General features: G+C 56.7%; 47 protein-coding genes. 34 read left to right on the forward strand and 13 right to left on the reverse strand.

Annotation, left to right across the window (positions count from 1 at the left end):
* Positions 1-43 precede the first annotated feature (43 nt).
* Positions 44-388, forward strand: coding sequence for a hypothetical protein (locus ACGYK7_RS14215; protein ID WP_394403116.1), 345 nt, complete (start codon positions 44-46; stop codon positions 386-388).
* A 42-nt stretch (positions 389-430) separates the two neighbouring features.
* The gene (locus tag ACGYK7_RS14220) at positions 431-895 is read left to right on the forward strand and encodes a hypothetical protein (protein ID WP_394403118.1); all 465 of its coding nucleotides are present in this window, start codon (positions 431-433) and stop codon (positions 893-895) included.
* Positions 896-901: 6 nt separating this feature from the next.
* Here ACGYK7_RS14220 and ACGYK7_RS14225 read toward each other — a convergent pair whose 3' ends face one another.
* Both ACGYK7_RS14225 and ACGYK7_RS14230 read right to left on the reverse strand, forming a co-directional pair.
* A complete protein-coding gene (locus ACGYK7_RS14225; protein ID WP_394403120.1) occupies positions 902-1,726 on the reverse strand; it encodes an abortive infection family protein in 825 nt (274 codons plus the stop codon).
* 292 nt (positions 1,727-2,018) lie between these two features.
* The gene (locus ACGYK7_RS14230) at positions 2,019-2,903 is read right to left on the reverse strand and encodes an ArdC family protein (RefSeq protein ID WP_394403122.1); all 885 of its coding nucleotides are present in this window, start codon (positions 2,901-2,903) and stop codon (positions 2,019-2,021) included.
* A 489-nt stretch (positions 2,904-3,392) separates the two neighbouring features.
* Here ACGYK7_RS14230 and ACGYK7_RS14235 point away from each other — a divergent pair, with 489 nt between their 5' ends.
* Entirely contained in the window at positions 3,393-3,731 is a 339-nt protein-coding gene (locus tag ACGYK7_RS14235; RefSeq protein WP_394403124.1) for a hypothetical protein, read from the forward strand.
* Here ACGYK7_RS14235 and mobQ read toward each other — a convergent pair.
* Complete coding sequence (gene mobQ, locus ACGYK7_RS14240) at positions 3,721-5,064, reverse strand: MobQ family relaxase (protein ID WP_394403126.1); 1,344 nt, start codon at positions 5,062-5,064, stop codon at positions 3,721-3,723. The genes ACGYK7_RS14235 and mobQ overlap by 11 nt on opposite strands.
* Positions 5,065-5,742: 678 nt before the next feature.
* Here mobQ and ACGYK7_RS14245 point away from each other — a divergent pair.
* Positions 5,743-6,030 carry a mobilization protein gene (locus ACGYK7_RS14245; RefSeq protein ID WP_394403128.1) on the forward strand — a complete coding sequence of 96 codons (288 nt, stop codon included), beginning with the start codon at positions 5,743-5,745 and terminating at the stop codon, positions 6,028-6,030.
* On the forward strand, positions 6,030-7,706 hold the full coding sequence (locus ACGYK7_RS14250; protein WP_394403130.1) for a type IV secretory system conjugative DNA transfer family protein: 1,677 nt from the start codon (positions 6,030-6,032) through the stop codon (positions 7,704-7,706). The genes ACGYK7_RS14245 and ACGYK7_RS14250 overlap by 1 nt, the downstream gene beginning before the upstream one ends.
* On the opposite strand, the gene ACGYK7_RS14255 is transcribed toward ACGYK7_RS14250, so the two are convergent.
* Positions 7,691-8,806, reverse strand: a complete 1,116-nt coding sequence (locus ACGYK7_RS14255) for an alpha/beta hydrolase family protein (RefSeq protein ID WP_394403132.1) — start codon at positions 8,804-8,806, stop codon at positions 7,691-7,693. The genes ACGYK7_RS14250 and ACGYK7_RS14255 overlap by 16 nt on opposite strands.
* Positions 8,807-9,236: 430 nt before the next feature.
* Here ACGYK7_RS14255 and ACGYK7_RS14260 point away from each other — a divergent pair, with 430 nt between their 5' ends.
* The 6 genes from ACGYK7_RS14260 to ACGYK7_RS14285 all read left to right on the forward strand — a co-directional run bounded on the left by ACGYK7_RS14260 (position 9,237) and on the right by ACGYK7_RS14285 (position 13,557).
* Entirely contained in the window at positions 9,237-10,265 is a 1,029-nt protein-coding gene (locus tag ACGYK7_RS14260) for a replication initiator protein A (RefSeq protein ID WP_394403133.1), read from the forward strand.
* Between the two features lie 59 nt (positions 10,266-10,324).
* A complete protein-coding gene (gene parA, locus ACGYK7_RS14265) occupies positions 10,325-10,996 on the forward strand; it encodes a ParA family partition ATPase (protein ID WP_037931658.1) in 672 nt (223 codons plus the stop codon).
* Positions 10,941-11,240 carry a hypothetical protein gene (locus ACGYK7_RS14270; RefSeq protein ID WP_394403135.1) on the forward strand — a complete coding sequence of 100 codons (300 nt, stop codon included), beginning with the start codon at positions 10,941-10,943 and terminating at the stop codon, positions 11,238-11,240. Before parA ends, ACGYK7_RS14270 begins: the two co-directional genes overlap by 56 nt.
* 106 nt (positions 11,241-11,346) lie before the next feature.
* Positions 11,347-12,033, forward strand: a complete 687-nt coding sequence (locus ACGYK7_RS14275) for a DNA-processing protein DprA (RefSeq protein WP_394403137.1) — start codon at positions 11,347-11,349, stop codon at positions 12,031-12,033.
* A 177-nt stretch (positions 12,034-12,210) separates the two neighbouring features.
* Positions 12,211-12,642, forward strand: a complete 432-nt coding sequence (locus tag ACGYK7_RS14280) for a hypothetical protein (RefSeq protein WP_394403139.1) — start codon at positions 12,211-12,213, stop codon at positions 12,640-12,642.
* A 96-nt stretch (positions 12,643-12,738) separates the two neighbouring features.
* Positions 12,739-13,557, forward strand: coding sequence for a hypothetical protein (locus ACGYK7_RS14285; protein ID WP_394403140.1), 819 nt, complete (start codon positions 12,739-12,741; stop codon positions 13,555-13,557).
* A 60-nt stretch (positions 13,558-13,617) separates the two neighbouring features.
* Here ACGYK7_RS14285 and ACGYK7_RS14290 read toward each other — a convergent pair whose 3' ends face one another.
* The 5 genes from ACGYK7_RS14290 to ACGYK7_RS14310 all read right to left on the reverse strand — a co-directional run bounded on the left by ACGYK7_RS14290 (position 13,618) and on the right by ACGYK7_RS14310 (position 17,600).
* Positions 13,618-13,884 carry a Txe/YoeB family addiction module toxin gene (locus ACGYK7_RS14290; protein WP_151654618.1) on the reverse strand — a complete coding sequence of 89 codons (267 nt, stop codon included), beginning with the start codon at positions 13,882-13,884 and terminating at the stop codon, positions 13,618-13,620.
* Positions 13,881-14,132: a type II toxin-antitoxin system Phd/YefM family antitoxin gene (locus ACGYK7_RS14295; protein ID WP_037275337.1), complete on the reverse strand. Its 252-nt coding sequence runs from the start codon at positions 14,130-14,132 to the stop codon at positions 13,881-13,883. Before ACGYK7_RS14295 ends, ACGYK7_RS14290 begins: the two co-directional genes overlap by 4 nt.
* 698 nt (positions 14,133-14,830) lie before the next feature.
* Entirely contained in the window at positions 14,831-16,216 is a 1,386-nt protein-coding gene (locus ACGYK7_RS14300; RefSeq protein WP_394394265.1) for an ISKra4 family transposase, read from the reverse strand.
* A 22-nt stretch (positions 16,217-16,238) separates the two neighbouring features.
* Positions 16,239-16,820: a recombinase family protein gene (locus ACGYK7_RS14305; protein ID WP_394403143.1), complete on the reverse strand. Its 582-nt coding sequence runs from the start codon at positions 16,818-16,820 to the stop codon at positions 16,239-16,241.
* Between the two features lie 120 nt (positions 16,821-16,940).
* Positions 16,941-17,600 (reverse strand): plasmid pRiA4b ORF-3 family protein, encoded by a 660-nt coding sequence (locus ACGYK7_RS14310; RefSeq protein ID WP_394394267.1) that lies wholly within the window; start codon positions 17,598-17,600, stop codon positions 16,941-16,943.
* Between the two features lie 65 nt (positions 17,601-17,665).
* On the opposite strand from ACGYK7_RS14310, the gene ACGYK7_RS14315 reads away from it, so the two are divergent.
* The 4 genes from ACGYK7_RS14315 (at position 17,666) to ACGYK7_RS14330 (ending at position 21,303) form a co-directional block, all read left to right on the forward strand.
* Positions 17,666-19,006 carry a type IV secretory system conjugative DNA transfer family protein gene (locus ACGYK7_RS14315; protein ID WP_394403145.1) on the forward strand — a complete coding sequence of 447 codons (1,341 nt, stop codon included), beginning with the start codon at positions 17,666-17,668 and terminating at the stop codon, positions 19,004-19,006.
* Positions 19,007-19,220: 214 nt separating this feature from the next.
* Positions 19,221-20,255: a replication initiator protein A gene (locus ACGYK7_RS14320; RefSeq protein ID WP_127044712.1), complete on the forward strand. Its 1,035-nt coding sequence runs from the start codon at positions 19,221-19,223 to the stop codon at positions 20,253-20,255.
* A 114-nt stretch (positions 20,256-20,369) separates the two neighbouring features.
* The gene (locus ACGYK7_RS14325) at positions 20,370-21,038 is read left to right on the forward strand and encodes a ParA family protein (RefSeq protein ID WP_267168826.1); all 669 of its coding nucleotides are present in this window, start codon (positions 20,370-20,372) and stop codon (positions 21,036-21,038) included.
* Complete coding sequence (locus ACGYK7_RS14330; protein WP_074948197.1) at positions 21,022-21,303, forward strand: chromosome partitioning protein ParB; 282 nt, start codon at positions 21,022-21,024, stop codon at positions 21,301-21,303. The genes ACGYK7_RS14325 and ACGYK7_RS14330 overlap by 17 nt, the downstream gene beginning before the upstream one ends.
* 12 nt (positions 21,304-21,315) lie before the next feature.
* Here ACGYK7_RS14330 and ACGYK7_RS14335 read toward each other — a convergent pair whose 3' ends face one another.
* A complete protein-coding gene (locus ACGYK7_RS14335) occupies positions 21,316-21,582 on the reverse strand; it encodes a Txe/YoeB family addiction module toxin (protein WP_267168762.1) in 267 nt (88 codons plus the stop codon).
* Positions 21,579-21,830, reverse strand: a complete 252-nt coding sequence (locus ACGYK7_RS14340; protein WP_037275337.1) for a type II toxin-antitoxin system Phd/YefM family antitoxin — start codon at positions 21,828-21,830, stop codon at positions 21,579-21,581. Before ACGYK7_RS14340 ends, ACGYK7_RS14335 begins: the two co-directional genes overlap by 4 nt.
* 111 nt (positions 21,831-21,941) lie before the next feature.
* Between ACGYK7_RS14340 and ACGYK7_RS14345 the strand changes: the two genes are divergently transcribed.
* The 3 genes from ACGYK7_RS14345 to ACGYK7_RS14355 all read left to right on the forward strand — a co-directional run bounded on the left by ACGYK7_RS14345 (position 21,942) and on the right by ACGYK7_RS14355 (position 27,115).
* Entirely contained in the window at positions 21,942-23,126 is a 1,185-nt protein-coding gene (locus ACGYK7_RS14345) for a hypothetical protein (RefSeq protein WP_394403147.1), read from the forward strand.
* Positions 23,127-23,410: 284 nt separating this feature from the next.
* Positions 23,411-26,704, forward strand: a complete 3,294-nt coding sequence (locus ACGYK7_RS14350) for a DEAD/DEAH box helicase (RefSeq protein WP_394403149.1) — start codon at positions 23,411-23,413, stop codon at positions 26,702-26,704.
* Between the two features lie 126 nt (positions 26,705-26,830).
* A complete protein-coding gene (locus ACGYK7_RS14355; RefSeq protein ID WP_394403151.1) occupies positions 26,831-27,115 on the forward strand; it encodes a hypothetical protein in 285 nt (94 codons plus the stop codon).
* A 161-nt stretch (positions 27,116-27,276) separates the two neighbouring features.
* Here ACGYK7_RS14355 and ACGYK7_RS14360 read toward each other — a convergent pair whose 3' ends face one another.
* Positions 27,277-28,341, reverse strand: a complete 1,065-nt coding sequence (locus ACGYK7_RS14360; RefSeq protein ID WP_394403153.1) for a helix-turn-helix domain-containing protein — start codon at positions 28,339-28,341, stop codon at positions 27,277-27,279.
* Between the two features lie 337 nt (positions 28,342-28,678).
* Between ACGYK7_RS14360 and ACGYK7_RS14365 the strand changes: the two genes are divergently transcribed.
* From ACGYK7_RS14365 to ACGYK7_RS14425, 13 genes are all read left to right on the forward strand, one after another.
* Positions 28,679-29,860 carry an ABC transporter substrate-binding protein gene (locus ACGYK7_RS14365; RefSeq protein WP_394403155.1) on the forward strand — a complete coding sequence of 394 codons (1,182 nt, stop codon included), beginning with the start codon at positions 28,679-28,681 and terminating at the stop codon, positions 29,858-29,860.
* Positions 29,861-29,878: 18 nt separating this feature from the next.
* A complete protein-coding gene (locus ACGYK7_RS14370; protein ID WP_394403157.1) occupies positions 29,879-30,790 on the forward strand; it encodes a branched-chain amino acid ABC transporter permease in 912 nt (303 codons plus the stop codon).
* Positions 30,787-31,743 carry a branched-chain amino acid ABC transporter permease gene (locus tag ACGYK7_RS14375; protein WP_394403159.1) on the forward strand — a complete coding sequence of 319 codons (957 nt, stop codon included), beginning with the start codon at positions 30,787-30,789 and terminating at the stop codon, positions 31,741-31,743. Before ACGYK7_RS14370 ends, ACGYK7_RS14375 begins: the two co-directional genes overlap by 4 nt.
* On the forward strand, positions 31,740-32,489 hold the full coding sequence (locus ACGYK7_RS14380) for an ABC transporter ATP-binding protein (protein ID WP_394403161.1): 750 nt from the start codon (positions 31,740-31,742) through the stop codon (positions 32,487-32,489). Before ACGYK7_RS14375 ends, ACGYK7_RS14380 begins: the two co-directional genes overlap by 4 nt.
* A complete protein-coding gene (locus ACGYK7_RS14385; RefSeq protein WP_224557650.1) occupies positions 32,486-33,187 on the forward strand; it encodes an ABC transporter ATP-binding protein in 702 nt (233 codons plus the stop codon). Before ACGYK7_RS14380 ends, ACGYK7_RS14385 begins: the two co-directional genes overlap by 4 nt.
* Positions 33,188-33,196: 9 nt before the next feature.
* Positions 33,197-34,429, forward strand: coding sequence for a thiolase family protein (locus ACGYK7_RS14390; RefSeq protein ID WP_394403164.1), 1,233 nt, complete (start codon positions 33,197-33,199; stop codon positions 34,427-34,429).
* Positions 34,430-34,440: 11 nt separating this feature from the next.
* On the forward strand, positions 34,441-35,991 hold the full coding sequence (locus ACGYK7_RS14395) for an AMP-binding protein (protein ID WP_394403166.1): 1,551 nt from the start codon (positions 34,441-34,443) through the stop codon (positions 35,989-35,991).
* A gap of 9 nt (positions 35,992-36,000) precedes the next feature.
* The gene (locus ACGYK7_RS14400; protein WP_394403168.1) at positions 36,001-37,500 is read left to right on the forward strand and encodes a class I adenylate-forming enzyme family protein; all 1,500 of its coding nucleotides are present in this window, start codon (positions 36,001-36,003) and stop codon (positions 37,498-37,500) included.
* A gap of 25 nt (positions 37,501-37,525) precedes the next feature.
* Positions 37,526-38,707, forward strand: a complete 1,182-nt coding sequence (locus ACGYK7_RS14405; RefSeq protein ID WP_394403169.1) for a lipid-transfer protein — start codon at positions 37,526-37,528, stop codon at positions 38,705-38,707.
* A gap of 14 nt (positions 38,708-38,721) precedes the next feature.
* A complete protein-coding gene (locus ACGYK7_RS14410; protein WP_394403171.1) occupies positions 38,722-39,513 on the forward strand; it encodes an SDR family NAD(P)-dependent oxidoreductase in 792 nt (263 codons plus the stop codon).
* 261 nt (positions 39,514-39,774) lie between these two features.
* A complete protein-coding gene (locus tag ACGYK7_RS14415) occupies positions 39,775-40,140 on the forward strand; it encodes a MerR family transcriptional regulator (RefSeq protein WP_394403173.1) in 366 nt (121 codons plus the stop codon).
* 375 nt (positions 40,141-40,515) lie between these two features.
* The gene (locus ACGYK7_RS14420; RefSeq protein ID WP_394403174.1) at positions 40,516-41,145 is read left to right on the forward strand and encodes a tyrosine-type recombinase/integrase; all 630 of its coding nucleotides are present in this window, start codon (positions 40,516-40,518) and stop codon (positions 41,143-41,145) included.
* Between the two features lie 3 nt (positions 41,146-41,148).
* A complete protein-coding gene (locus ACGYK7_RS14425) occupies positions 41,149-41,409 on the forward strand; it encodes a WGR domain-containing protein (RefSeq protein WP_394403176.1) in 261 nt (86 codons plus the stop codon).
* Between the two features lie 555 nt (positions 41,410-41,964).
* Here ACGYK7_RS14425 and ACGYK7_RS14430 read toward each other — a convergent pair.
* A complete protein-coding gene (locus tag ACGYK7_RS14430) occupies positions 41,965-42,708 on the reverse strand; it encodes a hypothetical protein (protein ID WP_394403177.1) in 744 nt (247 codons plus the stop codon).
* A gap of 150 nt (positions 42,709-42,858) precedes the next feature.
* On the opposite strand from ACGYK7_RS14430, the gene ACGYK7_RS14435 reads away from it, so the two are divergent.
* The 3 genes from ACGYK7_RS14435 (at position 42,859) to ACGYK7_RS14445 (ending at position 46,340) form a co-directional block, all read left to right on the forward strand.
* Entirely contained in the window at positions 42,859-43,122 is a 264-nt protein-coding gene (locus tag ACGYK7_RS14435) for a BrnT family toxin (protein ID WP_037931641.1), read from the forward strand.
* Positions 43,109-43,324 (forward strand): type II toxin-antitoxin system BrnA family antitoxin, encoded by a 216-nt coding sequence (gene brnA / locus ACGYK7_RS14440; protein ID WP_066009074.1) that lies wholly within the window; start codon positions 43,109-43,111, stop codon positions 43,322-43,324. The genes ACGYK7_RS14435 and brnA overlap by 14 nt, the downstream gene beginning before the upstream one ends.
* 100 nt (positions 43,325-43,424) lie before the next feature.
* Entirely contained in the window at positions 43,425-46,340 is a 2,916-nt protein-coding gene (locus ACGYK7_RS14445; RefSeq protein ID WP_394403179.1) for an Eco57I restriction-modification methylase domain-containing protein, read from the forward strand.
* Positions 46,341-46,386: the final 46 nt, after the last annotated feature.

Raw genomic sequence — 46,386 nt, forward strand, 5'->3', positions numbered from 1 at the left:
CACAACCGTCAACAGCCAAAACGTTCTCCAATTGTTCCTTCAAATGATCAAATATGCACGCTCGGGCCTGTTGGGCCAAACAGCCCTGACGCGCCGGATTCCCGATCTCTGCCCGCCTGAACGTGAACCCAAGCTGACAACCCGGCTTCAGGAATGGTGGACCCTGCCCGACTTCGCCACTTTCCGCGCCGAGGTGAAGAAGGTGTTCAAGGCCGACATCCCGCTGGCCGATCGCTCCGACTGGGAGGACTGGATCAACCGCGACCGCGCCGAGATCGCCCGCCTGACCGCCGAAATCGCCCAGGCCGAAGCCCAGATCGACAGCATCGTCTATGACCTGTTCGACCTGACCGAAGACGAAATCGCGCTACTGGAAAGCGTAGGTTAGCCATGTGTTTGCAAACCAATATTTCTTAAGGAAGACACACCTTTGGACACATCGAACATTCCTCCCTCAATCCGCCGCCAGTGGGCGCAGCCTGATATACCGATAATCGTTCGCTCGGGCCTGAAAGGCGACAAGCTGACGGCCCGTCTGCCGTATCGCGCTGACAATCGCCAGTGGCTCACGGGCTTGGCCACGGGCAACCGCAGGCCAACAATCCGTTTTGCACATATGGAAAAATCCTGGAAACTCCCCCTGAGCTGGCTCAACCGCTTCGTAGATGGTGCGTTGGATCGCTATGGTCGGGTCTATGTCGTTCAGCCATTTCGAGAAATGGAGAAGTGCGCACCGGCCTGTCGCAACGCAGTTGGGCATGACTGTCAGTGTTCGTGCATGGGCGCAAATCACGGGGCAGGTGACGGCAACGGCTGGTTTGATGTGTCAGACACGTTCTCGTTTCGATGGGGACCGCAAGAAGCCGCGATCCGCCTTATGACACGCCGCACCTGATCCGCATCAATCCTCGAAGAACCTTCCGTCGATAGCTTTGGAAAAGCGCAGGAACGCGGTCACGCTGTCAAACACGAAACGAGCTTCTTCCATCTGCACCAAGTCGGGATTGTCGTGCGCGAACGACTGGTCGTTGCGGACAGGATTCATAGCTTCAAACACACTGATCGAGCTTTTCACAATACGTTCTGAAATCGGATTCAGGTTCTGCTGCTCGCGCAGAATCTTTACGTACTTGGCTACCCGCGCGTGAAGCGCATCGTCCTTGCCGCACTCTCCGCCACCATGTTTGCGGACAAGAGACGCAAAACGCTTCATGCAATATGTGTGAAGGCGGTCCAGAGCGGCCTGTGGCTTGTTCGCGTCCAAATCGCGGCGTATTGAAGCGACAAGCTCTTCCAGCGTTTCATTCGGCGCGAACGTCTCGATTGCAGATGTGTCAATGGCGTCCGCACGCCCCTCGATCCGGGCAATGATGGAAAAATAGGACTCCTTCAGCTTTTCTTCGTTCGGCACAGATGGCGCAAACTCTATTGCCTCCCGATATTTCCACATTTCGCGCAATATCTTCGCCACAAGCGCCGGTTGGGCACGTTCAATAAACGAACGCAGTCTCTTTGCCTTTGACGTTCCACGACCGTTAAAGAGCCGCGACTGGTCTTCCGGGTCAATAGCAATCGTTTCATAAAAGAAGTCATTGAAGGTGCGGTCGCTGAAATCAAGAACATATCCCGAATCCATTCCAAGCGCCTGCTCCAGTGCCTCGCGTTCGTGGCGAGGAATCAGCTTCTCATATGTTTTGCTGCCTATCATGCCGTGCAAATACTGCACCAAACGACAACAATCGAGACTGTCTTCCGTTATCCACCAGATTCCGTGCTTAGAAGTTGCCTGCGTCGTCCGGGCGACAGACCTCTGTCGGTATGGCAACTGAGATATCCAGATGCGTCGCCTCCGGGCATTATATGCCCGTCCGCGCGAAGCGCCGGGCCTGTCGGCAGGGGACCTCCAGGTTGCCCGCCGACAGGTCACCCTAAAACCGCCCACGCCCCGGATCACACCACCATGCAAAAAGGCCCCCGCCCGCTGACGGGGGCCTCGATTATCTCGGCGGTGCGGGCTATTACTCGGCGGCCATCCGGTCGGCCTGCGCGGTGCGGGCCATGATGTAATCCACGGCCTTCTGTGCCTCGGACGCGGCGCGGAAAATCGCACGGCTGTCTTCCTTCATCGCCTCCAACCATCCTTCAACATAGGCGGCACTCTGGCCGAATTCAGGCTCGACACCGATCTGTGCGCACAGCATGCAGTTGCCAATCTCGGCGACCAGCTCCTCGAAGGCGTAGGCCTTGCGGTCATTGAACCGGCCCAAGCGATCAAGCCGCTTTGTCGCCCCCGTCCAGTGCGTCAACTCATGCGCCAAGGTGCCGTAATATCCTGCGGCCCTGTGAAAGGTCGCAATCGGCGGCATGTGGATGCGGTCGGTCTTGATGTTGTAGTAGGCGCGCGGCTCCTCGGTCACGTCGATCTGCGCGCCGCTCGCGGCAAAGAATGCCTCCAGCGCGGGATCGGCCAAAGTGCCAAGATCACGGGGCGGATCGGGTAAGATGTAGAATTCAGCGGGCAAACCCTCGATCTGATCGGCATTGAACACGCGGTAAGCCTTGGCATAGGGGATCTGGCGTTCCTCGCCGTTTTCATCCTCGCGCTCGACGGTGCCGTATTTCACGACCGTGGCGGATTTCTCGCCCTTGCGGACGTGGCCCCCAAGCTGCTTGGCCTGATTAAACGTCATCCAGCGAGCTGAGCTGTAATCCTTGGCCATCGCCGTGGCCCAAAGCATCAGGATGTTGATGCCCCGATAGGCTTCGCCGTTGAACCGTTCCGGCAAGCTGACCGATGCACCGCTACCGGTCCACGGCTTGCGCCAGGGCGGCGCTCCCGCCTCGATCTGCGCGATGATCTGGTTGGTAACATGGGAATAAACGTCAAACTTCTCTGCGGTCATTTGTGACCCTCCTTCGCGTGACGCGGTCCGGGTCTCTTCCCCTTTCCGCCAATGGGCAGGCCTTCCTGTTCTGATCTTTGGAATGCCCATGCATTCCGAAGGGCAGAGCAGGTAAGGGCAAAGCCCGTCCTGCGGCCTGGCGGGGCCGTGACAACCGGGTGGAGGGCGTGAATTTGGGAGGGAACCGCGCGCCTGCGCGAGGGAGGAACCGGAATTCTCGACCGGAACCGACGCCACCGGCGGCGCTTGCCGGTTTTCTCGGACCTGACAGGATGGCAGGCGGATCAATAAGATTGAGGAACTGTCAGGGTTGGGGTGAGCGGGCGTCAGTCCGTCGATCCCCGGCCCTGTCTATTGTTCAAAGCGAGACCGGCATGTTGCCGGGATCACAAAAGTCTAATTAGACATGTTTATTTCATTACTATACGATTGATGCTTCTACTAGATTCAGACAAAAGAAGAGTATTATTGTTTCTTTGAAGATGTGCGATGAACCAAACGACTGACCTCGAACTAAACGTGACCACCGAGCAGGGCCTTCGGGCGCTTGCCGAGGCAGGACACACAGTCGAAGTGCTGTGCAAAGCCGAACCTGAACGCAAGGGGCCAAGCTGGTACGGTCTGTGGATCATGCGGACTGTCAGAAGCGACGGTCAGGAGAAAATCCTTGTCACAGCCAGGACCCGTCTGACGCAGACTGCGATCAGGGTGCGCGAGTTCAAGACTGCAACTGGAGTTATTTCGTTCCTCGTCGGTGTTGGGTTCGCACAGGCAAGCATTCCAATGAAGAACGGGGAAAAGACCTCACACAATCTAATCAGTGACTGAGGCCCGGATCGCGGTCGATGTCCCGCTCCTTTTCGACCTCCTGATCCTTGTCCTGTTTGCGCTCGTCCTCAATCTCCAGCCGCTCACGCGGCTTGTTCAGCATATCTTTCAGCCGCTCGTTGACTGACGGCTTGCGATCCTCGCGCGCAATGTCGTCGGAGCGCCCCTGTCTTTGACGCGGAACCGGGGTCCGCGACGGTCTCGCGGCCTCCTCGCCAAGGTCATTTTCGCTGTGACCGTCCAGCTTGTGAACCGCCGACTGGCCATCGCGGCCCGCGTCTTTCTCCATGATCTCTTTCAGCCGCTCCCGCGCATAATTGCGGCCTTCCGGTTTCGGCGTGTCATCCTGATCCCGTGACCGGCCCACGACGCCCGCCAGGCGCTCCCGGAAATCCTCCGGGTTGCGTTCGCCGCGTTCTTTCGACGTCGCGGCCCTAAGTGCAGCCAGACCGGCAGAGACGCGGCCCTGCCCGGCCTCGCGCTCGATGCCATAGGTCTCACGCGCGATATCCAGCCGCTCACGCATTTCGCGGAAAGCGGCGCGCGCCTGGCGGGCGGCATGGACGACAGCGCCCCGTTCGGTGACTGGGGCATATTCCCGGCCTTGACGCTCGGCCATCACCTTGGCGCGCCGCTCCATGGAATTGGCCGCTGGCCCCAGCTTCAGCTCCGGGTCGCGGTCCAGCTCCTCGGCGGACAGCGTGTCGCCGCGCTCCTGCGCGGCCTCGCGCTGCTTCTCAAGCGAGCGGTGATCGACGCGCTCGGCCTCGCCGACACGCTCCAGCGCGCGGTTCTGCAATTCGGCCCATAGGCCACGCATCTGCTCGATCTCGACACCGCCGGTCTTGGCAGAGTCGAGCACGCGGGTTTTGGCGGTGAAGCCCCCGGCTTCCAGCTTGCGGGTGGAGGTCAGAACATGGGCGTGATGATTGCGCTGATCGCCATCGCGGTGCGGTGCATGGATCGCCACATCGACGGCTACCCCGTAACGGCTGACCAGCTCCTGGGCAAAGTCGCGGGTGATCTGCGACCGATCCTCGGCGCTGATCTCGGACGGCAGGGCCAACTCCCATTCACGGGCGGTGACGGAGTTGCGACGGGTCTCGCTGGCCTCAACCTCGTTCCAGAGGCGGGACCGATCCTGCGCCCAATCCGGGGCATCCTTCGGGGTCAGAATGAAGGTCTCCTCGATGCCCTGCTTGCGGGTGTAATCGTGGACGCGGCCTTCGCGCTGGCACTCGATGCGCTCCCCGACACGGTAGGCTGCTGCCGCCGTGGCAGAGCGCCCGGCGCTGCGTTTGATCGTCTTCACGGAGAGGTGGTAGCTGGCCATCAGCGCCACCTCCGACAGAGACACAAACGCAGCGACCGCGAGCGGCTAACGGCACCACGCCCAACAGCGTCAGCAGTCTCCCGCCACCTGGGTGGTTGAGATCGAGACGGTGGTGTTTGGGTCTTTGCAATCGAGGGCGCATGAGTGCAGAGTGCCGTGGGGTCAAGAACCGGAGCCCTGCACCGGTTCGGCCTTTCGACGCTCCCCGTCGGAAGCAAACCGCGAAGGTCAGCCGCCACGGCACCGACACTCGCGGTTTGCTGCGCCGTTGCCGCCTGCCGCTCCGGCAGGGCGCGGCAACCCTGCCGTCTGTCAGGGGCTCCTGCCCCACAAAAAGACGGCTCCCGGAACCGAGACACCAGCGACAGACCGGCCCCCACCGTGGGGCATCGGTCAATCCGCTGGTGCGAGTTTGCGGGACGCGATCCAACTGCCGAAGTTGGCCCTGGAGAGTTTGAGAGGCCGGGAGGGCCTTTCATTCCGGCGCGCGTCGCGTCGGACGGAGTTGGCCATCGGCTGAGGCTCTGCCTCAAGGAGATCGCACGCAAAGCTCGGAACCGCAGGTGAAGAGTTTGCATAAGTGCGCCCTTGTCCTTTACAGGCCTACGGGTAAGCGCTATCGCTCGATCTGACAAGACCAACCTGTCCACCTACTCTTTTCAAAGATGGAGACGCGCATTGGCAGAAACTGAACTCGAACGGGCCGAGAAACGATACGCCCAAGCCAAGGCCCGTCTTCAGGCGCTGAAGAACCGGGAAGCTACTCGACAACGCAAACTCGACACCCGGCGCAAGGTGATCCTGGGCGGTGCGCTTATCGATCTGGCGGAGCGGGATTCCGGGGCCGCTGCGATGCTTGACCGGCTGATCCGCAACCTGCCCCGTGAACAGGATTGCAAAGCCTTCGCGGACTGGGGAACGCCCTCCCCTGCCCGGTCCAGCTCTGATCCGGAAACGCCCTCCTGATGCGGGGCGTGATGCGCGTCTTCGGAGGGCTGTTTCGCTTCTTCGGTCGGTTGATCTTCGCGCCCATCCTGTTGGGCTGGATGATCGGCGCTGTCCTGTTCGGTGCCATGATCGGGGCGCTCGTGGCCACGCCGTTCGTCTTCGCCTTCTTTGACCAACCGCCCGGCGAAAGCGCATGGCAGTGGCTGGTCTTCGGGCCCTTCATGCTCATAGGCGCTGTCTTCGGGTTCCAGTACTGGCGCATGGCATCCGGAGCCGATGCCTTCTTCGGGCTGACCGGCGACAGCCACGGCTCCGCCCGCTTCGCCAACCGCAAGGAGCTGAAGAAACTCCAGGGCGCAGACGGCCTTCTGATCGGGCGCAACCCGCACACCGGACGGCTGCTGCTCTATGACGGTCCGGCCCATCTGATCACCCTCGCCCCGACACGGGCCGGGAAAGGCGTAGGCACAGTGATCCCCAACCTGCTGGCGGCGGAGCGCTCGGTCTTGGTCATCGACCCTAAGGGCGAGAATGCCCGGATCGCCGGGGAAGCCAGGCGGCGGTTCGGAACGGTCCATGTCCTCGATCCGTTTGAGGTCTCCGGGATGCCCTCTGCCGCCTACAATCCGCTCGACCTGCTGGCACCGGACAGCCTCGATCTGGGCGAGGATGCGGCCTCCCTGACAGAGGCGCTGGTCATGGACCCGCCGGGACAGGTGACGGAAGCGCACTGGAACGAGGAGGCCAAGGCCATCCTTGGCGGGCTGATCATGTTCTGCATCTGCCACGAGGACCGCAACCGCCAGACGCTTGCCACCGTCCGGGAATATCTCACCCTGCCCCCGGAAAAGCTGCGCGCGTTGCTGGAGCTGATGCAGGACAGCGATGCGGCGGGCGGGCTGATTGCCCGCGCCGCCAACCGCTTCCTTGGCAAGGCGGATCGCGAAGCCGCCTCGGTGCTATCCAACGCACAGCGCCACACCCATTTCCTCGACAGCCCGCGCATTGCCAAAGTTCTGTCGCGGTCGGATTTCCACTTCTCCGATCTGCGCCACCGGATCGCTTCGGTGTTTCTGGTGCTGCCACCGAACCGGATGGACGCCTACAGCCGCTGGCTGCGCCTTCTGGTGTCTCAGGCCCTCCAGGACATCGCACGGGACGCTGAGACGTCCGTGAGGCCCCTGAGCGGCCCTGCAGGTGCTCAGGGGGGCACACAGCGCCTCAAGACGCCCACGCTGTTCCTGCTGGATGAGTTTGCCGCTCTGGGCCGTCTGGAGGCCGTGGAGCGCGCCATGGGGCTGATGGCGGGCTATGGATTGCAGCTCTGGCCAATCCTGCAGGACATGAGCCAACTCAAAGACCTCTACGGCGCGCGCGCGGGCACCTTCATTGCCAATGCCGGGGTGCAACAGGTGTTCGGGGTGAATGACTTCGAGACGGCTAAATGGCTGAGCCAGATGATGGGCCAGGAAACCGCCGGGTTCCAGACCGACAGCTTCAAACCCGGTGACAGCCCTAGCTTCAGCAACAACCTCACGGGCCGCGATCTGCTCACCCCCGATGAAATTATGCAGCTCCGCCCGGAAAACCAGCTCCTGCGCGTGCAGGGGCAAGCCACCGCCGTCGCGCAAAAGCTGCGCTACTATGTTGATCCCGAGTTCAGGGAGCTGTTCGTCCCTCAAGATCTCCAGTGATCAAAAAATCTGTATTTCCGTGGTCCTTCGGTCAAGTCAATACCACCTATCAAAAGGCGCGCATCCCATAGCTCTTGCCATGTTGGCCATTCCTTCAAGAAATGCAGAACCTTCCAGGCCGCAACCAGATTGTACGGAAAGACTCCGATGGATGAATGTCCACAGCCAAGCCGTAGAAGCTCGGGTGAGTGTCCGGTTTTTTGTAAAAACTTTATCATCCATTCTGACCCTTCCGGGCGCGCGATAGTGTCCTCTTCACCCAGAATGACCATCTTTTTCAGCCCCCGGCGGGTGAGACCAAACGTGTGCATGTTCAGGCTGATGATGCTCCAGGCAGCTCTCAGCTCCTCTAGAGACATGTTGGGTTCGATACGTTCCCGAAGCGGTTTCATGGTTTCGGCGCTCCAGACAAGATCGGCAGGACTCATGGGCGTCACCATCAGAACGGCTTGGTCGACCTTCTCGTCTTGCGCGGCGATCAGACCGGCAACGGTGCCACCGATACACATGCCCACGACAGATATCTTCGCAAAGCCAAGCTCATGAAGCCAACCAACAATTTTACGGCCATCCAATACGGCTTGTCTCATTGCCCAAACAGTGCGCCCGATATCGGCGTTCAAAAAATTGTCTTCGGCAGAGTCACTGCAGCCACGATCAAAGTGGTACGGAAGCGTTGCTTCGACCACTGTTATCCCTTTTGATGCAAAGAATTTCGCAAATTTTGGGTACCGGTTGCGGGCGTACCAATGATGAAAGACAACAATCGCATGCTCTTTTGATCCACTGCCGGTTACGACACACTCAAACGTGTTGTTTTCATTTTCTAGTGTTGTGATGTCTGACTGAAATATAACGCTGTTGTCTGTGACCTCCAGTGGTTCAAACGACGAGATGGGTGAGTAAAACTGTTCCCCCTCGCCGATAGTCCAAGAGGTTAGGTCAAAGTCCGGAGAGTATTGATTTGCGGCTTCGTCAACCGCGAAGGCAGCAGATGCGTCATGAGAGAATTCGATGCACTTTTGAGAAATACGTTCCTGACGATCCAAGGATTTTTGGATGTGCCTATGGTCATGGCTGCGTGCTAGCTGTCGGAACATTGGATCTCCTGACTTCCATTTTGGTTTCTTTGATAACCAAACAGAATCGTCACACTCAAGAGATTCGAGAAGAATCAGAAGATGGTTGTGGTTCAAACATGACTTCTTGAACAGGGGGACGATGTTTGAATTTGTTAAAGGCTTCGCGTTTTGAGGGAGTTAAATAGAGTTATAATAGAGTTACATCTTGGAAAATGGTAAATAACACCCTGGAACAAATAACTTTTTCTAGAAGGGCGGTGTGTGAAATGACGAAGTTTGGTGTGTGAAATGACGAATCTGGGTGTGTGAAATGACGATAGCTGAGAAAAGTTACCCACAGGCAGTTGGTGTGTGAAATGACGACTCTTGACGATTGGTGTGTGAAATGACGATAGTGAGCCATGGTGTGTGAAATGACGAATCGTGAACTGAGCAGAGGGTGTGTGAAATGACGAATGCACGCTCTCCGCTCCTGCCCGACCGGCATCCGCAAAAAGACCTGTTCGTTTGCGACATTGTGGACGCGGTGCCGAAGGGCGACATGGCCTCGATGGAACATCCAGTGTTTACCCTCTCGACCAAGCCCGACATGAAGCCGCGACGCTACCAGAATGGTGATAATTCGATTGAGGTTTCACCGTCACGCTACGGGCTGGCCACAGTCCATGACCGTGACGTGCTGATCTACTGTATCAGTCAGTGCATGGCTGCACTCAATGAAGGCCGCAAAGTCAACCGGTCGATGCGGTTCAAGGCTCATGATTTGCTGGTGGCGACGAACCGTCAGACCTCGGGCCAAGGCTACCAGCTCTTGAAGGATGCGCTGCGGCGTCTGCAAGGCACGCAGATCGAGACGAATATCCGCCAAGGTGGCAAGGAATATTTTAAGGTCTTCGGCCTGATCGAGTCCGCGGAAATCGTTCGGGAGACACGTGACGGTCGGATGCAGGATGTCGAGATCACACTGTCGGATTGGGTGTTTGATGCCATCGAGAACAATCATGTTCTGACATTGAACAAGCAGTATTTTTTCCTCCGAAAACCGCTTGAACGGCGGCTCTATGAACTGGCCCGCAAGCATTGCGGCGCACAACCCAAGTGGAAGTGTGGGCTCGAACTCTTGCGCGACAAGTGCGGGTCAGGCTCAACCACGAAAGAATTCAGGCGATTGATTTCGAAGATCATCGAGGATGACGCGGTGCACGACCATCTCCCCGACTACACCATGAGCATCGAAAGCGATAATGTTGTCTTTCGCCCCAAAGGGGCTGAGGCAGTGGTCGCCCCCTCCTTCCTGGCGTTGCGGTTCAGAAAACCAGACACACATGATGAGGCGCGGCGTCTTGCGCCCGGGTGGGACGTCTACGTGCTGGAAGACGAGTGGCGGTCATGGGTGCATGACAAGGCTATCGACGTGAAGGATGCCGATAAGCACTTTCTGGCCTTCTGCAATAAGCGAGGCGCATACCAGAATTAAAACGCACAAATGTGGGTTTGTGGCTTTACGCTTTCCCACGAATGTGGTGAGGTGGGCTCATGATCATATCTTTCCTGAACCAAAAAGGCGGCGTCGGCAAAACCACCCTATCGGTGAACGTGGCGGGCTGTCTGGCACGCCAAGGCCACCGGGTGCTTCTGATCGACGCTGACAAGCAAGGCTCGGCCACAACATGGGCAAGCCTGCGCGAAGATGCGCCCTTCCAGGTTGTCAGCATGGCACGGGCCAACATGGCGCGGGACGCGCTAAAGCTTGCCCAAGACTATACTCACACCATCATCGACGGCCCGCCGCACGCGGAGGAGATTGCCCGATCTTGTATCGTTGCATCGGACTTTGTAGCGTTGCCTATCGAACCGTCCGGTCTCTCGACGTGGGCATCTGACCTGACAGTGCGTCAAGTCAAAGAAGCGCAGGAATTCAAGCCTTCCCTCAAATGTGGGTTTGTGGTTTCCCGCAAAATAGGGAAAACTGTCATAGGGCGAGATATTCGCAACATGGCTGCCGAGGCGGGTTTGCCAATCCTAGCAAGTGAGATCGAGCAACGGGTGGCCTTCGCTGAAGGTATGACCATGGGGCAAACGATTTTCGAGTGGGCTGGCGATAGCAATGCGGCCCGCGAGATCAACCAACTAACGAAAGAGATTGAGCGGTATGTCGAAGAAGACATTTTCGGCGGCTCCGAAGCCGAAGCAGCAGCCAACGGATGATCAAATCCTCGCGTTTGAACGTGGCGGGGCAGGGCATGACACAACACGGGCAGACAAGCCGGTCGCGAAGACCATGCCGGATGAGCCGACCAAGCGCCTGAGCCTGGATCTTCCGGCGAGCCTGCACACGCGATTCAAAACGGCGTGCAGTGCGACGGATCGGAAAATGGTAGGTGAACTCCAAGCCTTCATTGAACAGCGCACGCAAGAATTGGAAGAGGATGCGGGTATATCCCGCAAATGAACAAAAGCACAAATGTGGGTTTGTGTGAAATATTGCGCAGACGGGGTTTGTAGCTTAAAAACAAAGGGGAGGACGGCGGGGCAAGAAACGTCACCGCATAATGAGAATGCACGCAGAGCTGAGAACGAGAGACGCCCTTGGGCCATTCGGCCCGGTCGAAGAAAAGAACGCACCAGACGTGTTGTACACGGCGGGTTATACCGCGCTTTTGACCGAAGGCTCGCGCGTGGCGATTGTCGGCTCAAGAAAAGCCACCCCGGACGGCATCAAACGAGCACAGGCTGTTACTCGTGCCTTGGTGCAGCAGGGTATCATTGTCGTCAGCGGCCTAGCCGAAGGCATCGACACAGTGGCGCATAGAACTGTGATAGAAGAGGGCGGCCGCACAATAGCAGTGCTCGGCACGCCCTTATCCAAGGCGGACCCGGCCACGAATGCCCGTCTACTTGAAGAGATCAAGCGTGATCACCTAGCGATTTCCCAGTTTCCCGAAGGTTATCCAGGCAAGAGCGAGAATTTCCCGCGCCGCAACCGGACGATGGCGCTCATCTGCGATGCTACCATCGTGATCGAAGCAAGCGAGAAGAGCGGGACCCGCCACCAGGGATGGGAAGCTATCCGGCTTGGCCGCGATCTCTACCTGCTTGAGGACGTCGCAATCAATCCGAACCTAACTTGGCCGAAGCAGCTCATCGAGTACGGAGCACAAATTCTGCGCCGTGAAGACCTGCCCGATATCTTGCTCGATATTCGGAACTACACTGCTGGGGGCGTTCGTGCCTTCGAGCTATGAGTATGGCACCTTCGCCAACTATTCCCCACGCGGTAGCTCGGAGCTATCTGTAACCTCCCGAAAGCCTGTGGCGCGATCAAGGCTGGCCGGGTCAATGTCATCGCCTCGGCCGTTCCGCACCTGCAAGACTCGAAGGCGGACGCTCTGCGACCTTTTCTCGGGCCTGATGTCACCTTGGTGCCGGTACCGCGCTCGGCGCCACTCCCCGATGGGGCGCTTTGGCCCGCCAAGGTGATCTGCGACGTGTTGCACGAGCACGGGTTCGGCCAAGATGTACAAATCTATCTGAAAAGAACGAGGGCTATACCGCGTTTGTCAAATTCACCGGCGGCGGAAAGACCACTTGTCCCTATTCACCTGGAAAGCATCGAGGCGGAGAGACCGTTCTTCGTGCCGAACAAGATCACCATCGTGGATGATGTTCTGACCATGGGACGGACAAGCTTTGCTTGCGCGGAAATCCTTCGGGCTATCTGCCCGGACGCAGAAATTCGTATTTTTGCAATGATCCGGACGCAAGGCCTGCAAGAAGACATTGAGAAAATTGTTGATCCGGCCATAGGCACCATCATTGGCTACCCATGCGGCAAGACCCACCGTGACCCATAAATGAAAAAATGTGGTTTTGTGGGTATGTGGCGGAAATGGAAATTGAGTTATTAAGACAAATTACGAAAGATGATCACAGACTGACAATAGGCATAGATGCTGAATAACCATAAACAATTCCTGGCATGGAGACGGCAGGTCTTTGTCCGCAATCCACATCGAGATCTGAATGCTCTTTACACTGGGCTCAAGCAGAGAAGCGGCGTTTACTTGATCGGCTGCGCGGAGGAGATTGTCTACATAGGGCAGTCATGGGACCTGACGGAGCGACCAATTGATAGCTTGGGCCGTTTCTACCACCGTGTTTCTGACGTCTCACTGCCGTGGTCTCTCGCTCTGGCACCCTGCCCACCTGACGAGATGCACGAAAGGGAAAGCACGGCCATTCGTTCCTTCGCCCCAAAGTTCAACACATCGATCCCAAGCATCCCTGCGAGCGAGGGACGGATGCCAGAGATTATCGGCTACGCTGCTGTCTTTCAGGATCAGATCAGTTCAGGCGGGGCTTTTGACGAAGGAAACCTTCGTCGGCAAATGGGGAGCGCAGCTGAAAACCCCTCACCACCTTGGCGGCAGGGGAAACAACGAAGGAAAACCGGGAAGCGCGAGCCAAAGCCCGAGTTGCCGCCGCTTGATCCTCCAACGCAGCTGACGGGAGAATCGCTTCGAGAAGCGTGGCAGCGCTACGGCGTCCCGTCTGATGGAGCTTTGATCTATCCGATCAATCTCTGCGATGATGGCTCAGTCGTGACCCGTGACGGAGAGGTTATCGGTACATGGTCGATGGACCAGTACGAAGCACCTTCGTTTACGCCAGACGATGCGATTATTCCCTTATTCGAAGCACCTTTGGTCGGCCTTCTATGCATGCGCATACGCGAATGGCACGAAAGCAAAACTGGCGAGAAGCTATAGAGCTATGGCTACGCCCCCGCTCTGTTCACAACCATCTCCATGAAGCAACAGACAGGAAATTCAGTAATGAAACCGCAGTTGTGCAATCTCTAGGCTTTGGCCGTCGCCAGTTCCACTGACCCTGTAGACCATTCGATCTTCCTGAGAAATCCGCCGTGACCACCAGCCAGTCAAATCGCCCTTCAAAGGTTCCGGCTTGCCGGTTCCCTTGAAGGGGGTCCGCTTGCACTGCTTGATCAGCTCGTTGATCCGGTCGCGTACCTTGTCGTTGGTGTTGACCCAGTATTGATAGTCTTCCCAGGCCTGATCGGAAAAAACCAGCTTCACTCGGCCAGCTCACGCTCTTCGCCAGTTCCAGCATCGAGTTGCGCGATCGACGCGCGCAAGCGGGATGCGTTTTTCGGTGTGGACAAGAGGTGCAACGTCTCGTTGACGGCGTTCCAAGTGTCCAAGGACACAACCACAACGGACTCGCCCTTCTTGCGCGTCACGACAACTTCCTGCTTGTCGTGGATCGCTCGATCCATGACGCCCTTCAGTTGAGCTCGTGCGTCTGAGTAGGTCATAACATCCATGTCGACTCTCCTTTGCTTCCCTCTATATGTACAACATTAAGTACAAGTAAAGGGGTGGTACGAAGGCGGCAGTCAATTTCATGGAGAAATTACGAGAGAGAAAGGGCTCACATGAATGACATCGTTACCCGCCCCGCAGAGGAAATGTCTCGCGAGGAACTTTACGAACTGGTCTGGCAGACCCCCATGAGCAAGCTTGGTGCCCAACTCGCGACGAACGGGCCAGGCTTGGCCGCTCTTTGTCGAAAGCGCCAAATCCCTACGCCACCCTTGGGCTACTGGCAGAAAAAGGCCGTTGGCCGTGCTCCTGAAATGCCTCCTTTGCCGTCATTCGAACCGCCCCAAAAGACCTCCCCTTCAATCAAGCCAGCGCGGGGCAGTGGTAGACCGCCAGTACCTGCGTCCGTCCCATCTCGCGACGCTGAGTCCGTTGCGGGACTACCACCCTTCGATGAAGACGACGAAAGCCTTGACCATATGCGAGCGCTGCACCCGAAGGTGAAGGCATGGGTCGCAGAGCACCGTCAGCGACAGGAGAGCCGTCGAGCGGAAAACCGGCAACGGTCGCGCGACTTTTGGGGAGGATCACTTCCTCATATCAGCGACCTCACTGCGCGTGACCGATATCGCTTCAGGGTGACAAGCACCCTGTTTCGCGCGATCGAGAAGCAAGGAGAGTACCGCAAAGTGTGGGGCAACTACGCCGCAAATTTGTCATTTTCGCCCGATTTCATGCCTGGATACCATTGTTCGAACTTGGATCGGAGTGTGCCGTCAAGGGTTCGGGTACGAGTTTGCAGCATGAGGTGGGCACCTTGCTTTGACCATCGCATCTGCTGGCGTTTTCCGAAGCGCTTGCCGACCACGGTATTGACGGTGCTTTCGACGAAGCCAGTGGAAACGCGCTCGCCATAGCGCCGCCGTTCCGCATAGTTCGGAATCATATCCTTGTTATTCGCGATATAGGTTTCGAACTCAGCAGCGGCTTTGCGCAGCGCTTTGATGCTGGCGTAGTCCGTTTCGATTCCGTCCAAGTCCATGACGAGGTCCTCAATCACCGTCTGGCCGTCATGCAGGTTACCGTTCCAGAGGAAACCTTTGATCTGACGAAGTAATCTGGATAGCTTTTCCGCGGCCTCTTCGTTGTGATGCGCCAACCCTTTCACATATTGGTGCATGACAGTGAGGCGCATGGTGATGTGGAACCAGTCGAGGATATGTTCCGAGGCAGGAGCCATACGCAGGGCCATATTGATGACCGTGTCCCCTCCATCAGTCATAAATGTTACCGGCTGGTTTTCCTGCCAACCCTGGTCCTTCAGAACCTCATGAAGTCGCCGCTTGGGCTTGTCATCATGACTTTGGACAAGTCCAAGATAACGGCTCGGGCGATCTGTGGGAATGGATTTGCCGACAGTGACCTCGAAATGCGACTGACCGGCGTCGCGGGACCGGACATATCCGCCATCGATGCCGACCGTGATCGGTCCTTCTGGGTTTGGCATTTGCTCCCGTTGGCAAGCGCTGGTCTCAATGAAGCTGAACCGTTCTTCGGCCAACTCGGTTTCCATCCGCGCCGCCACGCGTCCCAAGTGTCGGCGGATGGTATCCGGGTTCAGCTTCAGATCGATAGGTAGCACGTCTTTCAGAAGGTCCGCTGTGACCCCGAACGATACCAGCGAGGCCCATTTCGTTTCCAGCCAGAGCAGCTCCGGTGCGACGTGTTTGGGCAGAAGATCGGTCAATGGGCTTAAGGTTTTAGCCGGGCCATCGTGGCACTGACAATGGTAAAAACGCGGGCTCGGGACGGTGACATCTCCAAAGACAGTGCGATACCGGATATGGCCACGCGCCTTTCCGCGCAGCTTTCGCCCGCAGCACGGACAACAGGTGCGCGTCGCACCGTAAGCCACGCATTGCGCGGATACGATTTCCTGCTGCAGTTTCAGGAGCAGTTCCTTGCTCTCACCGATCGACAGCCCAATTTCGCCAATAGCGTCAGTGTTTTTGGTAAGTGTGGCGATTTTCTCCGTATGGGCTGTGCCGTCCGGCCCGGTGATTTTAACCTTAATCTCGATATTCATTTGATGTCCTGTCTACTCGTTTTTATGTCGTCTGCGCGTCTCTTGCACGCATGATGGTTTGTCTGCTGGTCCCCATGTCGCGGGCGATGGCAGAGACGGTTTCGCCTTTCGCGATCCGCTCCCGTACCTGTGCTTGTTGATCAGCTGTCAGCGCCGCCGGTCGCCCGAGCGGTTTGCCTTGCGCTTTGGCACGGGCGAGGCCGGATTGGGTGCGTTCGATGAGAAGATCGCGCTCAAATTGTGCGACGGCGTTGATCACCCCCATGGTCAGCTTCCCTGCCGAACTGGTCAGATCGACGCCGCCAAGGGCTAGGCAATGGACACGAATGCCCAGCTTTTCCAGCTTGGCTACGGTGGTGCTGACATCAATGGCATCACGCCCCAATCGATCCAGTTTGGTCACGACAAGAACATCGCCACGCTCCATCTTGTCCAGAAGGCGCGCAAATCCCTTCCGCTGTGCGATGGCCTGTGAGCCGGAAACCGTTTCGGTAATGATCCGGTGTGGCTCCACCGCAAATCCTGCGGCAGCGATCTCCCGGATCTGGTTTTCGGGGTCCTGTTCGACGGTCGATACTCTGGCGTAGGCGAATGTTCTGGTCACAGCATTGCAATTCTGTCCGGAAATGTTGTCCAAAACAATACACCTGTTCGATACAGGTTCAAGATAATTTATGGACAGATCATTACGCCCTGTCCGGAACCGAACCATTTCGGACGGCCCTTACCACATCTGCTGGCGCATCAGGTCGCGATGATCTCCGGATCGAAACCGCTTGTTCACAGCACCCCGTGAGAACTTCCCCTCGACGAACGGCTTGCGTGCCACCATCCGCTCCATCGCGGATTCCACATCGTCGGACATGAAATCAGATACCGGCCGATTGGGGGCGTTCGCTGCTACAACATCTTCGAGGAAACCAACCATGACGTCCATGTCATTCCAGGCATCATAGCCGTCAGCCTCATCCCGCCGTTCAAGATACCCATATACGCCACCGCAATCTTCAGGCGGGCAGGCTCCGGAACCGCCTATGCAGGCCGGATAGGTTTTCTTTGGTGGCGGATTAATCGCTTCAACACGGATTTCGTGTTCCCAGTGATCCCCCATATCGTAAACATAGGAAAATCGTTGGTTCTCGCAGAATCCAAACTGCTGCAAGGATACATCGGGGTTTCCAGCATGCAACTCGAACGAGCCGTACTGTACCGCGTGAACCTCGAAGAGGAACAGATGAATGCCCTCCCAGCCCATCGCAACCTGAAGAATGCCGTGCAGTTCACGCAGTGTCGTCGAATCCGATACCAAAACACGCCGCCAGATCATCGGGCTCAACCCGAGAAGGCGTACCTTTAGCTGATAGATTGGAGAAGCGGATGACATCCAAAATCCTTGCCAGCATCAATCCCAAAATTCAACTGCCCCACACTTTACGGTACTCTCGATGGATGGACCCGCGCGACATTGCCCAGCTTGTCCGCAACAAGACCAGCCTGCCCCTGGCCCTGCACAAAGGCAAGCTCCTGCGCTACGTCAAGAACGATGCGAAAGGATGGCGCGGCGGGCATCACCTCGTCGTCTCCGGCACACGCGGCGGCAAGGGCGTCAGCGCCGTGATCCCCGCGATCCTCGATCACCAGGGACCGGTCGTCGTCCTCGACATCAAGGGCGAGAATTTCGCCGTCACGCGCCGCCACCGCGAAGAGCTCGGGCGCAAGGTAGCCGTTCTCAACCCCTTCGGCCTCGTCGAAGACGGAAAGGATCAGTTCAACCCGCTCGACTACATCCGGCCCCATGAGCTGGCGCGAGACGTTGCCCTGGTTGCGGACGGCCTGGTCAAACCGGAACAAGGCGACGGCGCGCATTTCTCTGAAATGGCCCGCCAGCTGGTCGCGGCGGCGATCGAAGTGATCGTGACGCAGGAAGAACCGAACCGGCGCAATCTGATCGCCGTCGCCGATCTTCTGCTGTCCGCGAACCTCGACGGCACGCTTGAGGCCTGGGCTGAAAATGGCGACCTTGTCGGCCACCGCCCGGCCCAGACCGCCGCCACCATTCTGCGCGCGGGAGACAGAGAACGCGGGTCGATTCAGACAGCGGTCTCAAAAGCTTTTGAGTGGATGCAGTCCGACAACATGCGCCACTTCCTGGCTGGGTCCAGCTTCCGCATGGATGATCTTCTCGATGATCGGGTCGATCTCTTCATCGCGGTGCCCCTCGACCAGGTGGACAAGCAAGCGATCTTCATGCGCCTGTTCATCAACCTTGTCCTGGGCACGGTCGTGCGTCAGGACGGGCGGCGCAAGGTTAAGGCCCCGATCCTGCTGGTTCTCGATGAATTCGTGCGTATGGGCCGCATGGAGCAGATCATGAACATTGCCAACGTCGCCGCAGGAGCCGGTGTGGAAGCGCTGTTCGTCACGCAAGACACGGGTCAGGTCGAAAAGGCCTATGGGCCAAACGATGCCCGTTCGATCTTTGGCTCCTGCATCACCAAGCGCGTCTTCAACCTCAACGACATCGAAACCGCCGAATGGGCAGCGCGCCACCTCGGGGAAAGCACCGTCTATTCTCAGCAAATTCGAGAGGGCAAAGCCCCGAACGAGGGCCGGGATTTTTCCTACTCGGAGCAGCGACAGAAGCTCATGACTGCTGAGCAGATCACTGGCATGAAGGCGGATGATCTGCTGCTGTTGGTGGGCAATCGCAACCCGCTCAAGGCCAAGCAGAATGTGTATTTCAAGAGCAAGATTTACCGTGGACGGTTTGATCAGAATCCGCTGAATTGAGTTGATTTTCCAAGTTATCCACAGGCTTAGTGTGTTAAATATGTGTTAAATATAGTGTTAAGCTGTTTTTGAGGCCTGTTTTACTATTTTGAATCAACGTGTTACGCATTCGATCAGTAACTAAAAACACGAATCTCGGTAACTGAAAACACGAACTTTGGTAACTGAAAACACGAATCTTGACATGGGTAACTGAAAACACGAATGTGCTGCTATGGTAACTGAAAACACGAACCCACTGACACCCCTTTTGCCTGATCGTCACCCTCAGCACGATCTGTTCATCTGTGACGTTGCAGACGCTGTTCTCAAGGACGTCATGCAACATATGGAGCATCCGTTCTACTCACTCTCCAAGAAACCAGAGACTTCTGTGAAGCGTTATAGGAACGGTGATCACTGGTTGGAAATCACGCCGAGTGTCAAAGGGCTGGCAACCATCTATGACAAGGACATCCTGATTTACTGCATCAGTCAGATTATGGCGAAACTTAAACATGGGGAACCGGTCTCGCCTCGCGTTCGTATCAATTCGCACGAACTCCTGATTTTCACGAACCGTGGCACCAGTGGTCGAGAATACATCTCGCTCATGGATGCGCTTGACCGGTTGGAAGGCACGCGGATCAGAACGAACATTGTTTCTGGTGACGAAGAACAGATTGATGGGTTCGGGTTGATAGACGCCTCCTCCATCCGTCGAAAGCAAGGCCTCGACGGTCGTTTGCTCTGGTGTGAGGTCAAGCTGTCGGACTGGGTCTTCAATGCAATCAAAAACGAAGAGGTGCTGACCCTTCACCGCGACTACTTTCGCTTGCGCAAGCCGATTGAACGCCGCGTTTACGAGCTAGCGCGCAAGCACTGTGGCCAGCAAAAAAGCTGGAAGATTACCCTAAAGCACCTGCTTATGAAGTCTGGGTCGCAAAGCCCAGAAAAGCGATTTCGTCAGATGATTAAGCAGCTGGCGGTTCATGATCACCTGCCAGATTATCAAGTGTTCTTCGATGAAGTGGCGGACATGGTGGTTTTTACCAATCGCGGCACGATGACCCCGCCCTCCCTTATCGAAGGGCGTATTCCTCCACTTAAGTCTGAAACCTACGATAGGGCGCGACAGGCCGCGCCTGGTTGGGATGTACGTCACCTGGAAAGTGAGTGGCGTGACTGGATCGTGGAGGCTCCGAGGGATGTGGATGCCGCATTTGTAGGCTTTTGCCGCAAGTGGTTCGAGAAGCGCGGTAGACCATAATCGGATTTAAAACCGGTTATTGATTTAAATCCGGTATCAAATTTTATTCTGGTATTGGAAATTTTACCGGTAAGTGATATGTTTCCGGTAACGAAAATAGTATGAGGCCGAGCAATGCCCGTCATCGTCATGGCAAGCCCCAAAGGGGGCGTCGGAAAATCCACATGTGCTGTAATCCTGGCCACAGAGTTCGCTCGGATGGGAGCTCAAGTGACAGTCTTGGACTGCGACCCCAACAAGTCACTGACCCGATGGGCATCTCACGGACTCCCCAAAGGTGTGACGCTTCATCAGGATATAGGGCGCTCTGAGATAGTGCCGACGATCAGGGCATCAGATGGCGATGGGCAGATCGTGATTGTTGATCTTGAAGGCGTAGCATCGCAGCTTGTCAGCCGCGCTATTTCTCAAGCTGATCTGGTTATCGTTCCTATGCAGCCAACGGCGCTCGACGCGGAGATCGGGTCTGAAGCCTTGGCTTTGATCCGGGAAGAGGAAGAGGCGCTTGGTCGCACAATCCGTCACGCCGTTGTTCTGACCAAAACAAGCGCAGCTGTGAAAAGCCGCGTTCAAAGAGATCTGGAAGAACAGCTGCGCGGGGCAGGGATAGACCTGATCGAACCGTCGCTCGTCGCTCGCGCGGCGTTTTCAGAAATCTTCGCTTATGGCGGTGATCTGACCGCGATGATGAAAGACCCTGACATGGTAACTGGCGGCAAGGTCGATAAGGCCTTGGAGAATGCCAAATACTTTACGGAGGCTGTCTATGAGCGGCTCAAATAGGCTTGCAGGGCTGAAGGCCCGACCAAAAGACACCACGGTTGCCGAGGTCCGCCGTGTCGATGAGGTTGGAGAGGCGAGGGGCTTCCTTGATCGTACCCCACGCAAGAAACCAGGGCGTAAACCAAGCCCACGCACCTATCAGCTGCACCCGAAGGTTTTCCCTGAAGTCGGGGAAGCGATTGCCGCTGAGGCAGAGCGTCTTGGCATCACGCAGGGCCAGCTAATAGAGATGATGTGGGAAGAATATCAAAAGCTTGCGCGCTAACCTTGGGACCATTCAGTAATGGAACCGCAGTTGCGCAATCTCTAGGCTTTGGCGATCGCCAGCTCCACTGACCCGGTAGACCATTCGATCTTCCTGAGAAATTCGCCGCGACCACCAGCCTGTCAAATCGCCCTTCAAAGGTTCCGGCTTGCCGGTTCCCTTGAAGGGGGTCCGCTTGCACTGCTTGATCAGCTCGTTGATCCGGTCGCGTACCTTGTCGTTGGTGTTGACCCAGTATTGATAGTCTTCCCAGGCCTGATCGGAAAAAACCAGCTTCACTCGGCCAGCTCACGCTCTTCGCCAGTTCCAGCATCGAGTTGCGCGATCGACGCGCGCAAGCGGGATGCGTTTTTCGGTGTGGACAAGAGGTGCAACGTCTCGTTGACGGCGTTCCAAGTGTCCAAGGACACAACCACAACGGACTCGCCCTTCTTGCGCGTCACGACAACTTCCTGCTTGTCGTGGATCGCTCGATCCATGACGCCCTTCAGTTGAGCTCGTGCGTCTGAGTAGGTCATAACATCCATGTCGACTCTCCTTTGCTTCCCTCTATATGTACAACATTAAGTACAAGTAAAGGGGTGGTACGAAGGCGGCAGTCAATTTCATGGAGAAATTACGAGAGAGAAAGGGCTCACATGAATGACATCGTTACCCGCCCCGCAGAGGAAATGTCTCGCGAGGAACTTTACGAACTGGTCTGGCAGACCCCCATGAGCAAGCTTGGTGCCCAACTCGCGACGAACGGGCCAGGCTTGGCCGCTCTTTGTCGAAAGCGCCAAATCCCTACGCCACCCTTGGGCTACTGGCAGAAAAAGGCCGTTGGCCGTGCTCCTGAAATGCCTCCTTTGCCGTCATTCGAACCGCCCCAAAAGACCTCCCCTTCAATCAAGCCAGCGCGGGGCAGTGGTAGACCGCCAGTACCTGCGTCCGTCCCATCTCGCGACGCTGAGTCCGTTGCGGGACTACCACCCTTCGATGAAGACGACGAAAGCCTTGACCATATGCGAGCGCTGCACCCGAAGGTGAAGGCATGGGTCGCAGAGCACCGTCAGCGACAGGAGAGCCGTCGAGCGGAAAACCGGCAACGGTCGCGCGACTTTTGGGGAGGATCACTTCCTCATATCAGCGACCTCACTGCGCGTGACCGATATCGCTTCAGGGTGACAAGCACCCTGTTTCGCGCGATCGAGAAGCAAGGGGGACAGATCGGCGAAGCCAAGCTTACAGGCAAGGTGACGTTTCTTGTCAGCGAGCAAGAGCTCAAGTGCGTAATCGCTGAGAAAATGTCGAGGGCGACAAAGATCATGGAAGGGGCAGGGAAGTGGACGGCCCTTCCTCATCACCACCAAACAGGCCTTGTTTCCTCTGGTTTTCTGCGCGTGAGGTTCGACACATACGTCAATGGCCGCAGTCGCGACTGGATTGAAACGCCCAAGAAGAAGATGGCGATTATCCTGCCTGATATTGTAAGCGCCATTATCGCGGCAGGGCCGCTTTTGGCAGAGGAGGCGCGGGAGCGCGCAGAATGGCACCGACGATACGAACAAGAGCAGGCAGAGCGCCGTGAGCGCCAAAGACAGCTGGAGATAGACCACAAGCGCTGGTGTCGGTTTCAGGACCACGCGGAAAATTGGCGTGTGCGCGCGCGGCTTTTGGTGTTCATCGAAGAGCTACGCCACCGTCTGCAAATTGAGGGTGATGCCGATATTGAAGGTAGACCTCTCAGCGAGTGGATTGTCTGGGCCGAAGAACGAGCCCTGTCGCTCGATCCGTTCCAGAACGATCTGAAAGGGCTTTTTGAGGCAATAAGTTTAGGCTGATTTTACCGCATGAAGGAGTAGCCCCCAAGGGTGAGAAAAATTGAACAAGCGGCACAATCCGTGACAGGTCCAATATGGACAAAGCCGCAGACAGCTTCCTCGGCTTCGTAGACGTTGCCTGCATCAGGCTATGGCTTAGCCATGTTGTCAACATGGCCTAATCTCTGGAATGAAGTCTCAGCTTTGGTGACGGTGCGACCTAAGTTATGATATTTCTACTCAAAGCTGTGCTACAAACAAAAAGTAATCTTCATGCTCGATACCGATTACTAAGAGGAGCTCGCGTGAGCCTATTTCCCAAGCCGCTTGGTATGGTGGATCTTCCAGCGCTTCCAGAGCGGAAGATTAAAGTTGGCGGTAACTGGATTGTGCAGGCCCCTTTCTTGGGGACAAGCACGAAAGCTCAAATTTCGCCCTCCCAGTTCAGGGATCATGATCTGATTATGACTGAACTGAGCGCGCCCTATGACGAGTTACTGCTCCGGCACAAGGGGGCTAAAAAAGTCGATAGCGATATGCCCGTGGTTACGGCATCAGCCACTCTTACCTATGAAGAACAGCCTGCCGACTTCACGCTGAAGTGGGACAACCTCGGCAAGCTCGCAAGATACGCCGATACTCCCGAAAAGGTGCTCGACGCGTGGGTCAACGCCTTTGATTTTCATACTGAAGATGAGGTTGCTGGGCGCGCTGGACTTCGAACGCCGCAGATCGGTGCTCTTCACGCCATCGCTGCGCATTTCGCCGTCGGAACTGATTTCGAGCCTGCGACTGTCGTTTTGCCGACGGGTACCGGCAAAACCGAAACTATGCTGGCGACCCAGGTATATCGTCGCTTGGAAAGGACGCTCGTTCTCGTGCCCAGCAAAGCGCTACGTTCACAGATTGCCGAGAAGTTCATCTCTCTAGGTGTTTTGCCTGATACGACCGTCGTACCGCCCGAAATCGCATGCCCCCGTGTAGCAGTGATCGCGACCGGATGGAAAACCGTTGATGATGCCCGGGAGATCGTCCGGCAAGCGAACGTCATCGTGACCCTGCCAAACACACTGGAGGCTTCCAATCAAGAAGCTGTAGCGGCGCTGATCGAGAGCACAACCGACTTGTTCGTCGACGAAGCCCACCACGTGTCGGCTGCAACATGGCTGTCCATTCGCGACAGGTTCGATGCGAAACGCATCCTTCAGTTTACGGCCACGCCATTCCGCCGAGACACCAAACGCGGCGATGGCAAGATAATATTCAACTACAAGTTAGGAGATGCACAAGCGGCTGGCTACTATCGGCCGATCAATCTTATTACTGTCGAAGAATACGGAGAAAACGAGGCGCGCGATCGCACAATAGCTGTCGCCGCCATCGCTGCATTGCGTCGTGACCGGGACGAGCTGAAACTCGACCATCTTCTCATGGCGCGCACCAAGTCCAAGGATAGGGCTGAGCAGGTATGCAGGCTCTACGCGGAACTCGCGCCCGACCTGAAGCCCCTGTTCGTTCACTCCAGCCTAGGTGTGCTCGCCACAAAGGAAGTGATGACGAAACTGTTCGACCGTGGGCCGCAAGGTTCGCGCATTGTCGTGTGCGTCGACATGCTGGGCGAAGGCTTCGACCTGCCTTTCCTCAAAGTTGCCGCTCTGCACGACAATCACAAATCTCTGGCGATCACACTCCAGTTCATCGGCCGTTTCACCCGTAAGGGCGATCCAGCCAAGATAGGTGAAGCAACAGTCGTCACGAACATTGCCGACCCTGAAGCTGAGAAAAAGCTGGCTAACCTCTACGCCGAAGGTGCGGATTGGGACCGGATCATCAAGCGGCTTAGTGAGGAGCGTATCGACGAAGAGCTCCGCCTTCAGGATGTCGTCTTCGGCCTTAAGGCGGAAGGAACGCTCCACGATCAGCTATCGCTGTGGAACCTGCGGCCAGGACTGTCAGCCCAGTTCTTCAGGACGAAGTGCGAGACGTGGAATCCAGTCGCGTATCAGGAAGTGCTGCCGAAAGGAGCTGAAAGCTGGTTTTCCTATAGCGAAGAAGATGGTGTTCTGGTCGCGGTCATCTGCCGCGCGGACAAGGTAGGCTGGGGTAATTACCAGAACGTCTTAAACACGATCTACGATCTGCTCGTCATTCGGTGGGACAAGGATACTAGCGCCCTATGCCTCTACTCAAGCGACTACAAGGGTGTACGTTCGGAGAAGCTCGCTCAGATGATCACCGATGACCGCACCGAACTCGTCTCGGGCACACCGATTTTCAACATCCTCAACAACGTCGAATTACCACTCGTGAAGAGCCTCGGTTCATCACGGATTGGCGCAATTAGCTTCACCTCTTATTTTGGCCCCAACGTTACGGAGGGGCTTGCGCTCATCGAGAAGGCGCAGTCCGAGCTTAACAACCTTGCCTGCCTCGGCTACGAAAACGGCGAGCGTGTCATTTGGGGTGGCACCCAACGCCGCGGCAAAGTCTGGCAGCAAAAGGCTGGTACGATCGCCGAATGGATTGAGTGGACCAAAGCCACTTGGGCCAAGGTTACGAAAAATGGTGAGGAGCAAGCGAACGTTATTCGCGACTTTCTCAAGCCTGAAAAGTTGAACAAACCTCATTCATCCCAAGCCATCGCAGTACAATGGGGCGAGCAGGCCCAACAGCGTTTCAATGATCGTCAATCAGTCCTGTTTGGCGATGCCGAAGTGCCCATGTACGAGATTGATCTCGAGCTCGGTGAAGCCGGTCCGAATGGCGAAATCCATATCCGGATCGTTAGCGAGAATGCGGCTTCGGAATACAGCCTTACCATCAGCGAGGACCTGCCGGGTGGCTACAAACACGACCACGTGACCGGCCCGTTGGTACACTTCAGGATCGGGAACGGCGATCCCGTTAATTTGCCGGAATATCTGCTTAAAGACCCATTCGTCATTCACTACGTAGACGGTACTTATTCTTACAATTGCTACCACATCCCCGCAAAGCTAGACGCAGGTTTGTTCCCAAAAGATCGCTTGGAAGCTTGGGACTGGACGGGAATTCCTCTTAACAAGGAGTCGATGCACAAGAAGGCCGAACAGGCGACTATTCAGTACCGAACAGCTGAGAATCTGAAGCGGGAGTACGAAGTCGTTTTCAACGACGATGGATGCGGGGAAGCCGCCGACTTGGTGTGCTTGAAGGACGTCGATGAGGACACAATCCGGCTGTGTCTCGTACACTGCAAAGGCGCGCATGGCGGTCAGGTGTCGCGCAACATCACAAATTTTTATACCGTGTGTGGTCAGGCGCAAAAAAGCATCACCGCTAAGCACGCAGGCCTACCGACGCTCTACCGCGATCTCAAACGCCGACACGAATCGTGGGCTCGTGAAGGAGCCAGCAGGTTCCTCAAAGGCGATATGAAACAGCTCGCCTATTTCAAGGAGAAGGCTCGGCGCGCCAAGATTGAGTTCGAGATGATCCTCGTTCAGCCAGGCGGGTCAGTGGCCACCATCACCGATGACGTACTTCGCTTGTTGGCGACCACGGAGCTCTATCTCTTCAAGACGACGCAGGCGAAATTGCGTGTGATAATGTCGAGCTGACACCGTTCATGCCTAAGGCCAGAGCCCGTGCAGGCAGGCAAGCCGTCACGATCAGCCACGTCAAATTCGAATTGCACAAAGGCCAGCCTTGAATAGGCTAAGGCAAAATTCAAGGAAGATAAATTAATGTCTGTATTCGTAGTTACATGGAATTTGAATAAAGAGCGCTCGAACTACTCCGCCGCCCGTACCGCATTCATTGCGCAGCTTGAAAACTATACAAACAAGTCAGATTCTGGATTGGAGTCAGTACGGTTCATCGAGACAAATCAGAGCGCTGATCAAGTCGACAGCTTCTTGCGCCAGAAGATGGATCAGAACGACCGTCTTCTCGTCTCCAAAATGAACCATGGGCAACATCAAGGATGGCTAAGCAAGGAGGTCTGGGATTGGATAGATCCCCGCCTCTAGCAAAAACAGCGCACCAGCGAGTGCCGCACGTAGGTGTCTTTGTTAACTGATGGCTGACGCTGGTTTGTTACGGAAGCAAGCGCAAGTATCAGGATGTATGCGAGCTTTTGGTTGATAGCTCGCATGCCATGAAAGCGTCCAGTTGAGTCCAGTACAACGACCTACTGCAATGAGCCATCATCGTTAGAAGCAGCGAAGATGCGAAGCCCGTTCTTGCGATAGTTCGATGGAGCTAGTCCACCGACCCGGCGGAAAAAACGTGAGAAACTGGCCATCTCTGCGAAGCCGAGGCGGTCGCTGATTTCAGACATCGGTAGGTTAGTATTGTCGAGCAGTTCACGAGCTCGGCGTAGGCGAACATTGTCGAGAATCTGGCGATAGCTGCTGTTAGCCTCAGCCAGCTTGCGATGTAGTGATCGCTCAGACGCATTAAGCGCACGCGCTGCCTGTTGCGCGTTTGGAAATGCCCCCCGAGACTCCATAAGTAGCTGATAGACCGATTTCACAATGCCATTATGCTTCGGGCTGGTCTCGAGTATGTTCTGGCAAAGTCTTTTGTAGTTCTCAGCCAGTAATGGGTTTGCTAATGGTAGGGGTAGGGCCCCTGTGCCCTCGGCAAAATGGATACAGTTGCGCTCAGCACGGTAGGCGATATCGACCTGCCAGCGGTCTTCTATACCCATCCATCCTTTGGGCCGGTCGAGCCGGCTTTCGATTAGGCGCAGCGGCAAGTTTTCTTGCCGCATATCACGGAAGAACGTCGGACCGGAGCCGAGTAGGCGTTCGTGCATAAACTCTTTCAGGTCAGCGGGGACGTATTCGTCGTTAGCGATGAAGGCGACGGCGATGCCATCCTCTTCAAGGATGTCGTATTCAATTAGTGCATACCCCAGTGCTTGCATTGTTGTGAAGGTTCGTAGGCCTTCGGTAACATTGCGCGAAACTAGGGCAGCCAGTCCAAGGGGACCGTAGGCTATTAGACTGTAGCGCAGACCAGTCAGGAATCCGATGGCGGGAATATGCTTTGTATTCTGCCAGAACAATCGCTGGAAGGCCAACTCTTGATGGCCGTTCAGAGAGCCCCATGGGTCATCTAAGATTTCTGGAACTAGACCTGATCCGATGATCAGCGGGATGGGATCAATGTCATATTCCCTCAGGATTTCGGCCATGATGCGAAGGCTCTGATTCGGGAGGCGGATGCTTTGGATCAGACCGACTTTCATAGAGATTTCCCCGCGTTTCACATCGAGGTCGAATGTGACACACTGGCAGTTAAAGTCAAATTATTGGCGTGGTTGAACATTCTCAATGATGCGAAAAGTTGTAACTCTTGGCTTTGGAGGAGAGCTGAAAAAGGCTAATTCAGGGGAAAACTGATATTTTTCGCAAACGCTGTATCCCTGGTTTCTGGTGGATACGAATGCGGTCAGTTGGCTGAATCTGACAACTCTCTCTATGCCAGTGCGGCAAGCGACGCCATACGCCCCCAGACAGTTTTGGGTGCATTGGGTCGATGATGCTTGGCAGATTGTTCGAGCGATGCATCCTTGGGAGGGAAACATGAAACGTCGAAATTTTCTGCAGACAGCCGGGGCCGCTGCCCTTGTCACCACGCTGCCAGCGCCGATGCTGCGTGCTAGGACAGCGGAGGAGTTCCACATTGCCGCCATTCTCGCTTTTTCCGGTGCTTACGGGTTGATTGGGAACGACATGCGTAAGGGCGCTGAACTGGCTGTCGCAAAGCGCGGCGGCATGGTGCTGGGTAAGCCCATCCGCTTCACTTGGGAAGATGATGAAACCAAGCCACAGCCTGCGGTGCAGAAGGCCAGCCGGCTTTTGGCAGAAGGCGCTCAGATGATGTTCGGTGCGGTCAGTTCCGCCTCAACGCTGGCTTTGCAGAGCCTGTCGACTCAGCGCAAGGTACCACACCTTGTCACAATTTCAGCCGACGATGCGATTACCAAGAGAGATGGCGCGCCCTATTCTTTCCGAACCTCCAACACGCTCGGCATGGAAGTTAATATGTCTATGGAGTTCGTTAAATCGCGTGGGCTCAAGAAGATCTATGCGGTGACTGCCGACTATCAGGCAACGCGCAGTGGTTTCGAGCAGTTCGCCGAATTAGCAAAGGCCGCCGGGGTCGAAATTGTTGGTAACGACTATGCGCCACTCGGCAACCGTGATTTTTCTGTGATTATTGACAAGATGGCGCGGTCGGATGCGGACGGGATCGCGGTCATGGCCACTGGTAACGATGGCATCACGTTCGTTAAGCAGGCTGCCCAGATCGATCTGGGCAAGGAAAAGGTGATTTTTGGGCCTGTTCTTCAAGACGATGTATTCGCCGCCGCAACCGGTCCAGCAGCGCTTGGAGTGAATTCCGGCGTGCGCTATCACTACAGCGTCGACAATCCCGCAAACAAGGCTTTCGTTGAAGCCTACCGGGAAGCGCATGGTGCGTTTCCGTCAAGCTTTGCGGGCGAGGCCTATGACGGGCTGAGCTGGTGGCTTGATGTGGTCGAAGAGACTGACAGTTGGGATGTCGATGCTTGGGTCGAGGCCTTTGCAAACAGCGTCTATGAGGACTCGGTTGAAGGTCGCAAGGAAATGCGCGCTTGCGATCATCAAGCTTCGCAGGTCGGGCTGTGGGGAGAGGTCGTCAGGGGTGAAGCGCCGATGCCTGAACTCACTATGAAAATTACTGAAATCTTCCCGGCGGAACGTCTTTTCGACAGCTGTTGAGTAGACTGACGCAACTGGGTGGCGGCGGACTACTGGTTCGTCGTCTACCCGCTTTTTCGGGATATCGCAGTTATGTCTACTATCATTATTGGGCTCAGTCTCAGCTTTCTTCTCTTCTTGCTGTCCGCAGGTCTCACGCTGATTTTCGGAATGCTGGGCGTAATAAACTTCGCCCATGGAGCTCTCTACATGCTGGGTGCATATACCAGCTTTCAAATCGTCCAGATGACAGGCTCATTCTGGCTGGGGTTACTTTTTGCGCCAGTGATCATTGCCGGGCTGGGGGCACTTATCGAAATACTCGCGTTAAAACAAGTCTATTCGCGTGACCATATCTTTCAGCTGCTGTTGACCTTTGGCCTTATCCTGGTGATCGATGACGCAACCAAGCTGATTTGGGGCCTCGATTACAAGCAGGTGCCGACGCCTGATTTTCTTTCAGGGCCGGTTTCGCTCTTCGGCAGCCAGATCTCGAGCTACCGGCTCTTTGTAATTGGCTTTGGCGCAGCTGTGTCGTTTGGGCTGTTCGTTCTACTTGATCGCAGCAAATGGGGTATGATTATCCGAGCGGCGAGTTCGGACCCTGACATGGCTCGCACTTTGGGCATCGACGTGAACAGGGTCCGCACCGGTGTTTTCGCGCTAGGTTCCTATCTTGCCGCGCTTGGCGGGGTGATAGCCGCGCCACTTGTGCCTATCGAATTGGGCATGGGATTCAGCGTAATCATTGACTGTTTTATCGTCGTCATCATTGGTGGGCTAGGCAATATCCGCGGCGCTATCTTCGCCTCACTACTGTTGGGTATGACCCGGGCAGCCGGCTATACTTATGCCACTGAATGGGTAGAACTTCTTACATTCGCTCTGCTAATTGGGACGTTGATGTTCCGTCCTGCGGGCCTTTTCAGCTACAAGGGGCGCACGGCATGACACGCAGAGCCATGGGCCAGACGGTGATGGTCCTTATCATTGCGGCGATGATCATCGTGCCGTTCTTCCTGCCCAGTGAACAATGGTTGAACCTTGTCAGCTTAATCCTGATCTGGGCACTGTTCGCCATTGGGTTCGACCTAGTCTTCGGTGTTACTGGGATGCTGTCGTTCGGACATGCGGCTCTGTTCGGCACTGGCGGCTATACGTTAACTGTCCTGATGCTAAGCTACCAAATCGGCTTCCTGCCTGGGCTGATAGCTGCCGCACTGACAGGCGCGCTGCTAGCTTTCGGTTTGGGGTTGTTTGCGCTCAGGGTGTCGGGACTATTTTTCGCACTGCTAACTTTGGCTTTGGCGCAGATGATGTACATCCTCGCTTCGAACAAGCTTCGCGCACTGACCGGTGGGCTTGACGGTATCCCTGGCGTTCCGCGACCTGATCTGTTCGGCATCGATTTCTACGAAAATCGTAACTATTACGGTTTCATCGTCGTAGTCTTCCTGATTGGCCTCGCCATCATGGCATTGTTGCGGGCTTCGCCGTTTGGCCGGGCGCTGCGGGCAATACAGGCCAACGACACTCGCGCCGCACAGTTAGGCTACAACGTGCACGCCCTGCGGCAGTCGGCTTTCGTGGTGTCAGGCGCCTACGCAGGGGTGGCTGGCGCGCTGCTGGCATCGCTAATGTTCTACATTAGCCCGCAAATGTTGCACTGGAGCACCTCGGGCGATGTGCTGATCATGACCGTGTTGGGTGGCAAAGGCACCCTGCTGGGACCGATATTGGGCGTCGCAGTGTTTGAGCTGCTTAAGGAAGAACTCAGTCGGGCTACACAGTATTGGTACGGTATCTTAGGGCTAATCTTCATTTTTGCCACGATCTTCCTGCGCAATGGCATTGCTGGTCTGTTTCATGGACAGGATGATCGCGACGACGGAGGCTCCTCATGACCGCCGGTTCGCTGAGCTGTGAGAATATCCAAGTGTCTTTCGGTGGGTTGAAGGCGGTCAACAGCGTCACCTATGACTTCAAACCAGGGCGTCTTTACGGGTTGATCGGGCCGAATGGAGCAGGCAAAACCACGCTAATGAACGCGCTGTCAGGCCACGCCGCGTTGAGCGGGGGGCAGGTCAGGCTTGACGGGCAGGATGTGACGAACTTGTCGGTACACCAGCGCACGCGCAATGGGTTGGGGCGCAGTTTCCAGATTACTAAAATCTTCGCGGGTATGTCGGTGTTGGAAAACCTCCAGATTGCGGCATTTGCCCACCGCTATCGGTTGCAGCCCTTTTGGTTGCCGGCTAGTCGTTTCGCGGCGGTGCGAGAACAGGCCGAGCGCGTGCTGGAAGAGGTCGGGCTAAGCGAACTGGCACATCGGCCGGCTGAATACCTGTCGCACGGGGACCAGCGCGCGCTGGAAGTAGGCCTTTCGCTGCTGAGCGAGCCGCGAGTGCTGTTGCTCGACGAACCTCTGGCCGGCGTCGGCCACGATCAGCTTGAGCGGGCAATCGGCCTAATCAGACAAATTGTAAAAGACCGTACAGTCCTGCTGATTGAGCACAACATGGATGTGGTGATGCAGGTCTCAGACGAGATCGTAGTGATGGTGCAGGGCGAACTTCTTGCCTCGGGCGCACCAGCCGATATCCGCGCCAATGCGGCAGTGCGGGCAGCCTATCTGGGGGAAGAGCCATGACTCTGTTGGAGCTGGACTCATGCGATGTCTTCTATGGTAAGGCGCAGGCGTTGCATCAAGTGTCGCTTGGAATTGAGTCGGGCGAGGTGGTCTCGTTGATTGGACGCAACGGCGCGGGCAAGAGCACGATCTTGAAGACGTTGATCGGGCTAAGTCGCGCGGCCAAGGGCCGGTGTCTATGGAAGGGCGGCGATGTGACGACGCTACGTCCGGATCAACTTGGACGACTTGGCATAGCTTATGTGCCCGAGGACCGGCGCATTTTCTCGAACCTTACGGTAGAAGAGAACCTACGGATTGCGACCGTAATGGGCCGCCAGGGCGCTTGGAATGCTGCCCGCGCATATGAGCTGTTCCCAGTGTTACGCGAACGCGCTACTCAGCCTGGCGATACGCTCTCTGGGGGTGAGCAGCAGATGCTTGCCATTGCGCGTGGACTGCTCACCAATCCTGAAGTGCTCCTGCTGGACGAACCTACAGAGGGTCTGGCGCCACTGATCGTTGACCAGTTGGTCGAGGCGATGCGTTTGATCAATGCTGAGGGTATGACCTTACTGATTGTTGAGCAAAATCTGCGCGTGCCAATGAAGCTGGCCCACCGACAATATGTGGTCGACCACGGCTCCATACGGTGGAGCGGAACAACGGCAGACTTGCAAGCCAACCGCGACGAGATCGAGAAACTGATCAGTGTTTGAGGGAGCGATATGGAAAAGACTTATATCATTGGGGTCGGGATGTCTCATTTCGGACGGTTCCTAGATCGCAGCCTAGCCGACATCACCGGCGAGGCAGTGACCGAAGCACTAATCGATAGCGGACTTACGGCCAACGACATAGGGGCGGCTTACTTCGCCAATTCCACGCAAGGCGTGGTTGAGGGACAGCATCTTGTGCGTGGCCAACTAGCGCTCCGCAAGCTGGGATTTCAGAACCTGTCAGTCACTAATGTGGAAAATGCCTGCGCTAGTGGCAGCACCGCTCTTAACTCGGCCATAGCCTATGTCGCCTCGGGACAGGGCGATGTGGCATTGGCCGTCGGCGCGGACAAGATGAATGCACCTGATCGTGCCCAATCTTTCGCCATCTTTGACGGTGCTTGGGACGTGAGCGACGTCGAGGGTCAGATCGCACGGCTAGAGCAGTTGGGAAACGCGGTGCAACCGCCTAAGCGCGAAGTTGAACCGGGTCAGCGAAGTGTGTTCATGGATGTTTATGCCGCACTAGCGCGGTTTCACATGGGCACTTTCGGAACCACGCAGATGGATATCGCTCATGTTGCGGCAAAGAACCACCGTCATTCGGTGCTCAATCCAAAGGCGCAATATCGCAATGATATGACGGTGGAGGAGGTGCTGGCTGCGCGCGAGATTTCTTGGCCACTCACCCTACCGATGTGCGCGCCGATCAGCGACGGCGCTGCGGCAGCCATCGTCGTTTCCGAGAAGAAGGCGCGGCAGATTGGTCTTGCTCGAGCAGTTCATATTGCGGCGTCAGTGCAAGCGGCGGGATCAGACCGCGCTCCCGAGGATCTGGAGCACCACATCTGCCGCCGAGCGGTGGACAAAGCCTACGAGTTGTCGGGAATTGCACCGGAGGACGTGTCTGTGGTCGAGGTGCATGACGCGACGGCCTTTGCGGAGTTGCAGCAGGCCGAGCTTTTGCGGCTTTGCCCGATGGGCGAGGGTGGACGGCTTGCTTCCTCTGGCGCAACAACCTTGGGCGGGCGCATTCCGATCAATGTCTCAGGCGGGCTCGAATCTCGTGGTCATCCCATCGGAGCGACCGGACTGGCACAAATCTATGAGCTGGTCACGCAACTAAGAGGCGAGGCGGGAGATAGTCAGGTCGAAGGCGCGCGTGTGGCGCTAGCCGAGAACGGTGGCGGATTTCACGGATACGAGGAAGCGGTGGCGGTGATTACGCTGCTGCAGCAATAGGAGAGGGCCGCATGCGACTAATCGACTTTTTCGACCGTGGCGTCTCGATCAACCCCGACCGGGTTTATCTGGAAGATGACGATGTCAGCCGAACTTTTCGTGAGGTGCAGGCGCGCACCTATCAATTTGCCAACGCCATCGCGGCTGAAGGCTTCGGTCCAGGCCGCATGGCGGGCATCTACAGCCCCAATTGCGTGAGCGGCTTTGAGGCCATGTTGGGCCTGTTCCGCTCAGGCACGGCTTGGGTACCGGTAAATGCAAAGAACGCAATCGACGAAAACGCTTATATCCTCGATCACAACGACGTTGAAATTCTATTTTACCACAGCAGTTTTGGACCTGCGATGGAACGGATCAAGGTGCTGTGCCCCAAAATACAGCGTTTCATTTGCTTGGACCTCGTCGGGGCGGAAGGTCCTTGGCTGGAAGACTGGCTGGCCGACGCCGCCGACACTGATCCGGACGTCAAGCTAGCTCCCGACGATCTGGTCGGCATTCTATCGTCCGGTGGCACTACGGGACGTCCTAAGGGGATCATGCTGACCCAGTTAAACTGGGCCACTATGATTGCCAATTTCTATTCTGGCATGGAGGTCGGCCCTGCTCCGGTCCACTTGCTGATTGCGCCAATGACCCATGCCGCTGGAGTGATGGCGGTAGTTCTGTCGGCAGCCGGTGTGCGCAATATCATCCTGCCAGGCTTTGACGCCAAGCGTGTGCTTGACACCATTACACAGGAAGAGGTCACGCATCTATTCTTGCCGCCTACGGCTATCTACATGTTGCTCTCCGAGCCTGGGATAGAGGCGCGCCGTTTTCCTTCTCTTCGCAGCTTTATCTACGCGGCTGCACCGATGGCCATCGATAAGCTGCGCCAATGCTTAAACATCTTCGGGCCGGTGATGACACAGAGCTTTGGACAGGCCGAATCCCCGATGTTCTGCACCCTGCTGACCCCCAAGGATCATCTAGTTTTGGGCGATCCGACGTGCGAGCACCGGCTGGCTAGCTGCGGCAGACCGACGTTGCTGACGCCGGTGGCCATCATGGACGACGACGGCAATCTCCTGCCGCGAGGAGATCGGGGTGAGATCGTGGTGCGAGGAAACCTAGTGATGAAGGGTTATTACAAAAACCCCGAAGCGACCGCCGAGGCTTCGCAACATGGATGGCATCATACGGGAGACGTCGGATACATCGACGAAGAAGGCTATCTCTACATCGTCGATCGCAAGAAGGACATGATCATATCGGGCGGGTTTAACGTCTATCCCTCCGAAGTAGAACAAGTGATTTGGGCTCATCCAGCCGTGCTGGACTGTGCAGTGATTGGGGTGCCTGACGAGAAATGGGGCGAAGCCGTGACGGCGGTAGTCGAGCTGAAGCCCGGGGCCATACTGGACCCAGACGAGATCATCCGCATCTGCAAAGCAAGCCTCGGTAGTGTGAAGGCGCCAAAAACGGTGGTGGTCTGGGACGTGTTGCCGCGTAGCCCGGTTGGCAAGGTGCGAAAGAAAGATATTCGCGACGTGTTCTGGCAGAACCAGACGCGGAAGATCTGAGGGCTGAGCATGAACATTTCCGAACTTCTGGCGCAATCAGCTCGTACATTCGCCCAACGGCCGGCGGTTTGTCTGGGTGGTAAGACCTTCTGCACCTACGCAGGCCTGCGCGACCGCAGCGCCGCGCTGGCCGCCGGTCTGCGCGCGCGGGGCGTGCCTGTAGGTGGGCGCGTCGTAATCTACATGGGTAACCGACCGGAATATATAGAGATTCTATTCGGCATCTGGGCAGCCGGCTGTGTGGCGGTTCCGGTTAATGCCAAACTGCATCCGGCCGAAGTGGACTTCGTGCTGAAAAATTGCGGCGCGGCGCTTTTGTTTACTGACGAGGCCGAAGAAAAGGTCAGTTTCGCCGGAACTGTTGTCGTCGCAAGCCCCGAATATACCGCGTTGTTGGCCGAACCTGCACCTTTTCTAACTGAGCAGGTCGCGCCGGAAGATCCCGCCTGGATCTTCTATACCTCTGGTACTACCGGCCGCCCAAAAGGTGCGGTGCTGGCCCATCGCAACCTCTGGGCGATGACGCTAAGTTTCCTAGCCGACATCTGCCCAGTGACTGAAGACTCGGCTGCGCTGCATCCAGCGCCCTTGTCGCACGCAGCAGGGCTCTTTGCGCTCCCCTTTGTGCGGCGAGGCGCCGTCAATGTCATTCCTGAAAGCGGCGGATTCAACCCCGAGGAACTGGTAGAGTTGCTGCACCGCTTTCCGCATTCTTCGTTCTTTGCTGCGCCAACGATGCTGAACCGCTTCACTGCCTGTCCTGTGCTGGACAATCAAGCCATGGACAATCTCGACCTAATATTCTGTGGCGGTGCGCCGATTTATGTCGAGGATTTGCGCCATGCGCTTAACCTGCTGGGGTCACGTATTTGGATAGGCTACGGCCAAGGCGAGGCGCCCTGCACAATCAGTTATCTGCCACCGCATTTGCTAGGTCCTGACACGTCTGAAGCCTTACTCGGCTCGGCTGGCATCCCTCGTTCAGGCGTGTCAGTCCGCGTGGTGGACAACACTGGTGTAGATTGCTTGCCCGACGTACCGGGCGAGGTGATCGTATCAGGCGACGTAGTGATGGCTGGCTACTGGCAGAACCCCGAAGCCACTGCGTCTGCGATGCGCGACGGGTGGCTCTACACAGGCGATATCGGCAGTTTCGACGATCAGGGTGTGCTGACGCTCAAAGACCGGTCCAAAGATGTAATAATCTCAGGCGGCTCGAACATCTATCCCCGGGAGGTCGAGGAGGTGCTGTTACGCCACCCCGGCGTGACCGAAACCAATGTGGTCGGCCGACCACATCCTGACTGGGGCGAGGAAGTGGTGGCTTTCGTCGTGGCTGACCCCGAGGTTACAGCTGAAGCGCTGGACCTGCTCTGCCTCGATCAGATCGCGCGCTTCAAGCGCCCGAAATCTTACCGTTTCGTCCCGTCGCTGCCGAAAAGCAGTTACGGCAAAATTCTCAAGACCGAACTGCGCCGGTTGTTGGCCGAAACCGAACCAACGCCGTAAAAACCCTGACCAAGGAGACCTTGACATGACAGTCCTTATCGCTGGTGTCGGCATGATTCCCTTCGCTAAACCGGGTGCTTCAGCCCCTTATGACGAGATGGGCGAGGCCGCGATCCGGCTCGCGCTGAAAGATGCCGGCGTCGATTTCGACGCAGTGGAACAAGCTTATGCCGGCTATGTCTATGGAGACAGTACCAGCGGCCAGCGGGTGATCTATCGAGTGGGGATGACCGGCATTCCCATCGTCAACGTCAATAACAACTGCTCTAGCGGATCGACCGCGCTCTTCTTGGCGCGGCAGGCGGTGGAAAGCGGCGTGGCCGATTGCGTGCTGGCCGTCGGCTTCGAACAGATGATGCCAGGCGCGCTTGGCACTGTGTTCTCCGATCGCCCCTCACCACTGGGCGAATTTGACACCGTGACCGACGCGTTGATTGGCGAATCGGATCTGCCTATGACGCTGAAGTATTTCGGCGGGGCTGGGAAAACACATATGGAGCGGTATGGCACCCGGTTGGAAACCTTCGCAGCAATCCGTGCTAAGGCCAGCCGCCACGCCGCGCGAAACCCGCTGTCAGTTTTCCGCAAGGAGATGAGCGTCGAGGATGTGATGAACGCTCAGATTATCTGGCCTGGCGTGATGACGCGCCCTATGGCCTGCCCGCCGACCTGCGGCGCTGCAGCAGCTCTGCTCGTATCCGAGGCCTTCGCCCGGCGCAACGGCCTGGACGCGACAGTTCGCATTCGTGCGCAGGCGATGACTACTGACCGCCCCGGCAGCTTCGAAAGCCGCGATATGATCGAAATCGTCGGTGCTGACCTGACGCGCAAAGCGGTGCAGAAAGTCTATGAGGCAGCAAGCGTCGGTCCCGAGGATATCGACGTGATCGAATTGCACGACTGCTTTGCCCAGAATGAGCTGATCACCTACGAGGGCCTAGGTCTATGCGGCGAAGGTGAGGCGGAAAAACTCATCATGGATGGCGACAACACCTATGGCGGCAAATACGTCACCAACCCTTCGGGCGGGTTGCTATCCAAGGGGCATCCATTGGGCGCGACTGGGCTTGCTCAATGTTATGAGCTGACGCTGCAACTGCGAGGCTGCGCCGAGGATCGGCAGGTCGAAGGCGCGCGGCTGGCGCTTCAGCATAATCTCGGGTTGGGTGGCGCGGCTGTAGTGACGCTTTATGAAGGGGGCGCATAGTGGTTCGGAGCGACATGGAATATGGTGTTGCCTTAGTGACTGGGGCTGGTTCTGGTATCGGGCAAGGCGTAGCGCTACGACTAGCCAGGCTTGGCGCCCGCGTTGTCGTCACCGACATCTCGGAGGCCGGAATAGAAGAGACCCTAAACCTGATTGCGGCAGAGGGCGGCAAGGCGACAGGTCAGCAGCTCGACGTCTCCAATGCGGCCTCCATCGAGGCGGCGTTCGCATCCGCCGAGGCCTGGGACAAACCAGTCGACGTGTTGGTCAATAACGCAGGGATCGTGGCACTGCATTCCTTTCTCGACTTCCCAATCGATGACTGGACTCGCGTGATGGCAGTGAACGTAACAGGGGCCTTGCTGTGCGCGCAGCGCGCTGGACGGGCAATGGTGAAGCAAGGCTATGGTCGGATCGTCAACATCGCCTCGGTGAGCGGAATACGCGCTGGCGTGGGGCGCACAGCCTATGGCACCTCAAAGGCGGCGATGATTGGACTAACCCGGCAAATTGCGCTGGAGCTAGCGCCGCACGGCGTGACGGCGAATGCCGTCGCGCCTGGCGCTATTGTGACGCAGTTGACGCGGGACAACTATACCGAAGAGACTGTAGCCACACTCTTGCCGATGATCCCAGCGCGCAGGATGGGCGAAGCAGCCGACATCGCCGCTGCAGTGGCGTATCTGGCCAGTCCCGACGCTGGTTATGTAAACGGCGAGATATTAGTGGTTGATGGCGGCTATGTCGCCGGTGGCATGACGCAGACGGGTAGCCTGAACCTAGTCGATACAGAACGGGATCCTTGACGTGCCAATTGCTCCATCTCTTATACAAGATTATTAAGCCAAGGGCAGCAGATGGCTGATCGCTACCCTTTTTCTAGGGCATCAATGGCTTTGCTTCGCCCATGCGGCCCATCACCCGTTACCCTGAGGGGTGGTTCGGAGGGAGACTGACCGCCGTCTGTCAACGGTGGAGAGAAAACCGGCTACGTGCTGGGGTAAGGCGAGCTTTTTGTACCCACATACTTGAGAAACAGTGATGCCATGCCAAGATCCAATGACAACATGATCAATTTCACGGAAATGGTTAGGAAGTTTGATATTACTCCGCGCACTCTGCGGTACTACGAGTATCTTGAACTTCTCAAACCCACGCTAGAAGGCCGCGACCGACTTTACGATCGCAAGCAAGTTGCACGATTCAAACTGATCCTGCGGGGGCGTCGCTTCGGAATGAAGCTTGAAGAAATTAGGGCTTGGCTGGAATTGTACGATAGCAGGGGGTCAAAAGAGCAACTGCGCGAATGGGCGAAAATATCGAAGGGGCTTGAAAAGACCCTTCGCGCTGAGATTGCAGAAAGACGCAAAGCGTTGGCTGAGTTGCGCGAAACCTCAAAACTCGCTAATGAATTAGTCGCCAACAACAATTAAAATTACATTCCGATTCCTGCATAAGCAGACTTTGATGTATTGGCGGCTGGGTTTGCAAAGATATAGCTATACCTACGATCTGCACCGGTTCTCTTTCTTAAGCAGATCGCATCGAGCTTGTGGCTTGCGTGCGTCGCCAGCGAGAGGACCATGGTGTTACGCTGGAAGATACCCACTGCTGGCGGGCTCAGGCTCCCCAAGTTTTGTTTGATTTTCAGCTTTGTGCTTCATGCGAGCTTTACGATAAAAGCTTGCATGATGCCCAAGCGAAAAACTCAGCAAAACATGGGTAAAATACCAAGTCGCGCAACACGTGTCTTTCATGATGCAAGGTTTATAGGTATTATACCGCTATAACCTCGCAAGGATTTGCCCGTGAAAGCTGCCGTTGAGACCACCTGGAACAAAGGACGCGTCGTGGGTAAAAAACCACCGCTGACGCCCGACCAGGTATCGCTGATCCGTATGATCCTGCGCCAGGAAAAAGCTTTGCGTGATCTGGCACTGTTCAACACCGCCCTCGATACCAGTTTCCGGGGATCGGATCTGGTGCGGTTGCGGGTGGCGGATGTGGCTACGCCTGCCGGTGTGCGCGAGATCGTGGAAATCCGGCAGAAGAAGACCGAAGCCCGCAATGCACGCCCGGTCCAGGCGCGGCTGTCCTCGGGCACGCGCGACAGTCTGCGCACCTATCTCGCAGCTTCAGAAAAGCCGCTGCACGGCTGGCTGTTCACGGGGCAAGGGGAAAGGTGGTCCCAGTCCCACCTAAGCGAAAGCCAACTCTGGCGGCTGTTCAAGTCCTGGCTGGAAAAAGCGCGTCTCGATCCCAGCCTCTATGGCCTGCATTCGCTGCGCCGGACCTTCCCGACGCATATATATCAGCAAACCGGCAACCTACGCGCGGCCCAACTGCTGCTCGGCCATGCCAGTATTGAGAGCACCAAGGAATACATCGGCACCGAACAGGCCGAAGCCTTGGAAATCGCGCGCAAGTATCATCTCTGAGCCATGCAGACCTATCTCGAAAAGCGCCAGCCTGCCCAAAACGTCGCTCGGTTCTACCGGATGGCGGTCATGCCGAACTTGTTTGGCGAATGGACGCTCTACCGCGAATGGGGCCGCATAGGGCAGGGCGGTCAGGTTCGGATGGATTGGTTCGAGGACGAGAACCAGGCTGTCGCGGCTCTGGTCACAATGGAAGCCTCCAAGCGTCAGCGAGGCTACTGGGTGGAGCCCCAGCAACTGGCGATGTTTGATCTGACCGGTTGAATTCACGCGGCCACATCTCAACCGTTCAACTGGATTTACAACAGGGTTGCCAGTATGTTCTACTTTAGATCAACAACATTGAGAGGCAAAGTATGAGCGGTGAGAGCGATAGCAGCAGCAGAGAAACGAAGCCTGCACCAACCATAGTAACGAGGCCGCACAGCAGTGAGAACGTTTCGATAAACTCGCAACAGCCCATGGCAAGTGCGCCGGTCGCGCCGCCACCGCCAAAGCCAAAGAGATAGGCGTAGTGGCTAAGACCCCGAAACCTCCGCAAACGCCCCCCGTCAAACTGCCGCCGCGGCAGACAACAGTCGGGATCAAAGTCCAAGGATCACAGCAGCCCATTGCTGCCGCCCCTGGAACACCACCACCGCCCAAGCCTAAAAGGTGAAACACATGGCAAGAGAGCCCGCGCCCGCGCCTTCCCCACGTCCGTCAAGTATTCCGCGCTCGATCCCCGAAACGAATACGCGGCCTAGCCCGAGCGCACCTATTACGCCGCCGCCCCCGAAGAGGTAAAAAGTGCAATCATCCGATAAACAGACGCCTATGTCAGCTAGCGGAGGGGTCTTCATCCCCGACAACGCCAGACCCCTTCCCAGTGCCCCGTCCTCGTCGCCACCGCCGAAGAAGTGAGGGGGCGTGCCTAATGCGCACTTCTGAGATTTCTCCGGCAGGAATGATCGTCAGTTCCGGCCCCCAGTCGCCATGATAGGGATCAATCTTCTCCCACTCACCGGATTCCTTGCTTCGGTAATCAGTTACATAGAGGGCGATAGAGCCATCTTGCCCAAGTATCATTGGGCCAAAGGGTGCCTTCTTGAAGTCGTCAAGACGTTCGCATTGCATCGTCACCCCGTCTTTTTTTACGACAGTGATCTGAGACGGTCCGGAATCTTCCCGATTGATAACCGTTTCCCATGCGGCGGTATTTCTGTCTGACGACGAAATTCCTGCGCCGCGAAGAATTTCTGGAAGGCTGTTGACGCTCACTCGACGCCAGATGGCGGCGACAATGAGTGCAGCCACTATGCCCCCAACACTGGCAGCATATCCGGCCCAGAGGGGCAGTGTAACAGCATCGCTGGGTGTAGGGGCCCACGCCAGATAGACTGCCAGTAGCAGAGCAGATGCGGCTTGCGATATGAAGGCAAAGACGAGAGCAATCGCTAACGTGTCCAATGTCTGGTGCGTGCTATCGCGCCCCGTGTAAGCCAGGCGATAAGAAAGATACCCGGCAACCAATATTGCCAGGGTTTGATAGGGTAGCTGTAAGAGCCTTTCGATAGCTTCCATGCCGATAGTCAGAGCACTGTTTCACCGCGCCTGCAACATGGCTGGGTGCAGCCATGTCATCGGCTATGAACCTTGACAGCCCAGCAACCTCACTGCTGCGCTTGGCCGCAAAGTATAGTAATTATACCATTTTCATCTTATGTTGTGTTTATGAAGTTCGAGTATGACCCCGACAAGAGCGCCGCGAACCGTGAAAAGCACGGTATCGACTTTGATGAGGCACAAGCTCTCTGGGATGATCCTTATCTGATCGAGGCCCCGGCCAACGTCACGGATGAGCCACGCTTTCTGGCGGTTGGCATGATCGGGGCCAGACACTGGACAGCTGTCTACACATACCGGAGCGACCGGGTTCGGATCATCTCCGTACGCCGCGCTCGCAAGCAGGAGATTGACCACTATGAAGGCGACTGAATTCGACGAACGCTTCGACGCGGGCGAAGACATGTCTGCCCATGTCGATTGGACAAAGGCGCGCCGCCTCAATGTAGAGGCAAAGCGGGTGAACGTGGATTTCCCAACCTGGGTCGTCGCCGGTCTGGACCGGCAGGCTCAAAAGCTCGGCATCACCCGTCAGGCGCTGATCAAGATGTGGATCGCAGAACGCCTCGAATGAAGGCCGTTGCGATCAGGCACGAATAAAGCCAAGGCTTGTCGCCATCCGCAAAAACAGCATCGTAAAGCCGACCGATGGCGGCAAGAAAGACCGATAATTCATGAATTTGTTCAACCGTAAGACCCTGAAGCGCCACATCAAAGCCGATCCGATCCCGTCAGACCATTTGGCTGCACTGGAAGCCTGGGCAGAGTTGATCAGCTCGGGCCGGATTGAACGCCTGAAGGAAACCGCCCTGCATGGGCAGTTCGCCTCCAAGATCGTTGAAGGTGTTCTCGGCTACCACGGCCCGGCTGGTGGCGCAGATTACAATGTCTCAACCGAACAAAATATTCTGCGCGGCAGCGTCGATCTGGCGCTTGGCCGCTTTGGCGGCAAGACGCCTGACATCGTGGCACCATTCGAGCTGAAGGGCGCGGATACCCGCGACCTCGATGCAATCATGCCGGGCCGGAACAAGAGCCCCGTTCAACAGGCGTGGGAATACGCCATGAACGCGCGCGGCGTGAAATGGGTGCTGGTCTCGAACATGATCGAGCTGCGCTTCTACGGCTTCGGGGAAGGCACCTCGGCCTATGAGGAATTCCGCCTCGACCAGCTGACAGACCCGGAAGAATACGCGCGCTTCATGCTGCTCCTGTCAGCGGAAAACCTGCTGTCTGGCCGCACGGCTGATCTGCTGAAAGAAAGCCGCCGCGAAGACAAGGACATCACCGATAGCCTGTATCAGGACTACAAGGACCTGCGCCTAAAGCTCCTGAGCGCTGTCCAAAAGGCCGATGCCGCGATCGCGTCCCTCGATGCAATCGCCCTCGCGCAGAAGATCCTCGATCGGGTGCTGTTCATCGCCTTTGCCGAAGACACCGGCCTTCTGCCAGACAACACGCTGGAAAACGCCTTCGTCGCGCGTGACCCTTACAACCCTCGCCCCGTCTGGGATAATTTCAAAGGCCTGTTCCGTGCCATCGACGTGGGCAACAACGAGCTGAAAATCCCGCGTTACAACGGGGGGCTGTTCCGCGAGGACGCGGTGATCAACGGGCTGATCATACCCGATGACATCTGCGAAGGGTTCAAGGCGTTGGGCGGCTATGACTTCGTCTCCGAAGTCTCGGTCACGGTTCTCGGCCACATCTTTGAACAGTCCATCGCGGACGTGGAACGCCTGCAAGCCATCGCGCGCGGTGAAGAGGAAGAGCCCGAGAAAGCCACCGGTACAAGCGGGCGTCGCAAACGCGATGGGGTAGTCTATACCCCTGATTACATCGCGCGCTTCATCGTCGCCGAAACCCTGGGCACGCACCTGCGGGAAATCTTCGACGACACCTTGCGCGCTCACGCCAAGAAGGGCGCGGATGTCACCGACTACGAAAATATCCCCTGGCGGAAAAAGTCGGCCGAGCTGGACGCCTGGCAAGCCTATCGCGATCGCCTGAAATCCTTGCGCATTGTTGATCCCGCCTGTGGCTCCGGTGTGTTCCTGATCATGGCCTTCGACTTCATGAAGGCCGAACTGACCCGCGTGAACGACAAGATCAAAGACCTGCTGCCCAAGGCCGAACATTTTGGCGATCTGCTCGACTATGTCCCCGACAGCGAAATTCTGACCGACAACCTCTTCGGCGTAGACGTAAACGAGGAAAGCATCGAGATCACCAAGCTGTCGCTCTGGATCAAGACCGCCCGGCGCGGCAAGGTTCTGGACAGCCTGTCGGGCAGCATCCGCGTCGGTGACAGCCTGATCGAGGACAGCAACTTTGCCTATCTCGATCACGCCTTTACCTGGGAAACGGCCTTCCCCGGCGTCTTTGCCGAAGGGGGCTTCGACGTGGTCCTGGGCAACCCGCCCTATGTGCGGATGGAATTTCTGAAGCTGCTGAAACCCTATCTGGAAAAGCGGTATGAGGTCGTTTCCGACCGGGCCGATCTCTACTGCTATTTCTACGAACGCGGCCTGCGCTTGCTGAAACCGGGCGGGCGCTTGGGCTACATTTCCTCGAACACCTTCTTCAAGACCGGCTCGGGAAAGCCTTTGCGCGAATACCTTCTGAAAGAGGCGACTATCGAAAGCGTAGTCGATTTTGGCGACCTGCAAGTCTTCGAGGGGGTGACCACCTATCCGGCCATCCTGACCATGAAACGAGGTGCCGCGCCCAAGGGGCATGAGCTGCGCTTCTGGAAGGTGGATGCTCTGCCGGAAAACAACTTCCTCGCCACTTGGGAAGCCGCTGCCGGCCCGTATCCACAAACGGCCCTGGGGGCCGGGTCATGGGAACTGGAAAACCCCGCCCTGCGCGCCCTGCGGGACAAGATCAGGACCGACAAGAAAACCCTGAAAGACGTTTACGGATCACCGCTCTACGGTATCAAGACCGGCCTGAACGCGGCCTTCGTGATCGACAACGTTACCAAAGAACGCCTCTGTGCCCAGGACCCAAAGTCTGCCGATTTGCTGAAGCCCTTCCTCGAAGGCAAAGACCTGAAACGCTGGCGTGCCGAACCGCGCGGCCTGTGGCTGATCTACATTCCCAAGAACCGGATCGACATTGACGATTATCCCGCCATCCGGGAATGGCTGCTGCCCTTCAGGGACAAACTGGAAAAGCGCGCCACGAAACAGGAATGGTTCGAGCTCCAACAGGCGCAGGAGGCCTATGCTCCGCACTTTGCCGCGCCGAAGATCAGCTATCCGCACTTCAACGCCGAGCGAAATTTTTCATTCGAACCCCAAGGGGCTTTCTCGAACGACAAGTCCTATCTGATCCCGTCCGATGACCAGGCTTTGCTGGCGCTCCTAAACAGTCACGTGCTCTGGTTCATGTTATCATCTATGAGCCCGCCAGTGCGGGGCGGTTACCATGAGCTGCGGGTGCAATACGTTGAAAAGCTGCCAATCCCGAAATGGGATGACACAAGGCGCGCGCAGCTCGCCACTGAAAGCAAGCGCGCCAGTAGTGCCGCGCATAAACGTCTGGCCCTGCAAACAGGCGTAACAGGCCCGAGCGTGCATATTTGATCGTTTGATGGGACAAAAGGCGTACAAGCTATGCGCCTGAGCGCTG

Source organism: Sulfitobacter sp. 1A15299 (assembly GCF_043556915.1).
Classification (GTDB): Bacteria; Pseudomonadota; Alphaproteobacteria; order Rhodobacterales; family Rhodobacteraceae; genus Sulfitobacter.

Bases quoted from the DNA above. Each gene is read 5' to 3' on its own strand.
- ACGYK7_RS14415 (WP_394403173.1), top strand. From the start codon at position 39,775: ATGATCAATTTCACGGAAATGGTTAGGAAGTTTGATATTACTCCGCGC.
- ACGYK7_RS14400 (WP_394403168.1), top strand. From the start codon at position 36,001: ATGAACATTTCCGAACTTCTGGCGCAATCAGCTCGTACATTCGCCCAA.
- parA (WP_037931658.1), top strand. From the start codon at position 10,325: ATGATCATATCTTTCCTGAACCAAAAAGGCGGCGTCGGCAAAACCACC.
- ACGYK7_RS14425 (WP_394403176.1), top strand. From the start codon at position 41,149: ATGCAGACCTATCTCGAAAAGCGCCAGCCTGCCCAAAACGTCGCTCGG.
- ACGYK7_RS14380 (WP_394403161.1), top strand. From the start codon at position 31,740: ATGACCGCCGGTTCGCTGAGCTGTGAGAATATCCAAGTGTCTTTCGGT.
- ACGYK7_RS14250 (WP_394403130.1), top strand. From the start codon at position 6,030: ATGCGGGGCGTGATGCGCGTCTTCGGAGGGCTGTTTCGCTTCTTCGGT.
- ACGYK7_RS14390 (WP_394403164.1), top strand. From the start codon at position 33,197: ATGGAAAAGACTTATATCATTGGGGTCGGGATGTCTCATTTCGGACGG.
- ACGYK7_RS14230 (WP_394403122.1), bottom strand. From the start codon at position 2,903: ATGACCGCAGAGAAGTTTGACGTTTATTCCCATGTTACCAACCAGATC.
- ACGYK7_RS14320 (WP_127044712.1), top strand. From the start codon at position 19,221: ATGGTAACTGAAAACACGAACCCACTGACACCCCTTTTGCCTGATCGT.
- ACGYK7_RS14355 (WP_394403151.1), top strand. From the start codon at position 26,831: ATGTCTGTATTCGTAGTTACATGGAATTTGAATAAAGAGCGCTCGAAC.
- mobQ (WP_394403126.1), bottom strand. From the start codon at position 5,064: ATGGCCAGCTACCACCTCTCCGTGAAGACGATCAAACGCAGCGCCGGG.
- ACGYK7_RS14435 (WP_037931641.1), top strand. From the start codon at position 42,859: ATGAAGTTCGAGTATGACCCCGACAAGAGCGCCGCGAACCGTGAAAAG.
- brnA (WP_066009074.1), top strand. From the start codon at position 43,109: ATGAAGGCGACTGAATTCGACGAACGCTTCGACGCGGGCGAAGACATG.
- ACGYK7_RS14395 (WP_394403166.1), top strand. From the start codon at position 34,441: ATGCGACTAATCGACTTTTTCGACCGTGGCGTCTCGATCAACCCCGAC.
- ACGYK7_RS14445 (WP_394403179.1), top strand. From the start codon at position 43,425: ATGAATTTGTTCAACCGTAAGACCCTGAAGCGCCACATCAAAGCCGAT.
- ACGYK7_RS14365 (WP_394403155.1), top strand. From the start codon at position 28,679: ATGAAACGTCGAAATTTTCTGCAGACAGCCGGGGCCGCTGCCCTTGTC.
- ACGYK7_RS14345 (WP_394403147.1), top strand. From the start codon at position 21,942: ATGAATGACATCGTTACCCGCCCCGCAGAGGAAATGTCTCGCGAGGAA.
- ACGYK7_RS14260 (WP_394403133.1), top strand. From the start codon at position 9,237: ATGACGAATGCACGCTCTCCGCTCCTGCCCGACCGGCATCCGCAAAAA.
- ACGYK7_RS14360 (WP_394403153.1), bottom strand. From the start codon at position 28,341: ATGAAAGTCGGTCTGATCCAAAGCATCCGCCTCCCGAATCAGAGCCTT.
- ACGYK7_RS14375 (WP_394403159.1), top strand. From the start codon at position 30,787: ATGACACGCAGAGCCATGGGCCAGACGGTGATGGTCCTTATCATTGCG.
- ACGYK7_RS14405 (WP_394403169.1), top strand. From the start codon at position 37,526: ATGACAGTCCTTATCGCTGGTGTCGGCATGATTCCCTTCGCTAAACCG.
- ACGYK7_RS14310 (WP_394394267.1), bottom strand. From the start codon at position 17,600: ATGTCATCCGCTTCTCCAATCTATCAGCTAAAGGTACGCCTTCTCGGG.
- ACGYK7_RS14410 (WP_394403171.1), top strand. From the start codon at position 38,722: ATGGAATATGGTGTTGCCTTAGTGACTGGGGCTGGTTCTGGTATCGGG.
- ACGYK7_RS14270 (WP_394403135.1), top strand. From the start codon at position 10,941: ATGTCGAAGAAGACATTTTCGGCGGCTCCGAAGCCGAAGCAGCAGCCA.
- ACGYK7_RS14430 (WP_394403177.1), bottom strand. From the start codon at position 42,708: ATGGAAGCTATCGAAAGGCTCTTACAGCTACCCTATCAAACCCTGGCA.
- ACGYK7_RS14255 (WP_394403132.1), bottom strand. From the start codon at position 8,806: ATGTTCCGACAGCTAGCACGCAGCCATGACCATAGGCACATCCAAAAA.
- ACGYK7_RS14215 (WP_394403116.1), top strand. From the start codon at position 44: ATGATCAAATATGCACGCTCGGGCCTGTTGGGCCAAACAGCCCTGACG.
- ACGYK7_RS14340 (WP_037275337.1), bottom strand. From the start codon at position 21,830: ATGGATGTTATGACCTACTCAGACGCACGAGCTCAACTGAAGGGCGTC.
- ACGYK7_RS14325 (WP_267168826.1), top strand. From the start codon at position 20,370: ATGCCCGTCATCGTCATGGCAAGCCCCAAAGGGGGCGTCGGAAAATCC.
- ACGYK7_RS14315 (WP_394403145.1), top strand. From the start codon at position 17,666: ATGGACCCGCGCGACATTGCCCAGCTTGTCCGCAACAAGACCAGCCTG.
- ACGYK7_RS14300 (WP_394394265.1), bottom strand. From the start codon at position 16,216: ATGAATATCGAGATTAAGGTTAAAATCACCGGGCCGGACGGCACAGCC.
- ACGYK7_RS14330 (WP_074948197.1), top strand. From the start codon at position 21,022: ATGAGCGGCTCAAATAGGCTTGCAGGGCTGAAGGCCCGACCAAAAGAC.
- ACGYK7_RS14295 (WP_037275337.1), bottom strand. From the start codon at position 14,132: ATGGATGTTATGACCTACTCAGACGCACGAGCTCAACTGAAGGGCGTC.
- ACGYK7_RS14235 (WP_394403124.1), top strand. From the start codon at position 3,393: ATGAACCAAACGACTGACCTCGAACTAAACGTGACCACCGAGCAGGGC.
- ACGYK7_RS14385 (WP_224557650.1), top strand. From the start codon at position 32,486: ATGACTCTGTTGGAGCTGGACTCATGCGATGTCTTCTATGGTAAGGCG.
- ACGYK7_RS14285 (WP_394403140.1), top strand. From the start codon at position 12,739: ATGCTGAATAACCATAAACAATTCCTGGCATGGAGACGGCAGGTCTTT.
- ACGYK7_RS14275 (WP_394403137.1), top strand. From the start codon at position 11,347: ATGCACGCAGAGCTGAGAACGAGAGACGCCCTTGGGCCATTCGGCCCG.